A 55,749-nucleotide genomic window follows, 5' to 3' on the forward strand; every position below is an offset into this window, starting at 1 on the left:
GGAGAGCCTGAAGCGCTGGCTCGAATATTCCGATGCGATGGCCTCGTGCCCGGAAACGGAGATCGTGCCCCGAACGGTCGTCGCCAAGGTTGACGTCGTCAAGGCATAAGCCCCATCAAACGACGGTGATGCTGGCCTGCGCCTTGAGCGGGCAGGGCAGGCTGTCGTCAAACGTCAGTTCGATGGCGCTGGCGACGAACATGCCGCCGATATGCTGGGCGGCGATTTCGGGCGGGGTGCCGGGCTTGGTCAGGTTGACGTCCTGGGCAAACACGAACACCCTCCAGGCGCCATGGACCTGCTGGCCGTATTTCAGCAGCAAGCGATAGGCTTCCTTGAGGTTCAGGCTGGCGGCATAGACGCCATCGTTCGCGCCCGGGTCGAAGCCCAGGCCATCGTCGACCAGCGGCTGGACAAAGTACAGCCCCTGCGGCGCCTGGAACAGGGCAAACGCATACAGCTCGTTGCCTCGGAACAGTTCGTTGTGTTCGCGCCGGAAGCTGGCGCGCAGCCATAGCGGCTCGAACGCCGGCACCACGGCCGGCGTGTCGGTTTCCACCGGGCCTGCCACATGGAGATTGACCTGGGTTTCGCTGACCGCATGCTGGTAGTTGCCGCCGCTGGTAAAACGTTCGTATTGCCATTTGACGTCGGCCGTGTAGGGCCGGCCCGCATTCGGCGCTTCGGGCAACACCCATTGCGCCACCACCCGTTCGCCCAAAGTCAGCTCGCCGGCCGCAGGCGGCGTGGCTGCCTGGCCACGCCAGAACGGATCGGCCGCGTCCGAACAGGCCACGGCAATCGCGCCCGAGGCAATCGCCGAGGCCACGCCGGCCACCGTGTATTCGGGCGCGCCGGACGCGGCTCCTTCTGGCGAGCAGCAATTGACGCTGGGGTCGGTCTCCTCGACTTCGCCGCCCACGCTGAAGCTGGCCTGGCCCGCGCCCTGGGCCGCCGCGATAATGGCCACCAGCGCGGCGATGATGGCGACGATAATGGCCAGCACCTTCCACCACGGATCGGAAAACGGCAGTTCGCCATGCGTGCCCGCATAGGCGGGATTGGGCGCCCAGGCCAGCGTAAAGCCGGTCGGCACCACCGGCCCCAGCCAGGGCGGACAGCGGCATTGCTTGCCGTCGGAGGTGCCCCAGCCCTTGCCGGGCAAATGGCCCTGCGGCTTCGACAGGGTCAACGTGCCTTCCTCGATGGCGCAGGTATAGGTATTGCTGGTGCTGTCGAAACGCGTTTGCGAGACAAACATCTGCTGGATCGAGCGGCGCGGCGTGTGGCCGTCGGCCCTGGCGACAAAGCTGACCAGGCGCTTGCCCGGCGCCGCATGCTCGAAGTTGGCGTCCCACATCACCAGCATGGCGGCGCCGGCCGGGATGCTGGCAAAGAAAAACGTGCGCGCCACCGGCACGATGCCGGGGTCGCCCACGCTTTCGAGGTAGACCGTGACGTTGGTCAGCGCCGCGCCCGACATATTGCTAATGTGGGCGGCGATGCGCAGATGATAGAGGGCATTGTCGAAGATGCCGTCGGGCATCATGATATTGGTGACGGGTTCGATCGCGAAGGGCCGCGTCAGCACTTGCATGGGGGTGTCGCTCATGATGGAGTCTCCTGTTTGCCGTCTTCGACGGCGTCGACCAGCACATAGCTGACGCCGCCGATGACCTTGCCATCGATGGTTTCCAGCACCCGCAGCAGCGCGTATTCACCGTTCGCCAGTTCGCTGGCGCGCAGGTTCAGGTAGACGGGCACGGCGCGTCCGCGCGGCACCGCGACGTCCAGTTTCTGCTCGCCCTGTTGATCGTCGCAATACGGCGTGCGTGACAGGCCCGCCTCGATCTTTGCGGCCCTGGCGGGGCGCCACTTTTCCAGGCCCAGGGTGGCCAGCACGGGTTCGGGCAGTTCGCCGCCCTGTTCCAGTTGCAGCACCACCCGCTTGTCCTGGCGCGGCAGCGCCGCCACGCTGATGGCCAGCAGCTGTGCGCGCCGCGCCGCCTGCACCACGGTGACGTTGCGCTGGGCGATCTGTGCGTGGTGTTGCGGCTGGAAGGCAAAGCCGGTGGGCAGCGGGTCGGGCAGGGCGTTGACGTCGCCCGGCCCGTGCGCGACGGCCAGCAGGCATTCATGGCCGCCGTTGACGATGACGGGAAACCAGGGCACCAGGCACAGCACGTCCTGGCTGGCGCCGGGCGCCAGGTCGGCAAATGCCGAGCCTATCCTGGTGGCGACGCCGACGGCGATCTGGCCGGAAGGGTCGGCCCAGTAAAAATCCACGCGCACGCCGTTGGAGCTGCTGTTGCCGGTATTGTGCACACGCGCCCACAGGTAGTTGTTGCTGCCGGCCACCGGTGCGCCCGGCGCGCCATTCGGGTCATTGCCAGGCACAACCCAGATAGCGGCGCTGTCCCACCACCAGGGCTGGCCGTCTTCGATGATCAGGTGGGCTGGCATTTCATTCTCCCGTGGTTGGCGTGCTACCAGCTTAGGCCGCCGCGCCCAGTGGCGATTGATCGGTGTCAAAGCGCTGGCGTCACGCGCCGCCAGGGTCCCGTAGGGTAATATTGCAGCAGAACGCAGCCGGGATCTGGCGACAGCATTGGCCGCGGCGTTCACCATGATGGATGCTTGAAAAAAGTAAAAAAGGTAGAACGTGCTTGAACCCGTAAACAATCGTTGCATCAACGCCGCCTGTGGCAAGCCGTTGCTGCTGCGCGTGGCGTATTGCCCGTTTTGCGGCACGGCCCAGGCGGCGGCGCCCGCAGCGGTGGCGCCGCCGCCCGTCGCGCCGGCCGTGATGCCGCCGCCGATACCGCCGCAATGGCGGCCGATGCCGCCGGCGTCCGTCCTTGCGCCACCTGTCGCGCCGCAAAGCGATCCCGCGCCTGCGCCACCGCCGATCAGGGACGCGCCCCAAAAACCTGCCGTATTTCGCTCCGTGCCGCCACCGCGCGCGCCGGTGCGACTGCGTACCTGGCTGCTGGCGGCCGCCGCCCTGGTCGGTATCTGGTTCGTCAACAAGCCCGTCGACAAGCCGGCCAGCGTGGCCGAGCAGGTGCAGGCGGCCACGGCGCTGGCGCAGCAGTGCGACCTCGACGGTGCGCGCAGCGCGCTGGCCGTGCTGAAGAGCGCCAAGGCGCCAGCGGCGCAGATCAAGCGCCTGCAGGCCAGCATCACCGGTGCGGCCGCCAGCTGCGACAAGCGGCAAAAGCGCGCCCAGGCCTGGGAGCAGGTGGTGCTGGCCAGCGCCCAGGCGTTTGACGCCGGCAAGCCCGAGCTGGCGGCCACGCGGCTGGCGGCCTATGTCAAACGCTGGGGCGAGGATGCCGACACCATCGAACTGGACGCGCGCATCAAGGTGGCGCTGGCCAGCCGCGAGCTCGACAAGGCGGACGCTTGCCTGGCCGGGGCCGACCATCGCTGCATGGAAAAAAGCCTGCTGGCGGCCGAGCGCTACAAGCGTCCCGAACTGGCGGCCCGCACCAAAGCCTTGCGCGCCGCGCTGTCGCAGCTGCTCGAACGCGCGCTGCTGGACGGCGCAGCGCCGCCCTGAGCCTTGCAGGGGCGCTGAAACCATTGCTTACAAACTGGTGACCAAAAGCCCATGCTTATGTGCGGTGGCGTACGCTGAAAAAAAATCCCGCAGTGTATATTGCAGCCTGATCTGTTGGTTTTAATAACAATGAAAGGGAATATCATGAAAGCAACTAAACACCTGATGACGATGTGCGCCGCCGGCATGATGGTCGTGGCGCTGGCCGCATGCCAGAAGAAGGATGACATGTCGACCAAGGGCCCGGCCGAGACGGCTGGCGCGCAAATCGACGCCACCGCCGCCAAGGCCGAAGCCGATGTGAAGGCGGCCGCCGCCAACGCCGACGCCAAGATGAGCGCAGCCGCAGCGGAAACCAGCGCCAAGATGGACCAGGTTGGCGCCGACGCCAGCGCCAAAATGAATGAGGCGGCAGACGCGGTCGGCAAGAAAGTCGAACGCGCAGGCGAAAAGATGCAAGAGTCCGCAAAGAACTAAGTTCAGCGCTGTCCGCGATGGCCGGCCCGCCCGGCCATCGCAGCGTTGTTCAAGCCGCCGCGCGCGGCAAGCCGTTTTGTGGTCCCGGCACCACATTCAAGTCGACCACCCCGTTGCGCCACGCGCGTTCCAGGTCCTGCTCCACCACTTCCAGGGTCATGCCTTCCATTTGCTGAACTCCCCGCACGCCATAGGCGCGGTTGCGTCCGTGTGCCTTGGCCAGGTACAGCGCCATGTCGACCAGGTTGACGCTGCGTTCCCATGACAGCGGTTGTCCCAGCGGCGTCAATGGATAGGGCGCGAAGCCGATCGACACGTGCACCTGGATGGCCTGGCCCTGGTAGACGACGCGCTGTGCGCCGATGCCGTCGAGCACCCTTGCGGCGATATGGTCGAGGCTGCCGCGCGTGACGGACGGCAAAAAGGCGAGGAACTCTTCGCCGCCCCAGCGCACGATCATGTCCGTTTCGCGCAGCACCTCATGCAAGGTGGCGGCGATGGTGGTGAGCACCAGGTCGCCCGCCGCATGGCCGTACCGGTCATTGATCTGCTTGAAATGGTCGACATCGAGCAGGAACATGGCCGCCACCAGGTCGCTGTCCTTGTACGCGCCGGGCGCCGGCACGGTCACGGCATGGTGGCGCATGAACTCTTGGAAGTGGCGGCGGTTGTACAGCGCCGTGAGCGGATCGCGCGAACTCTGGTGCGCCAGTTCCTGGTTCTTTTCCTGCAATTGCACATTGGCGTGGCGTACCTTGCGGTACAGCAAGCCGACGATGACGGCCGCCAGCGCCATCACCAGCGCCAGCAACCACCACACGCGCTGCTGCAGGCGGCGGTTGTCCAGTTCGGCGCTCTTGACCTGGTTTTCCCGGCTCAGCAACTCGATCTGGCGCTGCTTCTTTTCCGTCTCGTATTTTTCCTGCAATTCATACACGGCTTTTTGCCGCTGCTGCTCGAACAGCTGATTGGACAGCTTGCGCTCGCGGTGATAGGCCGTCACGGCGCCCTTCATGTCGCCGGCTTTTTCCAGCGCCATGCCATATTCAAGCAGCACCGCCTGCATGTCGGGCTTGTTGTCCATCAGGTTGTAGTAAGCCAGGCCGCTCTCGACGATCTGCTTGCCTTCTTCGTGGCGCCCCATGGCAATCAGGGCCTGGCCGATATTGAGGCGCGCCGTCGCCTGCACGTCGTCATTGCGCACCAGGCGCGCGGCCGCCAGGGCCTCGTTGCCGTAGCCCAGCGCGCGCTGGAAATCGCCCTGTTTCAGGTAGCTGTCCGACAGGTTGACCAGGGTGGTCGCCACCATGGTCCTGGCGCCCAGCCGGCGTTCCAGGGCCAGTGCCTCGAGCAGCGCGCGCTGGCCGCGCTGCGGCTGGTTGGCGTCGAGCGCCAGGCCGTATTCGGTATTTTTTGCCTGCGCCAGGCGGCCAGGCGAATCGAGCTTGCCGGCCACGGCCAGTAATTCGTCGAGCACCCTGAAGCCCTTGCCGTACTCGCGCATCTGCGTGTACAGCAAGGTCAATGCATTCAGGGCCGCCGCCAGGGTGGCGGGCGAGTCGCTCTGGCGCGCCAGGTCCACCGCCGTCTGCAGCTTGGCCAGGGCGGCCGGAAAATTGCCTTCCTCGGCCCAGGACTGGCCGGCGCTGATGGTGGCCTGCACGCGCAGCTGCAAGTCGCCGGTGCGGTTGGCGATGGTTTCGGCCTCGAAGGCGAACAAGTGCGAGGCGCGGCGCTCGCTCAGGGCAAAGCTGATATAGGCCTTGCTGAGCAGCGCCTTGGCCAGCGCCACGTCATTGTGGCGCCGGGTGGCGTCCAGGATCAGGTCTTCGACCAGTTGCAGGGCGATATCGTTCTGCCCCAGCCGCATATGGGCATTGCTCAGCTGGGTAATATATTCGGCGCGCAAGGTCAGCGGCGCACTGAAAGCCTCGATTTCGATGTCTTTCAGGCGCTGCAGCGCGCGCTCGGGCACGAAGCGGCCGTCCTCGCGCAAGGCGTCCAGGCGCTGCTGCAACTGCGGGCTGGCGCCGGCCAGCGCGGGCAGCAGGCAACACAGCGCCAGCAGCCATGCTGCGCGCCGCCTGCCTTGCCGTGCTGTCCTGTTCAATGCCATGCCTGCCAATGCGCCACTCCCGACTTCCTATTTCTTTGCAAGTAATTATATTATGTTGCAACAAAGAAATTTCGAGCGCGCGTTATATTTTCAGCAAAGTGCACACTTTACTGTGCCAGTTGTTGCAACAAATAAAGTCGTTGATATAAACCGTTTTCGACCTGCATCAGCTCTTCGTGCGGCCCCGCTTCCGTGATGCGGCCATGGTTCAGCACGATGATGGTGTCGGCGTCGCGGATGGTCGAGAGCCGGTGCGCAATCGCGATAATGGTCACCTTGCCGCGCAATTCGTTCAGCGCCAGCTGCACGATCTGCTCGGTCTGGCTGTCGATGCGCGAAGTCGCTTCGTCGAGCAGCAGGATGCGCGGCTGGCCGGCCAGCGCGCGGGCGATCGCGATCAGCTGCTTCTGGCCCGACGACAGGCGCGAGCCGCCTTCGCCCAGCGGCGTGTCGTAGCCATCTTCGAGCGCCGCGATAAAGTCGTGCGCATGCGCCGCGCGCGCGGCCTGCTCGATCTGCGCCTGGCTGTAGCCGCGGCCCATGTCGATGTTGTCGCGCGCCGATGCCGCCAGCAGGAAGGGGTCTTGCGGCACCAGCCCCACGTCGGCGCGGAAGCGCTCGTTGTCTATGCTGTCAAGCAGCATGCCGTTGATGGCGATGCGGCCCTGCGTGACCGGATAAAAGCGCAGCAGCAGCGACAGCAGGGTGGACTTGCCACTGCCCGTATGGCCGACGATGCCGAAGAACGCACCTTGGGGAATGGTCAGTGACAGGTCGTGCAGCACCGGCTGGTTTTCCACGTAGGCGAACGTCAGGTGCGCGATATCGACCGCCGGCGTGCCGGCGGCGACGGGGCTTTCCGGTGCGCCGGCGGCCTTGCCTGGCGCGTGTTCCAGCGCCTGGTGTTCGTCAAGCAGGGCCGAGACGCGGGCGGTGGCCACCACCGACTGCTGCAGCTGGCTGAACTGCATGGTGATCTGGATCAGCGGTTCGATCACGCGCGCGATATAGCTGATGAACGCATACAGCACGCCCACTTCGACGGCGCCCATCTCGCGCTGGCCGAAGCTGAAGATGACCACCGCCAGCAGCACGATATTGAGCATGTCGAGCGCGGGGCGCAGCAGCCAGGCGTTGGCGCGCAGTTCGTGCATGCGCGCCGCGTAATGATCCTGGTTGATGCCGGTGAAGCGCTGGCCGAAGCGGCGTTCGGCATTGTTCGCCTGCAGCACGCTCATGCCGCCGATCGATTCGGCGATCTGGCCGTTGATCTCGCTGCGCAGGGCGCGCGCGCGCGTCACGGCCGGCGCGCTCCAGCGCTGGTACAAAAAGACGATCACCAGCACCGCCGGCAGCAGCGCCAGCACGATCAGCATCAGCCGCCAGTCCAGGAACGCCATGGCGGCCATGGTGCCGATCAGCACGATGGAGCTGTCGAGGATCACGAACAGCACCTGCACGTACAGCGATTTCACCGCTTCGGTGTCGTTGGTGACGCGGCTGACCAATTGGCCCGTGATGGCGCGGTCGAAGAACGCCATCGGCAGGCGCAGCACGTGCTGGTAGACGGTTTCGCGCAGGCGCTGCACCGAGCGCATCGCCAGGCCCGACAGGCGCACCAGCTGCAGGTAGCGCAGGCCCGAAGCGATCCAGCCGGTCAGCAGACAGCCGCCGAGCAGCAGCGACATGCGGGTCCAGTCCAGGTTGCGCGGCAGCAGGTGCTGGTCGATCAGCGCCTTGCCGAGGATGGGGCCGGTTACTTCCAGCGCGGCGGCGATGATCAGCCACAGCGTGGCCCAGTACAGGTGGCGCAGGTCGGGCGCGGCGGCGCGGCGCAGCAGGCCGATGGCCTGCATCGCCTGGCGGCGGACCTGGTCTTGCGTGTCCGTTGCCGGCACGGTGTCAGTTGGCATCAAGGCTGGCCTCCAGTTGTTGATAGCGCCACTGGCTGGCATACCAGCCATCGTGCTGCAGCAGTTGTTCGTGGCTGCCCGTTTCGGTGATGCGGCCATTGCGCAGCACCAGGATCAGGTCGGCGTTGACGACGGCGCTCAGGCGGTGGCTGGCGATCATGGCGCTGCGCTCGGGACGCGCGCGGCGCAGTTGTTCCAGGTGCTGCAGGATGCGCGTCTCGGTGCCGGTGTCGACCGCCGACAGGGCGTCGTCGAGCAGCAGCAAATCGTTGTCGGCCAGCAGCGCGCGGGCGATTGCCACGCGCTGGCGCTGGCCGCCGGACAGGGTAATGCCTTTTTCGCCGACCTGGGTTTCATAGCCGTCCGGGAACTGCAGGATATCGTCGTGGATGTCGGCCAGTTCAGCCGCGTGCTCCACTTCCTGGCGCGTGGCGCCGGGGCGGGCCAGGGCGATATTGTCGGCAATCGTGGCGGAGAATAAAAACGACTCCTGCGGCACCCAGCTGATCGCCGCGCGCAGCGCATGCAGGGTGTAGGCGGCCAGCGGCTGGCCGCTCCAGGTGGCCTGGCCCGCTTGCGGCGTGACCTGGCGCAGCAGCACGCGCAGCAGGGTCGACTTGCCGCTGCCGGTCGGGCCCACCAGGCCCAGGGTCTGGCCCGGCTCCAGGCGCAGCGCGATGTCCGCCAGCGCCGGCGCGGTCTGGCCCGCATAAGCGAAGCCGATGTGTTCCAGCTGCAAAGGGCCGGGCGGCAGCGTGGCGATGGTGCCGTGGTCGTCGATGGCCAGCGGCGCGTCCAGCATCGGTTGCAGCCGCTGCCAGGCGGCGCGGCCCCGTTCGATCAGCGACAGTACCCAGCCGGCGGCAAACATCGGCCAGATCAGCTGGCCCAGGTACATCGAAAAGCTGGTCAGCGCGCCGATGGTCAATTGATCGTGCCAGACCAGGTAGCCGCCCAGGCCCAGCGTCAATGCGGTGGCGGCGGTCAGGGTCAGGCCGACGGCCGGCTCGTACGCCGCTTCCCAGCGCTGCGCCGTCAGGCTGGCGTTGGCCGCATGGCCGGCCAGGGTGGAAAACTGCGCGCTGCTGCGCTGTTCCAGGCCCAGTGCGCGCAAGGTGCGCACGCCCGACACGGATTCCTGCACATGGTCGTTCAGCGCCGAAAAGCGTTGCAGTGAGTCGGTCGACGCGGTGTGGATATGGCTGGAAATGCGCCAGAAGGCCAGTCCCATCAGCGGGAAGGGCAACAGGGCGATGCAGGCCAGGCGCCAGTCCACGCCCAGCAGCATGATGCCCAGCACCATCAGCAAGGTCAATGTGCCGTCGAAGCCGGCCAGCATCGCTTCGCCGGCCGCCATTTCGATGGCGTCGATATCGTTGGTGGCCAGCGCCATCAGGTCGCCGGTGCGCTGGCCCTGGTAGAACGCCGCGCCCTGCTGCGACATGCGGGTATAGAAACGCGTGCGCAGCATCACGCCGAGCTGGTAGGCGGCCTTGAACAGGGTGATGCGCCAGCCGACGCGCAGGAAATAAATGACCACGCCGACCGCCAGCAGGGTCAGCAATTCCAGCCACAGCTGGGACGTGCTCATGGTGTGGGCGGCCAGCGCGTCGATGATGGCGCCGATGCGGCGCGGTATCCACACGGTCAATGTGGCCACGCCGGTCAGCATGACGGCGGCGGCGGCGTAGGCCGGCCAATGCTGGCGCACGAAGCCGGCGATGAGCCTCGATAAACTCATGGTTACCTTTGTCTTGTATTGATTTGTTAGCGGGGTGTCGCGGGGCGGACGGAAGAGGCGCGCGGACGGAAAGTTCGCACAGGATACAACAAGGCGCGAAAACGCGCTGCGCGTGACGGTGCAAACCGCGCAGGAAAAACAGGCAAAAAACGGGCCGTAGCCCGTTGTGGTGGTGCGCCGGAGTTGCCCGGCGATTACTTGCGCTTGCCCTTGGCCGCAGGCTGTATCGCTGCCTTGCTGGGGCCGCCTTGCTTGTTGGCCGGCTTGCTGGCCACCGGTGCCGCCTTGGCCGTGGCCTTGACGGCGGCCGGCACTTTGGCCGGTGGCGCGGCGATGGCGGCCGGCGCCGAGGCGGCGATCGGCAGGGTGGCGGCCAGCGGCAGCGGCGCAGGCGCGGCCGGTGACGGTTCGGCCACCGGGGCCAGCACGGCGGCCGGCGCTGGCGCAGATTCAGGCTCGGATGCCGGCTCGGATGCCGGCGCAGGCTCGGCTTCCGGCGCAGACACCGCTGCCGGCACCTCGATGACGGCTTCCACCTCGACCTGCGCGGTGGTGTTTGCCGGCGCAGCGGCTGTATCTGCGGCCGGGCTGGCGTGATCGAGCCTGGCCTTGGCCGCTTCCAGCAATTGGGCCTGGGTACGCGATGCGATGCCGAACAGTTCACGGCTATAGGCCAGCACGCTTTCGATGCCCGGCTGGGCCTGGCTGGTGCTGTAGCTGAGGAACTCGCGCGCATCGTTTACGGCCAGCAGGTGCTGCGCGGTGCCGGTGCTCCTGGCAATGGCGGCCTTGCTGGCGCCGAGGTGGAGGGCGATGATTTTTTCGGCACCGTCAAACACGGTATGGCCGAAGGTGCTGAACAGCTGCAACTGCGTTTCCCATTGCGATTTTGCCGCGCTGGATAATTGTTGTGGAAGCGGAAACATATTTACTCCTTGTCCGGATTAAAATGCTGGCAAAACGCTGCTCACATGCAGTCCGCGTTTTGTAGAGTTTGATGATGCTTAAGCGTGTATACGCGTTGTCGATATCTTTTTTGATGCAACGCAATATGAATATTCTAGCGGTGATTCGTGTTGGTTGAAAGCTATTTCGAACGGTGCGGTGGCCGCGCCACAGGCCAATTGATTGGCTTTTCCGTTTTTCATGGCGATTTGCGGCGACGCAAGATGCTTGTTTTATGGTTATGCTTGTAAAGCGTTTTTACTTTATATTCGTGCAGTGCAACATTTTGCCACTCTCTTGCCAGGAATCCCATGGACCTCCTTATCCGCAACGCCAGCCTGCCCGATGGACGCACCGCCATCGATATCGCCATCGACCAGGGCCGCATTGCCGCCGTCGGCCCGGCCCTGCCCGTCACGGGCGCGCGCGAAATCGACGCCGAGGGCGACCTGGTCACGCCGCCGTTTGTCGACGCCCACTTCCATATGGACGCCACGCTCAGCTACGGCTTGCCGCGCGTCAATGCTTCCGGCACCTTGCTGGAGGGCATCGCACTGTGGGGCGAACTGAAACCGGCACTGACGCAGCAGGCGCTGGTCGAGCGCGCGCTGCAGTATTGCGACTGGGCCGTGGCGCGCGGCCTGCTGGCGATCCGCTCCCACGTCGATATCTGCGATCCGCGCCTGCTGGCGGTCGAAGCGCTGCTCGACGTCAAGCGGCAAGTGGCGCCGTATCTGGACTTGCAGCTGGTGGCGTTTCCGCAGGACGGCATCCTGCGCAGCGCGGGCGCTTTCGACAACCTCAAGCGCGCCATTGCCATGGGCGTCGACGTGGTCGGCGGCATTCCGCATTTCGAGCGCACCATGGCCGACGGCGCCGAATCGGTGCGCCTGCTGTGCGAATACGCCTGCGAACAGGGACTGATGGTCGACATGCATTGCGACGAATCGGACGATCCGCTGTCGCGCCATATCGAAACCCTGGCTTTCCACGCGCAGCGCCTGGGGATGCAGGGCAGGGTGACCGGCTCGCACCTGACCTCCATGCATTCGATGGACAATTATTATGTGAGCAAACTGCTGCCGCTGATCCGCGAAGCGGGCGTGGCGGCCATCGCCAATCCGCTGATCAATATCACCCTGCAGGGCCGCCACGATAGCTATCCGAAGCGGCGCGGCATGACGCGCGTGCCCGAGATGCTGGCCGCCGGCATCCCGGTCGCCTTCGGCCACGACTGCGTGATGGACCCGTGGTACAGCCTCGGTTCGGGCGACATGCTGGAAGTGGCGCACATGGGCCTGCACGTGGCGCAGATGACGGGCCAGCAGGCCATGCACGACTGCTTCCTGGCGGTGACCGAAACGCCGGCCGCCATCCTCGGCCTGGACGGCTATGGCATCGCGCCCGGCTGCCATGCGGACCTGGTGATGCTCGACTGCGGCTCGACCGTCGAAGCGCTGCGCCTGCGCGCGGCGCGCCGCCTGGTGCTGCGCCGTGGGCAGGTGATCAGCGAGTCGCCGCGCGCCAGCGCCCGCCTGCAACTGCCGGGCCGGCCCGAAACGGTCAACTTCCGCCAGGGGCGCTGATACAATCGGCCATGACTTGCTATCGGGAGCAGCACCTTGAAAGAAATCGAGATCCGTCCGGCCGTCGAAGCCGACTTCGACGCCATGTGGGCCATCTTCCGCACCCTGGTCGCTGCGGGCGACACCTACACGTTTGATGCCGCCACCACGCGCGAGGCCTGCCATGCTTACTGGTTCGGCCCCGGCGTACAAAGCTTCGTGGCCATGATGGGCAGCGAGCGCCTGCTGGGCATGTACAAGCTGGTGGCCAACCAGGCCGGCCACGGCAACCATGTGGCCAGCGCCTCCTTCATGGTCGACCCGGCCGCGCAGGGCGTCGGCGTGGGCCGCATGCTGGGCGTGCACTGCATCGCGGAAGCGCAGCGCGCCGGCTTCCTGGCGATGCAGTTCAACTTTGTCGTCAGCACCAACCTGGCCGCCGTCACCTTGTGGAAAAAACTGGGCTTTACGGTCGTCGGCACCTTGCCGATGGCCTACCGCCACGCCCAGCTGGGCTATGTGGACGCCTATGTGATGTACCGGCTGCTCAGCGATCCGATGCAGTGGCCGGCATGACCGTGATTGAAACACCGCGTTTGCGCCTGCGCACCGCCAGCGGCGGCGACGCGGCATTTTTCCTCGGGCTGGTCAACGAGCCGACCTGGCTGGCTACCATTGGCGACCGCCAGATCCATACGGTGGACGCCGCCCGCGCGGCGCTGGAAACGGGCCCGATCGCGCAGCAGCGCGAACTCGGCTACTCGTTTTATATCGTCGAACACCGCGCCGACCACGTGGCGATCGGCATGTGCGGCCTGATCAAGCGCGCCACCATGCCTGGCCCCGACATCGGCTACGCGCTGCTGCCCGCGTATTGCGGCCAGGGCCTGGCCTGGGAAGCGTCCGGCGGCGTGCTGCGCCACGCACGCGACGTGCTGCGCCTGCCCACGGTGTACGGCCTGGTGTCGCCGCAGAACCAGACTTCCATCAAGCTGATCAACAAGCTCGGTTTGCGCTTCGAGCGTTTTTCGCGCCAGCCGATTGCTGGCAAGGACATCAATATCTATCGCAAGGATTTCCCTGGTCCCGGCATGTGGTGAGGGAAACACCAAAATCGGCAGTGCCGAGCCGCGAATACCTCGTCCGCCAGTGATTATTGAACGGCATCGCCCATTTGAGGGACGAGATTCCAAAAATTTGTCATTAAAGTAGCTTATCGACATTTTTTTGGACTGGAACAAGACCATGCGCTCATACTCTGCACTTGCCTTCCTGCTCGTCCTCGGACCGGGATTGAACCTGACCGCATGTGGCGGCGGAGCCGGTACCGGTGGCACGTCATCGCCAACGGTGACCGCGCCGGCCACGCCGGCAGCCGGGCGCATCGCGCAGATCGACTATATCGCCGAAGCCATGGACCGGTCGGATCTGTTCGCGACATCGAGCGGCTTATATCTACGCAAGTATTCCGAGAATGGGACCGATACAATCGAAAAATATGAAGTCAGTTCCGGCTCGGCCGGTTGGCTGAGCAGAGCACTCTCAGTCAACGGGGCGACCTTCGCGCCGCCTCTCAATGGGTCCACCGCTGGCCCGGCCGTCTATTGGGCGGGTTTTGACCGTTCCACGGTCAAGAATATGTTTGGATTCGCCAATGCCAAAGGCATTGACGACATCGGTATCGAAACCATTGTTCCCGCCGGCGCGCGCAGCACCAGTACGCTAAACTGGGCCATTACCACAGACGGCGAGGTCTGGCTCAAATCGACCAGCAGCAGCGCCAGCAATGCAAAAGCCAATTACCGGCTGGTCGCGCAAACAAAGATGGCCTATCTGGGTCAAACCGCCGCCGCGTCGATGGACGATGATGTCGTGCTGTTCGCCAGCAGCGGCAGCGATCTGGTGCGCGTGACGCCGCAGGGCCAGGTCTCCACCTGGACGCTCCCCGGCCGCATTACCGTCATCAAGGCAGGATTGGGCGCGATGTGGGTAGGCACTGGCGACACCATTTACAGGCTCGACAACGATTCCCTGTCGACCTATGCCCAGGTAAGCGGGGGAGTCTCTGCTATTCTGGGCCCGTTGTTCTGCCTCAGCAATAACGACATCTTCACCTCAAAGGGGCTGGCGTATATGGACGTCGGTAGCGGACCCGCGCCGACTCCGCGCTCTTACCTTAGCACCTCGGAAGTGGGCCTGTCCGCGGCCGATATGGGTAAACTGCAATCTATGAAAGGCGGGATGGGGGGCTCCGGCGTTTTTTGTGGCAACACCCTGGACCAGGAAGTGTATACCTACTCTCTCGATCTGCAGACATCGAAGCAAATGATAACGAAGGTCATCCCAATCTGAAACTCAGGCAAGCCGGGCTGCTCCAGGTCAAGAGCATCTGGGGAACAAGGCGTCAGCGCCCTTACTTGAGAAACAGATCGCGGTCCGGCGCGAAATGCGCGTACAGCGGCAGGAAGGCGCCGCCGATGGCGCGCGCGTCGGAGCCGACGGTGCCGCCGAGTACCTGCGGCCGGGCGACGCCCTCCCAGCTGTAGCATTCCAGCGCGCGCTCGACCTCGTCCAGCAAGCGATCGAGCAGGCCGCGGTCGAACGAGCCGTCGATAATCACCCCCTCCAGGTCGAGCAGGCAGGTGGCGCTGTTGATGCTGAGCGCAATGGCCCGCGCCGCGTCGTCGAGCCAGGCTGTGGTGTGCGTGGCGAAGGGTTCCTGCAGCGCGCGCCCGTCGTGGGCGGCGGTCGGGTCCAGCCCGGCCAGGATGAACAGCTGCTCGAGGTTGAACAGGGAGGCGTCGCCCAGCAACTGGCCCGGCGGGTTCCTGGCGCCGGCCGTGGCCATGCCGAGCGGCAGGGAGCCGACCGCGCCGGCATTGCCGTGCAGGCCGCCGTGCAAATGGCTGTTGATGACCAGGCCGCCGCCGATAAAGATGTCGACGAAGACGTACAGGAAGCTCTTGATGCTGCGCCCGCGCCCGAGCACCAGCTCGGCGACGCAGGCGGCGGCGGTGTCCTTGGCGAACTCGACCGGCAAGGCCGTCATCGCCTGCACGCGCTGGCCGATATCGATGCTGTCCCACGCGTTGGCCTGCTCCGGCGCCATCTCGAGCAGATTCTGCCAGCCGCCCAGGCCCAGCGGCGCGGCGATGCCGACGCCGCACAGGCGCGGCAGCAACTTCGGTCCCAGCAGCACGGCCATGCTGTTCAGCGCCGAGGCGATCTGGGCGAACACGGTGTCGGGCACGGGAAAGGGATAGGACAAGGACAGGCGCTCGCGCGTATTGCCGACGAAATCGACCAGCAACACGTCGAGGCTGCGCCGGCCGATCTTGATGCCGATCGAGAAGGCGCCGTCCGGATTGAGCATGATGGGCACCGACGGCTGGCCGACCTTGCCACGCACCGGTGCACGCTTGCTGACCAGGCCTTCTTCCAGCAGGCGGTTGATGATCAGGGAAATCGTTTGCGTGCTCAGGTTGGTCAGCCGGGCCAGGTCGGCCTTGGGCATGCTGCCGTGCAAGCGCACGGCCTGCAGCACCACCCGCTCGTTGAACTGACTCATGCCCATCTGGTTCGAGCCGCGCGGCTGCAGCCATCGGACATCGTCGATGGCCGCCTGCGACGCGTGCGCTTCTTCGGTAAAGCTGTCTGACATGGTGGGGCGGGTCCGGTTTCTACAGGCGTAAAGGACGACATTTTATTACATCTGCGCCGCCCCGCCAGTGAAGCTCCGCATGCATGGAGCTCCAGCTGCTGCGCAGCGTCAGCGCTTGGCCCAGATCGACTTCAATGGCCAGATGGTCAGCTCTTTCAGCGTTGCCGCGCCGCCAACGGTGAACAGCGCCACACCGGTGCTGGACGGTTGCGGGAAGATCTGGTCGGTCAACACCACCTCGTTGCCCGCAAACACCATCACCGACGAAGTGTCGACCACGATGCGCAGCTCCACCGTACCGGTGCGCAGCGGCAGCGGGGCGGTATGGCGGGCGGCAAAGCTGGCGTTGAAGCTGGCGTCGCCCGATTTGCTGCGGTCGATATAGACCGCGCCGGCCACCGCGTCATAGCCGATGACGGTTTCTTCGCCATTCGCGCCGGTGCGCACCTTCAGGCCAAAACCGGTGGCGCTGCCGGGTTGGATCTTTGCCACAATGTCCAGCGCCTGGCCCGGGGCGGGGGCGATATCGAGCTTTTGCACGCCGGCGGCCAGCGAGCGGTCCTGGACGCTGTAGAGCGCCTTGTCGCGCAGGGTGCTGAAGTTGTCCACCGGCTGCTGCACCAGCCGCACCTGGCCGCCGATCGTGCGCAGCGTGAATTCGCGGGCGAAAGTCTGGGCGCTGCGCCATGGGGTGGTGGGCGTGTTGCCGGCGTAGTCCCAGTTGCTCATCCAGCCCAGGCCGATGCGCTTGCCATCGGGGATGCCGTTCCAGGTCACGGCGGCATAAAAGTCGGCGCCGTAGTCGAGCCAGTTGGCTTCTTCCTTGGCAGTGTCCGAAAAAACGATATGGTCGACCAAGATATGGCCCCAGCCGCCCGTGTTTTTGTCCACCACCTGGATCTGCGCGCTCTTGCCGCGGTAGGCGTCGACGTTCCAGTTGCGCCAGTTCAGGGCTTCGGCATTGGCGCCGGTCTCGCTCTTGACCACCTGGCCGTTGACCAGCAGGTTGACCGTGGTTTCATGGCTGACGGGCTTGGCCGGCTGGTCCGACGCCTCGAACACGTCGGCAACGATGTGTCCCCAGGCGCCGTCGTTGTCGTCGATGATGACAATCTGGGCCTGCTGTCCGGCGAACTCGCGCACGTCCCAGTTTGTCCAGTTCAGTTCGGAGTCCGCGCCGTTGGCGCTGCGCACGACCTTGCCATTGACCTTGAGCACCACCGCCGTGGGATTGGGGCTGCTGTAGGGATGGTTGCCGCCGCCGATGAGGAAGTTGATATAGGCCCTGGAGATGGTAAAGGTGGGCGACGTCAGGCTGCCCTTGGCCACGTCACCGGCCCCGATGAGGGAATTGAACACACCCGCGCCCAGCTTGCCGGCTGCCGCTTGCCGGTCGGCGTCGCTGCCGGCGGCAACCTTTTGCCCCACCACGTCGCCGGTGGGCGTCCAGCCCAGGTCGGCGTAGGTCGCATTGGCCGGGCCTTCAAAACCGGCGCCCGGAAACAGCAAGGTTCCCGCAGGGACCGTGCCGTCGCCCGCCTCGGGCACGCGTGGATGGCGTCCGCCGCCGACCATCAGATTGATGTACTTGCTGGTGACGGTGAAGGCGGGCGAGGTGAGCGTGCCGGTGGCCGCGTCGTCCTTGCCCAGCCGGTAGGTGTCGAGCAGCTCGCTGCCCTGGTTGTCGGCCACGCCATGCGCGGGGGCCACCGGCGTCTTGCCGGCAAAGTCGCCCGTCGAGGCCCAGCCGGTGGCGTCGAAGCTGGCCGCTTCGAAGTCCTGGTAGACGGTGCCTGCCGGCGGCTTCTTGTCGATCACGCTGTTGGCGTCGGCCACGAATTGCTTGCCGTCGAATTTCCCGACAAAATAATGTGCTCCGGAACCACCGGCCACCGAGCCGGGGTTGATGTTGATGTTCATCACCCATTTGCGTTTGCTGGCGTCGCCATCGACGGGCAGCTCGAACAGGTCGGGACATTCCCAGATGCCACCGACCGCGTTGGCCGGGCCAAAGGCGCTCATGTAGGTCCAGTCGCGCAGGTTTTTGGACGAGAACAGCAGCGCCTGGTGCCGCTCCGAGGCCACGGCGACCATCACCCATTTTTGCTCCGGTGCATACCAGAAGACTTTTGGATCACGGAAATTTTGCCCCTCGCTTTCAAACGGCGCCGGTGGCACGGGAATCACCGGGTTGGCCGCATACTGCTTCCAGGTACGGCCCCGGTCCAGGCTGTAGGCGATGGACTGGGCCTGGGCATTGGGGGCCAGCACCTGTCCGTTGGCCAGCGCTTTTCCTTGCGGGTACACGCTGGTGTAGATGGCTACCATGGCGGGATTGCCGGCGCTGCCCAAGCCGCTGGTATTGTTGGTGTCCACCACCACGCTGCCGGAGAAGAACATTTGCGTGAGCTTGCCGCCCGCGTCCTTTTCGGCCGTCAGGGCGACGGGCAGCTCGTTCCAGTGCAGCAAGTCGGTGCTGACGGCGTGGCCCCAGGACATGTCGCCCCAGGTATTGCCGTTCGGGTTGTACTGGTAGAACAGGTGGTATTCGCCGTCGTGGTAGACCAGTCCGTTGGGATCGTTCAGCCAGTTTTTGGCGGCGGTGTACGACAGCTGGGGACGATAGGTTTCCAGATAGCCGGACTGCGCGGGTTCGCTGGTGTTGTCATTGCCGCTGCTGCAGCCCACCAGCAGGGTGGCAAGGCAAGAGGCGAGAATAGGGAGGTGCTTTGACATGGTGTCTCCTTTATCTTTATATTTTGTTCAGGCGTGCGCAGGCCGGCTGCGTGCAACCTCCGCGCCGATACCGCCAGGCGCGTCCGAATCGGGGAGTTGTTTCTTGCAGGTTGCTCAGGCTGCCAGCGGATCGCTGATCACACCCTTTTTGAACAGGAAATTGGCGTAAGGTTGCATTTCGCCGGTCTGCACGATGGCGTAGGCGTTCTTGACGCGTTCGTAGAAGGCGAAGCGCTCGACCGCCTCGCATTGCGCCGGCGTGGCGGCGCCGCTGGCGGCGATCTGATCAAGCATGGTGCGCTGCACCGCCGACAGATAGCCATCGGCGGTGTTACATACCTTCATGAAGGCGACCGGCTGGTCCACCATGGCGTCGAGCGGAAACACCGACAGCAGCGCCGCGCTGGCGCGCTGCAGGCTGATGCCGGGCAGGCGCACCAGCGGCTTGCCCTGGCCCAGGGTCTGGCTGGTGAAGTTGGCGTCGACCAGCACGACTTCCTCGCCATGGCCCATTTCGCACAGGAGCTTCAGCAATTCCGGGCTGAGCAGCGGATCGATTCCTTTAAGCATGAGCTTCCTCCGGAAATTCTTCGGCGCTCTTCGCGCCTGTCATCACCGCCACGGTGTCGGACATGCTGATGTGCTTGGGGTTGAGCACGGCGACGCGCTTGCCCAGGCGCTGCACGTGGATGCGGTCGGCGATCTCGAACACGTGCGGCATGTTGTGGCTGATCAAAATCACCGGCAGGCCGCGGTCGCGCACATTGCGTATCAGTTCCAGTACCATATTGCCCTCCTTTACGCCGAGTGCGGCGGTTGGTTCATCGAGAATCACGACATGCCTGGCAAACGCCGTGCTGCGCGCCACGGCCACGCCCTGGCGCTGGCCGCCAGACAGGGTGCCGACGGCTTGCTTCATCGAACGGATGCCGATTTTCAGATCGCGCATATGGGCTTCCGCCTCGGCCAGCATCTGCTTCTTGTCGATGCAGCGCAGGAAGCGCGACAACATGCCCTTGCGCAGCAGTTCACGGCCGAGGAACAGGTTCTCGGCGATCGTCATGGCTGGCGCCACTGCCAGGTCCTGGTACACCGTCTCGATGCCGTAGCGGCGGGCGTCGATCGGCGACTTGAGGTGGATCGGCTTGCCATCGAGCAGCATCTCGCCTTCGTCCGGGACGACGGCGCCCGATAGCGCCTTGATCAGCGAGGATTTGCCGGCGCCGTTGTCGCCGATCACGGCGAGTATTTCGCCCGGCAGCAAGTCAAAATCGGTGCCGTCGAGCGCGGTCACGCTGCCGTAGCGCTTGACCAGGCCACGGGCCTGGAATACCGGTTGCACATGCGTCGTCATGTTCATCAACCTTTCTTGTGTGTCAGTTGATCGGTGGCTACCGCCAGGATGACCAGGATGCCCGTCACCAGGATCTGGTACACCGAGGACACGCCCATCAGGGTCAGGCCGTTGCGGAACACGCCGACGATCAGCACGCCGACCAGGGTGCCCATGATCGAGCCGCGTCCGCCGAACAGGCTGGTGCCGCCGAGCACGACCGCGGTGATGCTGTCGAGGTTGTCGGTCTGGCCGCCCTGCGGGTCGCCCACGCCCATGCGCGCCACCGACATCAGTGCGGCGATGCCGTAGCACATCCCGGCGATCATATACACGCCCAGCAGCACTTTATTGGTGGCGATGCCGGTCAGGCGGGCCGCCTCCGGATTGTTGCCGACGGCGTAGAGGTGGCGGCCGGGCGCGGTCTCGCGCAGGTACAGCCAGGTCAGCACGTACATGCCCAGCATCAGCACGGTGCCGTAGGTAAAGGTGGCCTGGCCGAGCTGGAAGGTGTTGCCGAAAAAGCCCATCGTTTCCGGCAGGCCGGTGACGGTCTGGGCCTGCGAGTACAGCTGCGTGACGGCGAAGGCAATGTTCATCGTGCCCAGCGTGACGATAAACGCCGGCAGCTTGATCGAGGTGACCAGTGCGCCGTTGATGAAGCCGATCAGCACCGTGACGGCGATGCCGCAGCCGATCGCAAGATAGGGATTCATGCCGAGGTCGACGGCGAATTTGGTCATGATGACCGAGCCCAGCGCCATGGCCATGCCGCAGGACAGGTCGATGCCGGCGGTCAGGATGATCAGGGTCTGGCCGATGGCGATAATGCCGACGACCATGACTTGCTGCAAGATCAGGGAAAAATTCTGGCTGCTGAGGAAGCGGTCGCTCTGCGACGCGAAGAAGGCGCAGGCGGCGAGCAGGGCAATGAGTGGCCCCAGTGTCGAGAGCGGCGGTAGAAATGTCGGGACGGTGGAACGCATCTGTTATCCATATTCAAGAGGGGAGAAGGCGGCGCGCAGGCGGCCGCGCGCCGGCAGGGCACGCAGCCTTGCCGAACGCGACCGCCTGCGTGGAGTTATTTGCCCCAGCAGGCGTTCAGGCCGAACGCCGTGTCGCGGCTCTCGACGCCTGGCTGCTGCTTGTCGCTGATCAGGGTGACGCCGGTGTCGACGTAGCCGCTGGCCTTCTTACCGTTCTTGGCGTACTCGACGCCGGCTTCGACGCCCAGGCCTGCCATGTTCAGCGGATACTGCTGCGAGGTGGCGGCGATGACGCCGGCCTTGACGTCGCGCACGCCGGCGCAGCCGCCGTCGACCGAGACGATCATCACGTTCTTTTCCTTGCCCAGGGCCTTGAGCGCCTTGTACGCGCCGGCGGCGGCCGGTTCGTTGATGGTGTACACGAGATTGATGTCGGGATTTTTCTGCAGGCAGTTTTCCATCGCCGTCTGGCCCTTGCCCTGGTCGCCGAAACTGTCGGCCATGCACACCACGTCGGCGGTTTTCGCCGGTCCGACCGTCTTGGCGCTGATACCCGGCGCGCCGAAGCCGGCCAGGAAACCGTTATGGCGGGCAATTCCCACCGGATGGCCCGGGAACAAGTCCAGCATGGCGATCTTGGCAGGCTTGCCGGCGAAGGCGGCCTTGGCGTATTGTCCGATCAGCGTGCCGGCCTTGTAGTTGTCGGTGGCGAACAGCGCGTCGGTCGCGTCCTGCGGCTCGGTCGGGCTGTCGAGGGCGATCACCAGCACGCCGGCGGCGCGCGCCTTCTTGATGGCCGGCACGATGGCTTTCGAATCGTTCGGCGTGATCATGATCGCCTTGGCGCCGGCGGCCACCATGTTTTCAATCGCCGTGACCTGGCCGGCGTTGTCGCCGTCGGCGCGCCCGGCCGCCGTCAACAGCTTGGCGCCCTTCAGTTTTGCGCGTTGCTGCGCACCTTCTTTCATCTTCACGAAGAAGGGGTTGGTATCGGTCTTGGTAATCAGGCCGACGATCGGTTCATCGGCCATGGCGACGCTGCTGGTTGCCGCAAGGATAGCCAGTGCGAGGCATTGTTTGACGTTCATTGTGTTATCTCCAGATCTATTTATTTTTTACCGGCAGGGCGTATGCCTCGGCCTCGGGGCCGCCGCGAATCGCGGTACCCGAGCCGAATATACTCCCGGAAAATTAATAAATCAAGCGGCTTTATATATTATTGTGGCCGAAAAATATCAGCACGACACCGCCTCCATGGCTGTCGTTTTGCTGAAAAATAGTATTTGAAAACTGGCCGCTTTTGCAGTGGTGGCGGGCCGGCTTTGTTTTTATAGTGAGCTTACCGGTGGAACACCGCCGGACTATAAAAATGGAGACGTGTTATGAAAATCATGACTGCTATCGCATGCGGCGCCCTCATGTCCGCTGCTGTTGCCGACGCCTCGGCGCAAAGCTGCAAGGTGCCGGTGCTGAAGGTGCTGGCGCAAAAAAGCCTGGGGCTGACGGTGATGGAAAAGACCCTGGCCGACTATGAAAAAGCCAGCGGCACCAAGGTGCAAATCAGCTATTTCGGCGAGAACGACCGCCGCTCCAAGGCCAGGCTCGACGCTTCCACCAAGGCCGGCTCCTACCAGGTCTATTACATCGACGAAGCCAACGTGGCCGAATTTGCCACCGCCGGCTGGGTGGTGCCACTGCTTAAATATTTGCCGAAAGAAGCCGATTACGACGACTTCCTGCCGGGCCGGCGCGCCGTCGCCTCGTACAACGGCGTGGCCTATTTCGCGCCGCTGATCGGTGGCAGCGACTTCCTGTTCTACCGCCGCGACTTGCTCGAAAAGGCCGGCATTGCGGTGCCCAGGACGCTCGACGAGCTGGTGGCGGCGGTGAAAAAAATGCACAGTCCTCCCAGCGTTTATGGCTGGGCGGCGCGGGGCCAGCGCGGCTCGGGCATGAATGTGTGGCGCTGGGCGCCGTTCATGCTGGCCGCTGGCGGCAAGTGGGAAAACAACGGCGTGCCAAGTTTCAATTCGGCGCAGGCCGTGAAGGCCACCACCTTGTACCGCGACCTGTTCAAGTACGCGCCCCCGGGCGGCGCCACCTATGACTGGAGCAATGCGCTCGAAGCGTTCAGGTCGGGCAAGGTGGCCTTCATGATCGAGTCGACGCCGTTTGCCGACTGGATGGAGGACCCGAAAAAATCGTCGGTGGTCGACAAGGTCGGCTATGTGCGCCCGCCGGCGCCGCTGGCCTCGGCCGCCTATGGTCACGGCCTGGCCATTTCCACCTCGGGCGCGAAAGACGAATGCACGCGCCAGGCGGCCGGCAAGTTCATCGCCTTTGCCACCGGCAAGGAGCAGGAGCAGGCGCGCCTGAAGGACAACGTCTTTAGCGACTACAACCGCAGCAGCACCATCAACAGCGACTACTTCCGCAAGCACGTCAAGCCGCAGATCCAGGCCGGCCTGACCGACACCACGCCGGTGTCGCGCCTGACCATCTGGCCCAGCCCCGAGTGGCCGGACATTGGCGACAACCTGGGCGTGGTGCTGGAAGAAGTATTCACGGGCACGCGCGGCGACGTGCAAAGCGCGCTCGATGAGGCCAATGAGTACGCGACCGATGTGATGGCGCGGGCGAAGAAGCGTAAATAAGCCGGTAGCGCTGGCGATCCCCAGCTCTTGCTTTTGGGGTAAAGCCAGCGCTTGCATCTTCACGTCTGAAAGCCCTCCTTATGCCGCATTCCATCCGAAAAAAACGCCATACCTGGCTGCCAGCGGTATTTCTCACGCTGCCGCTGCTGGTGTTGCTGATCCTGGGCCTGGTGCCCACGATTGCCGCCATCAACCTGGCCCTGCAAAACCGCGTGCTGCGCTACAGCGACAGCGAGTATGTGGGGCTGGCCAACTTCATGCGCCTGTTTGGCGACCGCCGCTTCATGAACGCCGTGCAGGTCTCGGCCGTGTGGGAAGTGGTGACCGTGGCCGGTTCGCTGGTCGCCGGCGTGCTGCTGGCCGTGTTCCTGTTCGAGAAAGTGAAGGGCCGCACGCGTGACGTGATCGCGCTGCTCCTGATCGTGCCGGTGCTGCTGCCGCGCGTGTCGGCGGCGTTTATCTGGAAGTTCATGTACTCGCCGCTGATGGGCATCCTCAACTGGATGCTCGAATGCGTGGGCCTGGGCGGCACGGCGCTGCTGTCCGATCCGGCCACGGCGCTGTATGCGGTGGCGCTGGTCGACATCTGGCAGTGGGGCCTGTTCTTCGGCGCGGTGATCTTGAAACTGCTGGAAACCCTGCCGCCCGAACCGCTGGAAGCGGCGCGCCTCGATTACGCGTCTACCTTGCAGGTGTATGCGTATATCGCGCTGCCCATGCTCAAGGTGCCGATCATGAGCCTGGTGTTCATCAAGATGGTCGAGTCGCTGCGCTCGTTCGACCTGATCTATGTGATGACCAAGGGCGGCCCCGGCATCGCCACCGAAACGCTGGACATGTATGCGTATGCGCAGGGCATCGGCCTGATGGGCAAGATCTCGTATGCGTCCAGCATGGCCGTGCTGATGATGATCGCCACCACCATCATCTTTACCTTGCTCTGGAAACGGGTCGCCAAATGGGAAAACTGACGATTACACGTGGCATGGACGCCGTCGCCACTACCGCGATTACCACCGCCATCGTGCTGCTGGCGCTGTTTCCGATCCTGTGGGCCGTGCTCAATTCCTTCAAGGAGCTGATGGACATCGTCACGCCGGTGCCGCGCTTTGTCTTCAGCCCCACGCTGGCCAATTACCGGCAGGTGCTGGCCAGCCCCGAAGTATTGACGGGCCTGGGCAACAGCGTGGCCATCGTCGGCATCGCCGTGCTGCTCGGCGCCGTGCTGGGCGTGCCGGCCGCGTATGCGATCGCCCGCTATCCGGTGCCGGCCAAGAAGGACATCCAGTTCTTCCTGCTGTCCTTGCGCTTTCTGCCGCCGGTAGCCGTGGCGATACCCCTGATCTCGATCTGGATCGACCTGGGCCTGTACGACTCGCGCCTGTCGATGGTGGTGACGTATCTGCTGGTGACCCTGTCGACGATTATCTGGCTGTCGATTCCGGCTTTTGCGCGCATCCCGAAAGAGATCGAGGAAGCGGCCGCGCTCGACGGCTACGGTCCCTACCAGGTGTTCTGGAAAGTGGCCCTGCCGGTGGCGTCGAAAACCCTGATGGGCGGCATCGTCTTCAGCTTCGTGCTGGTCTGGAATGAACTGATGATCGCGCTGGCGCTGACGTCGTCGAAAAGCGTCACCTTGCCGGTGATCGCCTCGGCATTTACCTCGATGGGCCAGGAAGTGCCGTGGGGCGTGGTCAACGCCTCCACCGTGCTGCTGGCGCTGCCGCCACTGCTGTTCGTCGGCATCCTGGGCCGGCTGCTCAACTCCATGCTCAAACATAAATAAGGATTTATCATGCAAGCTCTCGTACTGGAACAAGCGCATTCCATCACCCTGCGCGATATCGACCTCGCCCTCGCGGTCGGCCCGCGCGACGTGAAGATCAAGGTCCACACGGTGGGCATCTGCGGCAGCGATGTGCACTACTTCAAGCACGGAAAAATTGGCCCGTTCGCGGTCGAAGCGCCGATGGTGCTGGGCCATGAAGCGTCGGGCGTGGTGGCCGAAGTGGGGGCGGAGGTGACGCACCTGAAGGTGGGCGACCGCGTCTGCATGGAGCCTGGCGTGCCGCAGTTCGATTCGCCGGCCACCATGCGCGGCCTGTACAACCTCGACCCTGCCGTGCGCTTCTGGGCCACGCCGCCCATCCACGGCTGCCTGACCCCCTACGTGGTGCATCCGGCCGCCTTTACCTTCAAGCTGCCCGACAACGTCAGCTTCGGCGAAGGCGCGATCGTCGAACCGCTGGCGATCGGACTGCAGGCGGCAAAAAAAGCCGCGATCAAGCCGGGCGACGTGGCGGTGGTGATCGGCGCCGGCACCATCGGCGCGATGACTGCGTTAGCCGCCCTGGCGGGCGGCTGCTCGCGCGTGATCCTGGCCGACCTGGTGGCCGAAAAACTGGCGCTGTTTGCCGGCAACCCGGCCGTCACCACGGTCGACGTGCGCCAGGCGAGCCTGTTCGATACGGTGCGCGAGCAGACCGAAGGCTGGGGCGCCGATATCGTCTTCGAAGCCAGCGGCAGCATGCGCGCCTACGACAATATCACCGACCTGCTGTGCCCCAACGGCTGCCTGGTGCTGGTCGGCATGCCGCCCGATAAAGTGCCGTTCGATATCGTCGCCATCCAGGCCAGGGAGGTGCGCATCGAGTCGGTGTTCCGCTACGCCAATATCTTCCCGCGCGCGATCGCCTTGCTCGGTTCGGGCAAGATCGACGTCAAGCCCTTCATTTCGCGCACCTTCGGTTTTGCCGATGGCGTGCAGGCGTTTGACGAGGCGGCCAAGGCCTTGCCCGGCGACGTCAAGATACAGATAGAACTGGCCTGAGCCGGTCATCAAGGAGACAAGAACATGGCCCATATCGCCTGCAGGCAGCTGTACAAGACCTATGACCACAAGACGGCCGTGCTGCAGCCGTTCGACCTGGACATCGCCGACGGTGAATTCATCGTCCTGCTGGGGCCTTCGGGCTGCGGCAAATCGACCCTGCTGCGCATGATCGCGGGCCTGGAAGACATCAGCGGCGGCGAGCTGCATATCGGCGGCGCCGTTGTCAACGACTTGCCGGCGCGTGCGCGCAATGTGGCGATGGTGTTCCAGAACTACGCGCTGTATCCGCACATGACGGTGTACGACAATATCGCCTTCGGCCTGCGCCGCCTGAAGGTGCCGAACGGCGAGATCGATCGCCGCGTGCGCGAAGTCGCCGCCATCCTCAGCCTCGATGCGCTGCTCGAGCGCAAGCCGCGCGCCATGTCGGGCGGCCAGCAGCAGCGCACGGCGATCGCGCGCGCGATGATCAAGACGCCGCAGGTGTTTTTGTTCGACGAGCCGCTGTCGAACCTCGACGCCAAGCTGCGCGCGCAGCTGCGCGCCGACATCAAGCGTTTGCACCGCCGCCTGCGCACCACCACCCTGTACGTCACGCACGACCAGCTCGAAGCGATGACCCTGGCCGACCGGGTGGTGCTGATGAAGGGCGGCCATATCGAGCAGATCGGCACACCGGCCGAACTGTACAACCATCCGCGCACCCTGTTTGCGGCCGGCTTTATCGGTACGCCGGCCATGAATGTCATCGATGGCGTGATCGAACAGGAGGGGGATCAAGCTGTGCTGGCGTGCGCCGGCCGGCGCTGGAACTTGAGCTCCGCCCGTTTTGCTGCTCTGGCGGCCGGCACCAAAGTGGTGTTCGGCCTGCGCCCGAACCACTTGCGCGCCGCCACCGCAGAGGACCGGCAGCAGGGCAGCACCAGCCACGGCCTGGACTGCAGCATCGACCTGGTGGAGTTGCTGGGGGCCGAAGCGCTGATCAGTTTCCAGTGCGGCGACTTGAGCCTGTCGGCGCTGCTGCCGGCGAACGCCGCCAACAGCGTGGCGCAAATCGGACAGTCGCTGGCGCTGGCCTTTGATGAAGAACATATCCACCTGTTCGACGCCGAAAGCGGGCTGGCGCTGGCGGCAAACCGTTAGAATACCGCCATCGAGACCGTGCAGGGGAGACGCCGTGACACCAGACCTGGAAGTGATCTACAAACCATTACACGAATCGTTTCGTGCGTGGGCCCACGGCTTTCCGCACACGGTGGCCAAATGGCATTTTCACCCCGAGTACGAGCTGCACTTCATTATCACCTCGACCGGCAAGTTCTTTATCGGCGACCATATCGGCAGCTACGGCCCGGGCAATCTGATTTTGACCGGGCCGAACCTGCCGCACAACTGGGTCAGCGAGCTGCCCGAAGGCATGGTGCTGCCCGAGCGCGACCTGGTGCTGCAGTTTTCCAGCGACTTCATCGAACGCTGCACCTTGCTGTTCCCGGAACTGGCGCCTTTGAAGTCGCTGATGGGCGAGGCTTCGCGGGGCCTGCAGTTTCCCGATGCGCTGGGCCTGCGCCTGGTGCCGCTGATGCGCGAGCTGACGACGGCGCAGGGCCTGCGTCGGGTCGAGCTGTTCGCGCGCCTGTTCGGCGCCCTGTGCGAATGCCGCGAACGCCGTGCGCTGGCCAGCGTCACCTATATGGCGCAGGCGGGGCGCTATATGTCGTCCACCATCAACCAGGTGCTGGCGTATATCAAGCAGAACATCACCCTGGACTTTTGCGAACAGGACGTGGCCGATGTGGCCGAGATGAACACGCTCAAGTTCACGCGTTTCTTCCGCAAGCACACGGGCACCTCGTTTATCCAGTACGTCAACCAGGAGCGCATCGCGCTGGCCTGCGAGCTGCTGATGAACACCGACCTGAAGGTGACCGATATCTGCTACCGCACTGGCTTTAACAACCTGTCCAATTTCAACCGCCAGTTTTTGGCGCACAAGCAGATGTCGCCATCGAAGTTTCGCTCCTGCCTGCTGATGAATATGTCCGAACCGTCAGCCTGACGGCCCCTAGATCACTTTTTGGAATCACATGACTTATCTTGGTATCGATATCGGCACTTCCGAAGTCAAGGCCATCCTCACCGATGATGCGCAAACCATCCTCGCCAGCAGCGGCGTGGCGCTGCGCGTGGCCAGCCCGCATCCGGGCTGGTCGGAGCAGAATCCCGAGGACTGGTGGCATGCCACGCTGGATGTGATCGCGGCCATCCGCGCCGCCCAGCCGGTGGCGTTTTCCGGCCTGCGCGGCATTGCGCTGTCGGGCCAGATGCATGGCGCGACCCTGCTCGACAAGCAGCAGCACGTGCTGCGCGCGGCGATTTTGTGGAACGACACGCGCTCGTTTGCCGAATGCGTGGAACTCGAAGCGCTGGTGCCCGAGTCGCGCGCCATCACCGGCAACCAGGCCATGCCGGGCTTTACGGCGCCGAAACTGCTGTGGCTGCAAAAATACGAGCCGGCGCTGTTCCGCGCCACCGCCACCGTGCTGCTGCCCAAGGATTACGTGGCGCTGCGCCTTACCGGCGAATGCGTGTCCGACATGTCCGACGCTTCCGGCACCCTGTGGCTGGACGTGGCCAAACGCGACTGGTCCGACCGCATGCTGGCGGCCACCGGCCTGTCGCGCGAGCATATGCCGCGCCTGGTCGAAGGCAGCGCCGCCGCCGCCCAGGTGCGCAGCTCCTTGTGTCAGGAGTGGGGCATCCATCACCCGGTGATATTGGCCGGCGGCGCCGGCGACAATGCGGCGGCCGCCGTCGGCCTGGGCGTGGTCGAGCCGGGCGCGGGCCTGCTGTCGCTGGGCACCTCGGGCGTGCTGTTTGCCGGCAGCGACGGCTATGCGCCCAATCCGGGCCAGGGCGTGCATGCGTTCTGCCACTGCCTGCCCGAGCGCTGGCACCAGATGAGCGTGATCCTCAGCGCGGCGTCCAGCCTGTCCTGGGTAGCGCAGCTGACGCAATCGAACGATATCGGCGAGCTGGCCGGCCTGGCCGAAAAGGTCGATGCGCGCAAGGCGCCGCTCTTCCTGCCGTATCTGAGCGGCGAGCGCACGCCGCACAACGACGCCACCGCGCGCGGCGTGTTTTTCGGCCTGTCGACGGAACATGGCCGCGCCGACCTGGCCTATGCGGCGATGGAGGGCGTGGCGTTTGCCATGGCCGACGGCAACGAGGCGCTGCGCAGCGCCGGCACCCACCTGACGCAGGCGTCGTTTGTCGGCGGCGGCTCGCGCAGCCGCTTCTGGGCGCAGCTGTGCGCCAGCGCCTCGGGCCTGGACGTGCTGCGCCACGACCATGGCGTGGCCGGCGGCACCATGGGTGCGGCGCGCCTGGCGCAGATGGGCGTCACCGGCCGCGCACCGGCCGAGGTGTGCACCCGCCCCGCAGTACAGGAAACCATCGCGCCGCAGGCGTCGAACGTGCTGGCCGACCGCCTGGGCCGTTACCGCCGCCTGTATCCGCTGCTGCGCGAGGAGTTTGCGGGAGCGACCGCGGCGGCGCGCTGAGGGTAGCTCAATTTTGCATTGACATACGAAGCGTATGTCAATAACATGCTTTCACATACGTTTCGTATGCGAAAGGAATGCCCGTGTCTGTTTCAACCGCCACTACCGTGCGCCGCAGCCGCAGCGCCATGCTGGAGGACACCCGCACCAGGCTGCTGGCGGCGGCGCGCCAGGCGTTTGCCGAACACGGTTACGCGCATACCTCGATGGACGATTTCACGGCCGCCGTTGGTTTGACGCGCGGCGCGCTGTACCACCATTTCGGCAGCAAGGAAAAGCTGCTGCTGGCCGTCATCGACCAGCTCGAAGGCGAGGTCGGCCTGCACCTGCAGACCGTGGCGGACGCCGCGCCCGATGGCTGGCAAGCCTTGCGCCGCCGCTGCCAGGCTTACCTGGAGCTGGCGCTCGAACCCGAGCTGCGCCGCATCATCCTGCAGGACGCGCGCGCCATGTTCGGCGACGTGCCGCAGGCGCACCAGCGCATCGGCATCGCCGCACTCGAATCGGCCCTGCAGACGCTGATCGATGACGGCGTGGCGCGCCCCACCCATGCGGGCGTGACGGCGCGCATGCTGTACGGCGCCGTCACCGAAGCGGCGTTCTGGATCGCCGAAGCCGACGGCGATCCGCCGGCGCGTCTGGCCGTATCCACGGCCGCGCTCGACATGCTCCTCAATGGCCTGCTGGCTGGCCCACCCTCTCATCTTTAATACCAGGAAAACACCATGCAATGGAAAAATAGCCGTGAGCGCTTTGGCGCGCTGGCCAAGTTGTTTCACTGGACCAGCGCCGCCGCCTTTATCGGCGCCTATATCGTTGTCTACTATGTGATCTGGTTCCTGGACGAGGAGGCGCCCGGCACCCTGGCGGTGCTGAACGTGCACTGGATGCTGGGCCTGCTGGTGGGCGCGCTGGTGCTGCCGCGCCTGGCCTGGCGGCTGTGCGACGTGCAGCCGCACGATCCGCCCGGCTCCGCGCTGGAGCACCGGCTGGCGCATGCGGCGCACTGGGGCCTGTACGGCCTGCTGATCGTGCTGCCCCTGACCGGCTATGCGGGCACCAGCCTGCACACGGACTTTGGCCTGTTTGCCGTGCCCTCGTTTCGCGATACCGCGCTGTTCGACGCGATGGCGTCCCTCTTCGGCTTTGACTGGGAAAGCTTCGAGCCGCCGGTCGACGCCGTGCACCACTTCCTGGGCAAATGGGTGGCCTGGGGCGTGGTGGGCCTGCATGTGCTGGCGGCGCTGTACCATCACCGGGTGCGCAAGGACGATGTACTGACGCGCATGCTGCCCCACGGCCGTCGTCGGGACAATTGACCCAGTCCAGCGCGGCCCGAACGGGCAAAAAAGCCTTGCCGATTTTTATATTACTGCTCTGGCCTGGCGGCGTATCACGACAGTGCCGGCCAGCTTGTCGTGCCAGCCCTGCTTGCGCGCGTCGATGCCGATCCAGATAAAACCAAGGAACAGGGGCAGGGCTGACAGATAATAGGCCAGGCCACGGACGACGAACTGCCAGGCGGCCGGCTTGCCGCCCGTGCGCGCATCGGCAATGACCGCCTTGACGGCCATCTTGCCGGGCGTGCTGGCAAGCCAGAGCCACAGCGCCAGTTGCACCAAAAAAGGCAGCACGCAGGAAATCAGCACGTGCGCAGGCCCATGGATCCAGACCTCCTCGGCCCAGTAATGGCGGCCATACACGGCCAGCATCAGCGGCTCCGTGATCAGCAACAGCAACAGGGTATCGATCAGGGTCGCGCCCATGCGCGGCCAGAAGCCCACATAGTCCATTTCACTTGCAGCGTATTGCATGCTTGCTCCCGCTTGAAAAAATCATGGGCTGAGCGCCTTCAGCTTGGCCAGGAAGCGCCGCAGATGCGGCTCGCTGCGCCCGAACGGCACGTCGTCAAAGGCAAACCAGCGTATGCCCGAAAATTCGTTCTCGTCCCAGGTGATGGCTTGCCGGCGGTCGGCATGGATCACATACCACAGCGACACATCGGTGTGGCCGGCGCTCAGGCCGACGGTGGTGGTGACCGTCAGCATCAGCGGCGCGGCGACGGCATGCGTGGGCGCCAGGCCCAGTTCCTCGGCCAGTTCGCGCAGCACCGTGGTGCGCGGATGCTCGCCGGGATCGACATGGCCGCCGGGCGGCAGCCACAATTGGGCATTGCGATGGTCGACCAGCAGCACGTGACCGTCATCGACGACGACAAAGTAGGCCACCAGGTGTTTCGGCGGCGTGGCCGGCTTGGCCAGGCGGAACAGCTCGTCGCCGCCGGCGATCCAGGCCAGCGTGTCGGCAAGCTGTGAGCGTTCGAGTTGGTCCAGGGGGACGATGGCGGCGACTTCCTGCCGGATTTGCTGGCGCATCTGCTGGAACCTTGGCGAATGACAAGCCGTGAGAGTAGCAGATGTGCCGGCAAAAAGGTGGTCAGAACCTGTAGCGCAGCGACAGCATGGCGTTGCGCGGGTCGCCGTAGTAGCCGCCCATGCCGGTCGAATGGTAGCGCTTGTCGAACACGTTGTTGATGTTCATGGTCGCCACCAGGCGCGCATCGAACTGGTATTGCGCCATCAGGCCCGCCACCGCGTAGCCGTCTTGCGCAAAGCGTTCGCCGTTCGGCCCGCGGTCGTCTTGGTAGATGCCACTTTGCCAGTTGACGCCGGCGCCCAGCGTCAAGCCTGGCACGCCTTGCGACAGTCGGTAGGTGCTCCACAGCTTGGCCATCGCTTGCGGCTGGCTGGTCTGGATGCGCTCACCGGCGGCGTTGCGGATGCGGCTGTAGGCATAGCTGGCTGTCAGCTGCCAGTCAGGCTGCAGCTGGCCCGACACCTCCGCCTCGAAGCCGCGCGTGGTGGCGCCCTTGACCGTGTGATAGGCGTACGAGCCGCCGCCGGTGCCGATGATCCAGATATTGCCCGGATCGGCTACGGCCAGGTTTTCCTGGCGCAGCTGGAACACGGACGCGCTGGTGTTCAAGGCGCCGTTGAAAAATTCGCCCTTCACGCCGGCCTCGTAGTTCTTGCCTTCCAGCGGCGGCAGGAAGCGGCTGTTGACGTCGCGCTGGCTTTGCGGCGTGAAGATGCTGGTGTAGCTGGCGTAGGCCGACCAGTGCGGCCCCAGGTCGTAGACCAGGCCCGCATACGGCGTGATCTTGCCGCTTTCACGCATGCTGTCGTACAGGTCGGTGTCGGCGTCGTAATCGCTGCGGATGTCGCGCTTCCAGTACGACAGGCGCGCGCCGAGGATCACCGACAGCGCGTTCGTCGGGCGCAGGCGCAAGGTGGAATACAGGCCGCTTTCGCGCTCCTTGTCGTACGACGTACCCATGCGCGTGCCGCGATAGTCGGGCACCGGCATGGCGCCATTCCAGGCATTGATGTCGGGGATGCTGTAGTCGTAGCCTGCCAGGCGCCAGCCTGGATAGATCGGGCTGTTGGTTTCGAGTTCGGAGGCGCTCACGCCGAACACCAGTTCATGCTGGCGGCCGAAGGCCCGGAACGGCCCGCTGACGTAGGCGTCGAGCGCGGTTTGCTGCGGCTTGCTGTGCCAGTTGGCCAGCCACAGTTTCAGGTTGGCGCCGCTGACCCGGTCCGCATAGCCGTTGCCGGCAAAACCCTGCAGCGCGTCGTACTGGTTGCTGCTGCGGCTGACGGCCAGCCTGGCGATCCAGTCGTTGTCGAAATAATGGTCGAGCGTGGCGAACAGCATGGTCTGTTCACGGTCATACGTGCTCCACGCCGCCGTGCCGTTCATCGAGCGCTTGAAGCTGGTGCGCGAGCCGTCGCTGTAAAAGACGGGAAATTCGCGGCCCGCGCCGTTGAGTTTTTCCTTCTGGTAGTTCACGCCCGCACTCAATACCGTCGACGGCGACAGGTCGGCTTCAACGATGGCGTACAGCACGTCCTTTTTCTGGCGGTAGCGCTCGATGAAGGAATGCTGGTCTTCATGCGCCGCCACCACGCGCGCGCGCACGCTGCCGCCCTGGTTCAGCGGCGTCGACAGGTCGCCATCGATGCGGTAGCGGTCCCACGAGCCAGCCTGCACGCCGGCCGATGCGGCAAACGTGCGGCCAGGGCGCTTGCGCACCAGGTTGACCGCGGCCGACGGGCTGCCGATGCCGCTGATCAGGCCAGTGGCGCCGCGGATGATCTCGACCCTGTCATAGATGGCGGCGTCATAGGTGCGCGCTTCGAGATTCTTGCTGGTCGGTATGCCGTCGACCATATACGACGTCACTTCGAAGCCGCGCGAGAATACCTGGTCGTATTCGCGCGTGCTCGACGAGCGGTCGACCGTGATGCCGGGCGACTGCACCAGCACGTCCTGCAAGGTGCGCAGGCCCTGGTCTTCGATCTGCTGGCGCGTGATGACGCTGACCGCTTGCGGCGTTTCGCGCAGCGACAGGTTCAGGCGCGTGGCGCTGGTCAGGCCCGCGTAGCCGCGCTTGCCTTCGGTGGTGCCGTCGCGCAGGGCGCTGGCGCTGACCGCCACTTCGCCGAGGGTGGCGGCAATCGGCGCAGCGGGCGCAACGGCACCGCTCTTGCGCAGCACATAGCTGCGATCCCCGCCGGGCACCGCCTCCAGCCCGGTGCCGGCCAGCAGCTGCGCCAGCGCCTGCGGCACCGTGTAGCTGCCCTGCAGGCCGGGCGAGCGCACGCCTTGCAGCAGGTCGGCCGCGCCGCCCACGTTGACCCTGGCCTGGACGCCAAAGGCGGCGATGGCGGCGGACAGCTCGCCGGCCGGCACGCTGTAGCGGGTTTGCACGGCGCTGGCGCCGCCTGGCGCATCGGCGGCGCTGGCCGGCGCATGCGCCAGCGACAGCAGCAACAGGGCGCCGCCCACGGCGCGGGCGAGGGGAGTGGGGTGCAGGTGATGCAGATGCATGGTGGTGCCTTTCCGGTGACGTTAAGTGACAGACATCCACAGGACAGGCAAGTCATGAAAAAAGGGCCAAAGAACGGTAATGCCGTTCAGTTAAGCTGTCCGACGCATGTCTATGCGTAAGGATTACAAACGGATTTATTTTGCGTGGGGCGCGATGGTGACCCAGTAGCGGCTGCGGTACAGCACGTCGACCGGCAGCATCTGCGTCAGGTTGTCCAGCACGATGTCGGTGTCGTCGAGGCGGAAGGCGCCGCTCAGGCGCAGGCTGGCCACCGCGGGTTCGACGCGCAGCAGGCCGGGGCGGTAGCGCGCCAGTTCGGCGGCAAATGCGTCCAGGCGCATGTCCTGCGCCATCAGCATGCCTTGCGTCCAGGCGTGCGCCTGCGGTGGCGCCGCCACGGGCAGGTTGGCGTGGTCGGCGTCGAAGCGGCTTTGCTGGCCGGCTTCGAGCCGGCGCACGGTGGCCGAGCTTGCACGCGGCGCGATCTGCACCGCGTGTTCCAGCACGGTCACGCAACTGCCCGCATCGTCCAGGCGCACGATAAAGCGCGTGCCGAGCGCGCGGATGCGGCCATGCGGCGTAGCGACGATCAAGGGGCGCTTCCCCGCATGGTCAGGCCGGGTTTCTACCAGCAGCTCGCCGCGCCGCAGTATCAGCAGGCGCTCGTGCCCCGTGTAGTCCACATCGGCGGCGCTGTCGGTGTTGAGCAGCAGCCGGCCGCCATCGGGCAGGGACAGCTCGCGGCGCTGGCCGACGGCGCTGCGGTAGTCAGCCAGCACTTCTTGCCGGTACAGCATCCAGGCCCCTGGCAAGGCCATCAGCGCCAGCAGCGCCTGCATCGCGGCGCGGCGCTGCGGCCGGCGCAGCACGGGCGCCGCCACGCCTGGCGGCAGCAGTGCCGAGGCATGCTCCAGCTGGCCGCTGACCTGCCGCACCTTGTGCCAGGCGCGCAAGTGTTCGGCGTCGCGCGCGCGCCAGCGTGCGCTGGCCGCCAGCTCGGCGGGTGTGGCCTGGCCCGACTGCTCGATCAAAAACCATTCGACGGCCTGGCGCGCCACCTTGCGCGACAGCGGCGGCACGCTGGGCACTGGCAGCTCGCTGGCGCTCATGCCAGCAGCACGCATTCGGTCAGCGCCTCGGCCATGTAGCGCTTGACGGAGCGCTCGCCGATGCAGAGCCGCGCGGCGATGTTCGCATAGGTGTGGCCCTCGATCTGCGCCATGATGAAGACGGCGCGCACCTTGGGTTTCAGGCCGTCGAGCATGGCGTCGACCGCTTGCAGGGCCTGCAGCATCTCGGCCTGCTGCTGCGCCGACGGCACATGCTGTTCCGGCAGCGCTTCCAGCGCGGCCAGCCAGGCGCGCTCCAGCGACTGGCGCCGCAGATGATTGATCAGCAGGTGTTTGGCGATGGTCGCCAGGTAGGCCCTGGGCGCGCGCAGGGCCGGGGTTTGCGGCTGGGCCGGTGCGCCGGCCAGCAGGCGCGCAAAAGTGTCCTGCATCAGGTCGGCCGCGTCAAAGGCATTGCCCAGGCGGCGTTGCAGCCAGTGCGCCAGCCAGCCGTGGTAGGCGCTGTAGCAGCTCTCCAGCTGCATTACAGCACCGCCAGCATCACCGCCGCCAGCAGCGCCGCCACGCCGCTCGCGCGCGCCAGGCGCCTCGCCTGGTGCGGCGCGTAGGGCAGCAGCCAGATCAGCAGCAAACCGCAGCCGGTCAGGCTGCCGATCCAGAACACGGCGCCGTAGCCGGCGCCGGCGATATGCATGGCCCAGGCCAGGGCGAAGGCCAGCGCCAGAGCGCCGCCCCATTGCAGGCGGCGCCGCAATTGCGGCGGCGGCTCCATGCCGCGGCCGTGCAGGTCGGCATGGTGGCGGTCCATCGCCAGGCACAGGCACGACAGGCCCGCATAGCACAGGGCGAAGACAAGGAAGTTCGACAGCAGGTCCATCATGCCGCTCCCGCCACGTGGGCGCTGGTGCTGGCTGGCGCGGCTTTTCTTGCCTTTGCCGCCAACGGTTTCAGTTTCCAGGCGGCGTAGGCCAGCAAGAGGCCCAGCGACAGCAGCACCAGGTCGAACGCTGCCACCGGCACGGGACCACGGCCGAGGAACAGGGTCACGCCCAGGTGCGACCCGGTGGTGAAGATATTGAGCACCGGCAGGCCGGCCAGCAGGATGGCGCCGGCCGTCAGCTGCAGGCGCCACATGGCGCGCGTCGGGCGCAGCTGGGCGACGATGGCGGCCAGCGCCCAGGCGCCGAAGAAGCAGGCGATTTCTTCTTTCGGCCGCTCTTCCATCACCACCGGCAGCAGGCGGTTGGCCCAGAAATAGGCGCCGAAGGCGATCGGGATGCCGGCGATGGCGCCGATATTGAGCGCTTCGACCAGCCGCAAGCCGAAGCTGGCGCGCTTGCCGGCGGCCAGCGCCTTGGCCTGCTTCTGGCGCGTCTTGACGGCCCACAGCAGGGCGCCGGTGGCGACCATGGCGCAGCCGGCCAGGCCCGACAGGAAGAACAGGGCGCGCAGCAGCGGCGCGCCGAAATGGGCCACATGCAGGCCGACCATCACGCCTTGCGTGGCGGCCGCACCGGGTATGGCCTCACCGTTCGACGACAGCAGCTTGCCGGTGACGCCATCGAAATCCATCGACGGCTGGCGGCTCGACATGTCGCGCCCCGCCGCGCGGTTCAGGGTGATGACGGCGTTGGCGTCACCGGGCGCGTTGACGGCGATGCGGCCGACCTTGCCGCCCCATTGCCGTTCGGCCTGGCGCACCAGCGGCGCGAAGGGCGTCAGGGGCGCTGCCACGCCGGCCGCCTTGCGCTCTTCGGCGCGCGGAAACGCTTCGGCAAAGAAGGCTTCCTGGTCGCCCTTGTAGGCGGCGGTGGCGCCGGACGGCATGTACAGGAACATCAACGTCACCAGGCCGGTGTAGGTGATCATCAGGTGGAAGGGCAGGGCCAGCACGGCCGTCACATTGTGCGCGTCCAGCCACGAGCGCTGGCCTTTTTTCGGCCGGAAGGTAAACAGGTCCTTGAAGATGCGCTTGTGGGTAATGACGCCGCTGATGATGGACACCAGCATGAACATGGCGCAAAAGCCGACGATCCAGCGCGCCCAGATGGCCGGCATATAGTGCAGGTCGAAATGCAGGCGGTACAAAAATTCGCCGCCGCGGGTGTCGCGCGGCCTGGACAGCACCTCGCCGGTGGCCGGGTCGGCCTTTTCGCTATGGAAGTTGCCGCGCCGTCCTTTCTTTTTCTCGCCCGGTTTCGGCGGCTTGCTCCAGCCCAGCTGGGTGGCCGGATTGCGTTCGTCGGGCAGGCCGATGAACCAGCGCGTGGCGCCGGCCGCGCGCTCGGTCATCGCGGCCTGGGCGGCGGTGGCGGCCACTTCGCCGCTGACCGGATTGGCCGCGGCCGCGTGCAATTCCGGCTGCATCCACAAGGTGATTTCGCTGCGGTAGTAGCTGGCCGTGCCGCCGCAAAATACCAGCAGCAGCAGCCAGCAGACCAGCAGGCCCGACCAGGTGTGCAGCCATGCCATCGACTGGCGGAAACCTTCTTTCATGCGAGACTCCAGGATAGTACGTCCATCGATTGCAGGATGGCGGCGATGACGGCGCTCGGGATCAACAGGCCCAGCCAGGCGCGCAGGGCGCTGCTGGTGGCGAAGACCCACAGTACGGCGCAGGTGTAGATGGTGAACGACAGCAGGGTCGCCGTCATGACGGCTTCCGAGCGCGGCATCGGCAAGCTCACCGACAGCAGCATGGTGACCAGCGCCGCCAGCACATAGCCGCCGACGATGGCGGCCACGCCGCGCGAGGCCACGCCGAGGCGGTAGATGGCGCCGGCGGACAGCCGCAGGCGCGGCAGTTTTGATGTGGTGGCGGGCGCTGGCATGATCAGCCGTGGTCCTTGCTTGGCGCCACCGGGGCCGGCGCCGGCAACGGCGCCACGCCTTGCGGCTGCACCAGGCTCAGGGTCGTGACGTAGCTGGCGTGGTCGTATTTCTTGCCATCGCGTTCACCGCCGGTCTTGTCTTCATGGTGCACTTCCAGCACATAGCCGCCCTGCCAGGGCAGCGGGAAGCTGACCAGGCCCTGCTCGTCGCTGTAGGCCTCGCGCATCCAGCCCGACTGCACCACGGCGCCGACCTTGGCCTTGGCCAGCGGCTTGCCCTGGTAGGTCACCTTGAACTGGCCCGGCGTGCCGGTCGGCAGCAGGTCCAGCGTCAGCGCTGGCGCTTGCGCGCTATGGTCGGCGACGATGCGCGCGGCCGGGGTCCAGATCGAGAACAGCACCTTGCCATCCTTCTTGCTTTCCCAGCCCGGATAGCTGTTTTCTTCGGCGATGATGGTTTCGCCCGGCGCCACCTTGCCGTTCAGCACGAAGGCGCCGGCCGTCTTGCTGGCCTGCAGCGGCTTTTTGGCGCCGGCCGCAATCCAGCTGACGTTTTTCAAGGTAAATTTGTCGAGCAGGCCGGGCGAGGCTTCGCGCAGGTTGTCGCCAAACTCGCCGAAGTAGATGCTGGCGGCCTGGCCGTTCTGTTCCAGCCAGATCTGGTGGGCGCCGGCCGTACCGGACAGCAGGGAGCCGCTGATCAGGGCAGTGGCGAGGGCGGACAGGCGCGCGATGGAGGTGATGGTCATGTGGTGGTTCCCGGGTGTAGTGTGGTGAATCGGAAGAGGCCGCATCAGTGCTGGTAGCGCAGGTTCAGCGCCACGCTGCGCGGTTCGCCGTAATAGCCGCCGCTATAGAAACCGACGCGGCGGAAATAGCTCTTGTCGAGCGCATTGTTGACGTTCATGGTGGCCGACAGTTGCGGGCTGATCTGGTAGCGCGCCATCAGGTTGAGCAGGGTGTAGCCGCCCTGGCTGACGCTGCCGCGCTTGCCGTCGGGCAGGGCGACGTTGGTGGCCCAGATCTTGTTCTGCACGCCGAGGCCGCCGCCGACGGTCAGGTCCTGCCAGTCGCCGGGCAGGCGCCAGGTCGTCGTCAGGCGCAGCATATTGGTCGGCTGGATGGTATTGGTGAGCACGCCCTTGGCGGTGCGCGTCTTGCCGTGCGTGTAGCCGGCGAACAATTGCATGCCGCGCAAGGGGCTGCCCGATACTTCCACTTCATAGCCCTTGCTGGTATTGCCCTTGCCGGTCGTTACGTACGGACGGCTGCCGTCCGGCAGGACAAAAGTGGGCGCGACCGACATGTCTTCCTCGCCCAGGTTGTCCTGTTTGGCCTGGTAGACGGCAAACGAGGCGTTCAGCGCGCCGTCGAACAGTTCGCTCTTGACGCCGCCTTCGACATTGCTGCCCGTAATCGGGTCGAGGAAGGCGTCGCTCTTGTCCTTCAGGTTTTGCGGCTTGAACAGGTCGGTGTAGCTGGCGTACAGCGAGGTGGTCTTGCTGACATCCCACACCAGGCCCGCATACGGCGTGACCACATCATCGGTTTGATAGGCCGCGCTGCGTTTGACGAACACCTTGCTGGTGTTGTAGCGGTCGCTGTACGTCTTCCAGCTGGAAACACGCGCGCCGGCCAGCACCTTGACGTTGTCGGCCAGGTTGATGCGGGTGGCGACAAAGGCGCCCGACTGCTTGGTGGTGGCGACGTCGCGCGCGCCGGTGCGCAGCATGGACGGTTCGGGCACGTCGCCATTCCAGTGGCGGAAATCAGGAATGATGCTGGAGAACGGCAGCGGGTCTTGCAGCTGAACCTCGTTGGTGGTGCCGGTGCGCTTCCAGCCGTTGACGCCCATCACCAGATCGTGCTGGCGGCCGAACAGCGCAAAGGTGCCGTTGGCGGACAGATCGAGATTGTCCTGTTTTTCATCGTAGGGAAAGCCGCCGCTCCACACGGCCAGGCCGGAACCGTCGTGGTTCGGGAAACCGTTGCCGCCGTAGAACAGCTTGCCGTTCGAGGAGCTGTCGAGGCGGCCATACGCGGCCTTGATCTTCCAGTCGTTGGCAAAGCGGTGGTCGAGGTAGACATAGCTGTTCTGGAACTCGCGCTCCCAGCTGCTCCATTTGGCCGCCATATTGAACGAGCGCGGCATGTTGGCCGGCGTGCCGTCGGCAAAAAACAGCGGTGTGGTGCCCCAGCTCGTGCCTTTCGGCGTGTTCTTCTGGTAGTCGATGCCGGCCGTCAGCATGGTGTCGGGCGTCAGATCCGCTTCGACCACCACCGCGCCGACCAGTTTGCGTTCCTTGTAGAAATCCATATACGAGTGGCGGTTCTGGCCGGCCACCACCAGGCGGCCGCGGATGCTGCCGTCGGCGTTCAGGGGGGTGCTGAGATCGCCTTCGAGGCGCACCTTGCTCCACGAGCCGACCGTCATGCCGGCCGAGGCGGCAAATTCCTTGCCGGGGCGCTTGTGCATCATGTTGATGGTGGCCGACGGATCGCCGTTGCCGCTGACCAGGCCCGTGGCGCCGCGCACGATTTCGATGCGGTCATAAATGGCCGTGTCGAACAATGCGTTGGCGCCCGAATTGACGGCCACGCCGTCGATCTGGTAATTGCCGATCGAAAAGCCGCGCGCGGCAAAGGTAGTGCGCTCGCTGTCGTTTTCCTGCACCGTCACGCCGGTCGACTGCACCAGCACGTCGGCCAGGCTGGTCAGGCCCATGTCGTCCATGCGCTGGCGCGTGACCACCGAAATCGACTGCGGCGTCTCGCGGATCGACAGGCCCATGCGCGTGGCGGTGGCCATTTCCCTGGTGGTGTAGGAGCCGGTGTGCTCGGTCGACGCCTTGTCCTGCTGGCCCAGCACCTTGATCTCGGCCATGGTAGTGTCCGCGGCGGGAGCTTCTTCAGCCAGCGCCATGCCGCTGGCGCCCAGGGCCATCAGGAGCAGGGCCGAGCGCACGGCGGCCGCCAGCGGGCGGGTGGCAAAAGGAGTGGTACCGGCACATCTGCCGTCCAGCGAGGGTGGTCGCGCCATGAAAAATCTTTCTTCTCGTCTGCCTGCCGTCAGGCGGCGGGCTGTTATCGGTATGGAAGGCTTGCTGGGCGTGGAGGCGCTGGCTGGCGTGGAATGATTAAATCTTAATGAGAACGATTCTTATTATATTTTAATGATGCGAAAGCTGCAAGGTTGCGATGCTGTTGGTGGCTTGCCGCACCGTGGCAAGCGTGCAACGCTTTGCCATCCTTGCCGCATGCGCTAGCATGGCGGCTTGATAAGGAGGCAAGATGGCAATTCAAGTGATCAATACGGCGCCGATCGCCGGCCAGCAGCCGGGTACCTCGGGCTTGCGCAAGAAGGTGGGCGTGTTCAGCGAACCGCAATACCTGGAAAATTTCGTGCAGAGCGTGTTCGACACCGTGGGCGACTGCCACGGGCAGACCCTGGTGCTCGGTGGCGATGGCCGCTATTACAACCGCACCGCGATCCAGACCGTGCTGCGCATGGCGGCCGCGCACGGCTACGCGCGCGTGCTGCTGGGCCGGGGCGGCATCCTGTCGACGCCGGCCGTCAGCTGCGTGATCCGCAAGCACGGCGCCAGCGGTGGCTTGATTTTGTCGGCCAGCCATAATCCGGGCGGCCCGGACGGCGACTTCGGCATCAAGTACAACATCGCCAACGGCGGCCCGGCGCCGGAAAAAATCACCGACGCCATCTTTGCCCGCACCAAAGAACTGAAGCAATACCGCATCAGCGACGCGCCCGATATCGACCTCGACACCCTTGGCGAAGTGCGCATCGAGCAGATGGTGGTCGAAGTGATCGACCCGGTCGCGCACTACGCCGAACTGATGCAGCAGCTGTTCGATTTCGACGCCATCGGCGCCCTGTTCGCGGGCGGCCTGCGCATCTGCTTTGACGGCATGCACGCCGTCTCCGGCCCGTATGCGACAGCCATCCTGGAAGACATGCTGGGCGCGCCGAAGGGCAGCGTCATCAACGGCCTGCCTTTGGCAGACTTCGGCGGCGGCCACCCGGACCCGAATCCGGTCAACGCACACGAACTGATCGCACGCATGTCGCAGGACGACGCGCCCGACTTTGGCGCCGCCTCCGACGGCGACGGCGACCGCAACATGATCGTCGGCCGGCGCTTCGACGTCACGCCTTCGGACAGCCTGGCCATCCTGGCCGCCAACGCCACCGTGGCGCCCGGCTACCGGGAAGGCTTGACAGGCATCGCCCGCTCCATGCCGACCTCGGGCGCGGCCGACCGCGTCGCCGCCGCGCTGGGCATTCCCTGCTTTGAAACGCCGACCGGCTGGAAATTCTTCGGCAACCTGCTCGACGCCGACATGGCAACGTTATGCGGCGAAGAAAGCTACGGCACCGGCTCGAACCATGTACGCGAAAAAGACGGCTTGTGGGCCGTGCTGTTCTGGCTCAACCTGCTGGCCGCCAAGCAGCAGTCGGTGGAAGAAATCGTGCGCGCGCACTGGGCCACGTATGGCCGCAATTACTATTCGCGCCACGACTACGAGGGCATCGACAGCGCCGCCGCCGCGCAACTGATGGACGCCGTGCGCGGCCAGCTGGCCGGCTTGCCGGGCCGGCAGCTGGGGCAGTACACGGTAGCGCTGGCCGACGACTTCAGCTATACCGATCCGGTCGACGGCTCGGTGTCGTACAAGCAGGGCATCCGCATCATCATGACGGACGGCTCGCGCATCGTGCTGCGCCTGTCGGGCACCGGCACCGAGGGCGCCACGCTGCGCCTGTACCTGGAGCGCTATGAGGCCGACCCGGCCCAGCACGGCATTCCGACCCAGCAGGCGCTGGGAGGATTGATCGCGATCGCCGGGCAGCTGGCGCAGATCAGCGAGCGCACCGGGCGCGACGCGCCGACGGTGACGACGTAAAAAAAGGCGCACCATGTGCGCCCTTTCTTGTTGCCGCCGCGTAGGTCGGATTAGCGTGGCGCCGCCACGCGTCATCCGACGGCCTTGTCAGGCCTTGCGGTAGTTGTCGACCATCTTGTAGTTCTTCGCATACAGGCCGAAGGCCAGCATGGCCACGGCGGCAAAGGCGGCGAAGAAGAACATCTGGAAGGCCGTCACGCTGATGCCGCTTTCGGAAATCTTGCTGATCACGCCCGGGTTCATGACGCTCTTGTTGACGATCAGCACCCACAGATTGCCGACCGTGGTCGACAGGTTCCAGAAGCTCATGATGGCGCCTTTCATCGACGCCGGCGCCTGGCTGTAGGCAAACTCCAGGCCGGTGGCCGACACCAGCACTTCACCGAGGGTCAGCAGCGCGTACGGCAGGATCTGCCAGAAGATCGATACCGAATTGCCGCTGTCGAGCGACAGTTGGAGCATGCCGATCACCACCCACGACAGCGAGGAAAAGCCGATGCCGGCCGTCATGCGGCGCAGCGCCGTCGGCTGCCAGCCGAAGCGCTGCAGCGAAGGGTAGAGCACCAGATTGTTGAACGGGATCAAGAGCATCACCAGCAGCGGATTCAAGGCCTGCATCTGCGATGGCAGGAAGTTTTCCGGGCGTGTCATCGATTCGGCCTGCACGATCCAGGTCGAGGCTTTCTGGTCGAACAGCGAGAAGAACGGCGTGACCAGGGCAAAGATGACGAGGATGCGCAGTACGGCACGCACGCCTTCGACGGCTTCGTCGGGATGCGCGCCGCGTGCGCGTTCGAGTTGCATGGCCGTGCCGATGCTGCCGAACGCGAGCAGCAGCACCAGCGCCAGGCAGGCCGAAATGACGAAACCGAGGTCGGGCATGCGGTAGAACGCGTAAATTGCGCCGAGCACGCCGAAGCAGGCCACATACAGGCCTGGCCGCGAACCGCCGTCGACCTGCGCCAGCAGCGCGGTACGCGCCACGCGCGTGAACGAATGCGGATTCGGCGGCGCCGGCGGCACATGCACATATTTCTTGCTGCCCATCCAGAAGACGATGGTGGCGGCCAGCATCATGATGCCGGGAATGCCGAAGGCGACGGCCGGGCCGTAGTCACGCAGGAACATCGGCATCAGCCAGGAAGCAAAGAACGAGCCGAAGTTGATGATCCAGTAAAACAGTTCGAAGACCACCTTGGCCTTGTGCTTGTTGGTCTGATCGAACTGGTCGCCCACAAAAGAAGCCACCAAGGGCTTGATGCCGCCCGAGCCGAAGGCGATCAGGAACAGGCCGAAGTAGAAGCCCTTGACGTTGTTTTCAAAAATCGCCAGCGAAGCGTGGCCGGCGCAGTAGACCAGGCTGAGCCACAAGATGGTGTTGTATTTGCCAAAAAAACGGTCGGCCAGCCAGCCGCCCAGCAGCGGGAAGAAATACACGCCGATGACGAACGTATGGAACACATGCTTGGCTTCGCCCGTGCGCTGCTCGGCCGGAAGTTGCAGCAGCAAGGTACTGATCAGGAATACGGTCAGAATGTTGCGCATGCCATAAAAGCTGAAGCGCTCGCAGCCTTCGTTGGCGATGATGTAAGGAATCTGCCGCGGCATCTTGCCGGTGGCGGTTTGTGTCTCGGCCGTTGACATTGGCTCTCCCAAGTAGTTTTTTTGTAAGCCGCGATGCTAAAGCCTGCCGCGTTTGCTGGCAACAGAAAAAACGGCTCCTGCGCTATTTCGCAGGGATTTGTTAAGTTTTGATTTTCAGAAAGACACTGTTTTGTGGCGCCGTCGCGGCGGACACGGCAGGGCGCGGCAGGGCCAATTGCATCTGCAGCATCGCGGCTTGCGGCGCGGCACCGTCGAGCACGAAACCGCAGGACAGATAGAGCGTCAGGGCCGCAGCGTTGTCGTGCGCCACGGCCAGCCGCACGGTGGCCAGCTCGGCGATGGTGCCAGCGTGTTCGACCGCCGCCTGCACCAGCTGCCGGCCCAGGCCGTGGCCGCGCGCCTGCGGCGCCACATACACGCCCCACAGGCTGGCTTTGTCATGCACCACGGCAATTGTCTCGCGGCGCAGGCCGGCCATGGCGATCAACTGTGTATCATCAAAAATGCCAAATATTATTTGGAATCGGGTGGGCTGCAGGCGCTGGCGCATCTGCGCCATCGACACGCTGCTTTCCAGCGCATGCGTGGTGCAGAAGGCGGCCGGCAGTTCGGCGATGGCGGCCAGGCGCAGCGCGCGATAGGCGGGCGCGTCGTCGGGGTTGAGTGGGCGGACAGAAAGCTCAGGCATGGCGATCAGTATCGGGGCTTGTGACGTGAAAGTAAACCTTGCGCTGTGGCCGGTGTTTGCATAAGATATATCTTATTGCGATATATCTTAAGGATAGCCATGTCTCCCCTGATGCGCCATGCCCCTGCCCAGCCGCCGGCCGCCGGCCGCGGCCCGAAAATGTTTGACGCCGGCACCTTGCGCTACCTGGTGCTGCAGCTGATCGCCGACCAGCCGCGCCACGGCTACGACATCATCAAGGCGATTGCCCGGCGCGCCGGCGGCGGCTACGCGCCGAGTCCGGGCGCCATCTACCCGCTGATGCATGGCCTGGTCGGGCAGGGCCATGTGGCCGTCAGCCTGGATGGCAACAAGAAGCTGCACAGCATCACGCCCGCAGGGCTGGCTTTTCTCGACGCCAACCGCGCCTATGTCGACGCCATTGCCGCCCGCGTCGGCGATGGCGTCGACAGGGATGACGATTTGCGTAAGCTGATGCATGAACTCAAGGCCGTGGTGATCGCGCAATCGCGCGACGAGCCGGGCCAGGCCCGGCTGGAATCGATCCGCGCCATCCTGCGCCAGGCGCGCCACGCTGTCGAGGCGCTGGCGTGAAGGCCGCCGTCCATCCGGTGGCTGTGCTCGATCCCGCGCGCGAACGCTGGATGCTGTGGCTGCTGGCGTTGACGCAATTTACCGTCATCATGGATTTCATGGTAATGATGCCGCTGGCGCCGCAGCTGATGCAGGCCTTTCATATCGGCCCGGCCGCCGTGTCGGGCGCGGTCTCGGCCTATGCCTGGTGCGCCGGGCTGTCGGGCTTGCTGGCGGCCACCTATATCGACCGTTACGACCGCAAGCGCCTGCTGCTGACCATGTTCTGCCTGTTTACGGTGTCGAACCTGGCCTGCGCGCTGGCGCCGAATTTCCATGTGCTGCTGTGGTCGCGCGCGTTTGCCGGCCTGACCGGCGGCGTGCTGGGCGCCATCGTGATGGCCATTATCGGCGACGTGATTCCGGCCGGGCGGCGTGGCGCGGCGACCGGCATCGTCATGACCTCGTTTGCCATGGCGGCCGTGGGCGGCGTGCCGATCGGCGTGGTGCTGGCCGCGCATTTCGGCTGGGCCTCGCCATTCTTCCTGCTGGTCGTCTTGTCGCTGCTGGTCTGGCTGGGCGCTGCGCGCGTGCTGCCGTCGCTTACCGCCCACCTGGCCGCCACGCCCGTGCCGCTGCGCGAGGTGTTGCCGAATCTGCTGGCGCTGTTGCGCGAACCGCGCCATGTGCAGGCGTTTGCCTTGTCAGTGGTCAATATGACGGCAGGCATGCTGCTGATCCCGTTTGTGTCGCCCATGCTGGTGGGCAACCAGGGCCTGGCGCCGCTGGACGTGACCTGGGTCTATCTGGCGGGCGGCTGCGCCACCCTGGTGACGGCGCGCATGGTGGGGCGCTGGGCCGACCGCGCCGGCAAGCAGACGGTGTATCGCTGGATGGCGCTGTTTTCCATCGTGCCGATGCTGCTGATCACGCATTTGCCGCAGCTGCCCTTGCTGGCGCTGATGCTGGTGTTTCCGCTGTTTATGGTCTTCGTTTCCGGCCGCACCATACCGCTGCAGGCGCTGCTGACGACCATCCCCGCGCCACACAAGCGCGGCGCTTTCCTGAGCGCCAATTCGGCGCTGCAAAGCGTGGGCAATGGCCTTGGGGCCTGGCTTGGCGGCCTGACCCTGCAGACGGACGCGGCCGGCCATATCAGCGGCTACGGCATCAATGGCTGGCTGGCGGCGGGTTTGTCGCTGCTGACGGTGTGGTGGGCGGCGCGCGTCAGTGGTGCGGCGCCAGCATTGCCCCTGAAAGCCTAGTTCGGCACGCGTTTCATGGGCGCGCTTTCCTTGCGCCAGCGCTCCAGGCTCAGCAAATCGCCTTCGACCATGTCTTCGACCAGGATGCGCTTGCCGTCCGGCGTGACGAGAAAGCTTTCCCAGCGATGCGCCGCATCGGGGCCGTTCTCGAAAAAACTCAGTTGAAAATACGCCTGGCCGTCGACCAGGCGCTGCTCCGGCGTTGTTTCCATCACGGCGCCGTGCGACTTTCCGCCCGAGGCTTTTTCGATATGCGCCGACCAGGCGCGGATTTCCGGCAGCGCCAGCAGCGCGTTGACGGCCTTGTCCTCCGGCTGAGCGCCGGCGGTGTCCTGCGTGGCGTGGCCTGCCGAAGGCGGCTGGTACACATAATAAGCGCCCAGTGCGGCGGCCAGCAGGCCTGCCAGGATGCCGGCGGTAATGGCGGTTTTGGAAGACGAGGCGCGTGGCGGCATGGTGGCGTGCGGAAGGTGGATGATGGCGGCCATGCTAAAGCAAAATGCGGGCGCGGGCAATCGCCCGTTGACGGCAGAAAATGGGCGAAAAAAAGCCACCTTCCTTGGAAGATGGCTCTAGGGTTGCCGCGGATAAAAGAGCAGCTTTTGGCCTGCCCGCTATCGTGCGGCGATGCGGCCCGGCGACGCCGTCGCCTGCGCGCCGGGCCGCAGGGCTTACATCATGCCGTCCATGCCACCCATGCCGCCCATGCCACCCATGCCGCCGCCCATGCCGCCGCCTGCTTTGTCGTCAGCGATTTCGCAGACCATGCAGTCGGTTGTCAGCATCAGGGAAGCGATCGAAGCGGCGTTTTGCAGCGCCGAGCGGGTCACTTTGGCTGGATCCAGCACACCCATTTCGACCATGTCGCCATAGGTGCCGTTGGCAGCGTTGTAGCCGTAGTTGCCCGAGCCAGCCAGTACGGCTGCCACGACGACCGACGCTTCTTCGCCGGCGTTTTGCACGATCATGCGCAGTGGCTCTTCCATGGCGCGCAGGACGATCTTGATGCCTGCGTCCTGGTCCGGGTTGTCGCCCTTGACCGTGATGTTGGCGCGTGCGCGCAGCAGGGCTACGCCGCCGCCTGGCACGATGCCTTCTTCGACGGCAGCGCGGGTCGCGTGCAGTGCATCTTCAACGCGGGCTTTTTTCTCTTTCATTTCGACTTCGGTGGCTGCGCCAACCTTGATCACGGCAACACCGCCGGCCAGTTTGGCCACGCGCTCTTGCAGTTTTTCACGGTCGTAGTCCGAGGTCGCTTCTTCGATCTGTACACGCACTTGTTTTACGCGTGCTTCGATCGATGCAGCTTCGCCGGCGCCATCGATGACGATGGTGTTTTCCTTGCCCACTTCGATGCGCTTGGCCTGGCCCAGCTCTTCGAGCGTGACTTTTTCCAGCGTCAGGCCGACTTCTTCGGCGATTACCTGGCCGCCGGTCAGGACAGCGATGTCTTCCAGCATGGCTTTGCGGCGGTCGCCGAAGCCAGGTGCTTTCACTGCGCAGGTTTTCAGGATGCCGCGGATGTTGTTGACCACCAGGGTGGCCAGCGCTTCGCCTTCGATGTCTTCGGCGATGATCAGCAGTGGGCGGCCAGCTTTGGCCACTTGTTCCAGTACCGGCAGCAGGTCACGGATGTTCGAGATTTTCTTGTCGCACAGCAGGACGAATGGATTGTCCAGGATGGCAACTTGTTTCTCTTGATTGTTGACGAAGTACGGCGACAGGTAGCCGCGGTCGAACTGCATGCCTTCCACGATGTCGAGCTCGTCGTTCAGCGACTTGCCGTCTTCCACGGTGATGACGCCTTCCTTGCCGACTTTTTCCATCGCTTCAGCGATGCGCTCGCCGATCGAGTAGTCCGAGTTGGCCGAGATCGCGCCAACCTGGGCGATTTCCTTGGTGGTGGTGCAAGGACGGGCGATTTTCGCCAGTTCTTCCACGGTCGCGGCGACAGCCTTGTCGATGCCGCGCTTCAGGTCCATCGGGTTCATGCCGGCGGCAACGAACTTCATGCCTTCGCGCACGATGGCTTGTGCCAGCACGGTGGCGGTGGTGGTGCCGTCACCGGCGTTGTCGCTGGTGCGGGAAGCAACTTCCTTGACCATTTGCGCGCCCATGTTCATGAGCTTGTCTTTGAGTTCGACTTCTTTCGCTACCGAAACACCATCCTTGGTGACGGTAGGGGCGCCGAACGAGCGCTCCAGGACCACGTTGCGGCCTTTCGGGCCCAGGGTCACTTTGACTGCGTTGGCGAGAATGTTTACGCCTTCGACCATCTTGGCGCGCGCTGCGTCGCCGAATACTACTTCTTTAGCTGCCATGTTCAATTCTCCAGAAATTTCGGAATAGATCTATTTAAAACGTGGAAACGAATTACTGAACGACGATCGCCATGATGTCTTCTTCGCGCATGACCATCAGTTCCTGGCCATCGACCTTGACGGTCTGGCCGGCGTATTTGCCGAACAGCACGCGGTCGCCCACTTTGACATCCAGAGGACGGACTTTGCCGTCGTCGAGAATCTTGCCATTGCCTACGGCAAGGACTTCGCCTTGATCCGGTTTTTCAGCAGCTGCATCAGGAATGATGAGGCCGGACGCAGTCTTGGTTTCCTGGTCGAGGCGTTTGACGATGACGCGATCGTTCAATGGGCGCAGATTCATACAAAACTCCTTAAAGTTCAATGGATAAGTGTTGCTCGATCCTCGCCAGCCCGGCATGCGCCAGGCCCGCTGTCGACCGACCGCCGTATCACGACGGCATGCAACGAATCAAGCAAACCCCGTTCGTCCCGTGCCTGCCCGCGTCTGGCGGAAGTGCGCCGCGGTGTCGCCCACCGCGCGTACTTCTTGCCGGACAGCAGGCAAGCATCGGTCTGTCATGAGGATTGCTACGAAAGAGTTTGTTAGCACTCTCTACTAACGAGTGCTAATTATAGGGACGGCAAGTGGCTTATTCAAGGGGAACATATAGATACACGATCCGCGCAGGCGGCATAGTGACAGGGTTTTGCGCTGGCGCAAGCCGCTTGCCCGGGCGTCAGCGGCGGAGGCGACTCTAGCACGGTTGAGCTGGCACCGTGGTTTCTGTACACACAGGAAACATTGCATTGCGATCAAATTTGCTAAGATGATCGGTATCGCTTATCAAACACTTCACTATTATGCCTAGCCTGTTTTCCCGTCATGCCATTTGCCTGTCCTTCGCCGCCTTCGGTTTGGCCTTTTCCGCCAGTGCCGCTGCGCAAACCTTTCTCGACGAACTGACGGTGGTGAACCTGTCGCCGCGGGACAAGGAGGCGCTGATGTGGGAACTGTTCAACGATTTGAACAAGGATGACGACGACCAGGAAGCGCATGTGTGGGAAAGCGACGACGAGGCAGCGACCATGCAGGCCGTCTACAGCTTCAGCAATTCTGGCATGACCGAGCAGAGCCTGAAGGCGCATGTGTGCCGCGACCTGAAATTCGTCGTCACGGCCGGCGGCAAGACGCAGGACCTGAGCCGTCGCACCTGCTCGCAAAACAGCGGGCGCTGGGATATCCAGGGCAAGGATGCGCCGCCCGTCACCTATCCGCCGTTCCTGTCCGACGTGACGGTGGCCAAGTTGAACGCGAAAGAAAAAAAGGATTTGCTCAACGCGGCCGTGCGCACCCTGAAAGACGAGGAAGATGGCAAGACCAGGCAGTGGCGCAACCAGGGCATGGGCAACACCGTGCCCTTGCGCGTGAGCCTGACGCCGTCCGACACCGGAACCAGGCCCGGCAGTTTTACCACGTGCCGCGACCTGACGATGGTATTCGATGGCAGGAACGGCAAGCAGGAACTGCGCCGCCGTTCCTGCGAAAACCGCTATGGCGCGCTGGACATCGAACCGGACTACAAGGAAGACCGTTAGGTCACCGATGATGATAAAAAGCTCCTATTTCCGGTTAACTACACGGCATTGATGTAATTATGTGTGACAGCAACGCGATTCGATTGACGCCTGAGTGACGTCCGCCCTATAGTGGCGGCATGATTTCCGAATTCAACGAATTATCCGACAAAATCGGCCTGCTGGCCGAAATGACCCATGCGCTGCGTCGTGAAAACGCGCAACTGCGCAAGGACAATGCCGCCCTTGCCGCCGAGAATGCGCAGTATGTGCAGCGCATGCGCGAGGCGCAGGAGCGGGTCGAGGCGCTGCTGGAAAAAATTCCGGAGCTGGTGCAGGCCGGCCTGGAGCAGGCGGCCTCCGAAGCCATGGCCCATGCGGCCGAGAACGGGAAGGAAGCGTAATGGCGCGTGTCGATGTCAATATCATGGGCCAGTCCTACAGCATGGTCTGCCGCGAAGGCGAGGAACGTGCGCTGCGCGAAGCGGCCATCTATCTGGACAGCAAGATGAAGGCCATCCGCGATGCGGGCAAGGTCAAGGGCAATGACCGCATCGCCGTGCTGGCGGCGCTGGGCGTGGCGGCGGAGTTCCTGTCCGTCAAGTCACCGCAAGGACCGTTGTCGGAGCTGACCATCATGGAAGTGAAGCAAAAAATCTCGGCCATGCATATGGTCCTCGACAGCGCGCTGACGCCCCAGGAAAACCTTTTTTAAGCAGCTTTTAAGTGCCGGGGCCGCATGTTCTGTACGAATTTGCTTTGCGATGTGCGGACTAAGGAGTAAACTTCTGGCTACCCTGCGGTGTTCGCGATTGCCATATATTCCTTGAACCATTTATGCGCATCGGTTGCGAATTTTGTTTGATGGGAGTGAGCGTCGCTCGTTCGACGAACCCGAAATTGAACTAACGTGACCACCTTGAACCGTTTGGTTCGGGATGCCGGCATAGCGGCACAGGCGGGGCCTCATGCAGAAAAAACGGTTGCAGCACTTGTGCGCAACCGTTTTTTTACGTCCGCACTTGACTCAGGGTTGCTTATGAAACAGTACTGGTTGATGAAATCCGAGCCCACCGAAGTGAGCATCGATGATCTGATGGCCGCGCCCGGGCAGACCATGCCCTGGTTTGGCGTGCGCAACTACCAGGCGCGCAATTTCATGCGCGACGGCATGCGCGAAGGCGACGGCGTGCTGTTTTATCACTCCAGCTGCGCGCAACCGGGCGTGGTGGGCGTGGCCGAGGTGGCCAGCACGGCCTATCCGGACCACAGCCAGTTCGACAAGAACAGCCATTATTTCGACCCCAAGGCCACTCAGGAACAGCCGCGCTGGGTCAGCGTCGACGTGCGCGGCCTGAAAAGGACGGCGCTGCTGCCGCTGTCGGAATTACGCCAGATGCCGGCGCTGGAAGACATGCTGCTGCTGAAAAAGGGCAGCCGCCTGTCGATCGCGCCGGTCACGCCGGCGCAGTGGAAAGCCATCCAGGCGCGGCTGGCGGATTAGTCCGGCGCTTGCGTGCCGATTTCCTCGATATCGATCTCCAGGCGGTAGGCCAGCGCGATGAACAAGGCCTGGCACAGGCAGATGGTGCCGGTCAGCGAACGGAAGGCAAAGGCGCTGCCTTCGGTCACCGTCAGCAGGGCGTCGGCGCTGCGCGCCAGGGGCGCGAGCTTGCTGTCGGTAATGACCAGCGTTTTTGCGCCATTGTCGTGCGCCATGCGCGCGCACTCCAGGGTTTCCTTGCCATACGGCGCGAAGCTGATGGCAATGGCCACGTCGCCTTCGCGCACGCTGCGCATCTGGTCGCGGTGGCCGCCACCCAGGCCCGTCACCAGGTGCACACGCTTGCTGGTGTGCTGCAGCGCGTAGGCGATATACGAGGCCACCGGAAACGCGCGCCGCACCCCCACCACATAGATATTGTCGGCCTGCTGCAGCAAGGTGACGGCCGCTTCGAGCTGTTCGTCGTCCAGGCCGGCCGCCAGTTCGTCGAGGCCGCTGCGGCTCGCGCCGATGAATTCGCGCGTCAGGTCGCCCGTGCGCACCTTGCTGTCGCGCGAGGAAATGAGTTTGCGGATGCGCTGGCGGTAATTGGGCGCGGCGCGCGCCTGCTCGGTATAGGCCTGGCGAAACACATCCTGCATTTCGCTGAAGCCGGAAAAACCGAAGCGCTGGGCGAAACGCACGATGGCCGACGGCTGCACGTCGCAGGCGGCGGCGATGTCGCTGATGCGCTCGAGCATCAGGCTGGCGCGGTGTTGTTCGACATGCTTGGCGATCAGTTTCAACTGGCGCGACAGGCTGTCGTATTCATCGACGATTTGCTGCATTAGCTGGTCGATCGCGGCGGGTTGTGCCATCTCTTGTACTCTCTTGTATTGGCTGTGGGCAAGGCATGGCGGGCGCCCACTTGCTGCATAAATTATAGAATTGAATGCCGCAAATAGAAAGAAATTTCGATTTTTTTCTATTGGGAAAAAATAATTTCAGTATTGGTGGCCGCATCCGCGCTTGTCGCCGGACGCGACCACGCCGGCGCGCCGCGCCGGGTGGGGCAGAGATGTGAAGCAGGAAAAGGACGGCGGCTCAGGCGCCGGCGGCGCGCGCCTTGCTTGGCGGCGTGGCCATGATGCGGCTTTTATAGGACCATACCAGCAGGGCGATGGCGCCGACGATCATCGGCAGCGACAGCATCTGGCCCGAGGTGATCGGCACGCCGAACCACACGACTTCCCAGTCCGGCGTGCGAAAGTATTCGGTAAAGAAGCGCGCGCAGCCATACAGCAGGGTGAACATGGCGCCGACCGCCACCCGTGGATGCGGCTTGCGCGCAAACAGCCACAGAATAATGAACACCAGGATGCCATCGACCAGCATCTGGTAGAGCGGCGACGGGTGCACGGGGTAGGGAATGCCCGGCCACTGCATGGCCCACGGCAGGGTCTCGGGCGCGATGCGGCCCGGCAGTTCGGCATTGATGAAGTTGCCCAGGCGGCCGGCGGCATAGCCCAGCGGCACCAGCGGCGCGATAAAGTCCAGCACGTCGAACAGGTTGCGGCCGGCCTTGCGGCCCCACAGGTACATCGCCAGTATCACGCCCAAAAATCCCCCGTGGAAGGACATGCCGCCATGCCAGACCATGAAGATCTCGAGCGGATTGTGGAAGAAGTATTCGGGGCGGTAGAACAGCACTTCGCCCAGGCGCCCGCCGATCACCACCCCCAGCATGCCATAGAACAGCATGTCGTCGAGGTCCTCCTTTTTCCAGCCCAATGCAAAGATATGGGGCTGCCTGATGCGCACGCGGCCCAGCGCAATGAAGAGGGCAAAGGCCAGCACATACATCAGGCCATACCAGTGCACGGCCAGCGGGCCGATCTGAACGGCTATCGGGTTGGGCATCGGGTGTATCAGCATCGGTGTACTTTCTAAAGATTGGGCAGGGTGCCGCGCAGCAGGGCCAGGAAACCCTGCAGCACGGGCGAGGTATTGTCGCGGCGCCAGGCAAGCCCCGTCTCGACCAGCGGCGTTGGGTCTTGCAGCGGCCTGTATTCTACGCCGGGGCGCATCAGATTCGATACCGATTGTGGCACAAGCGCGATGCCCATGCCAGCCGAGACCAGGCTGACGATGGTTTGCATCTGGATCGCCTGCTGGCCGATCGCGGGCGTGATGCCGGCCGCGCCGAACACGCCGAGGATGGCGTCATGCAGGGCCGGCGAGATCGCGCGCGGGAAAATGATCAACGGCAGGGCCGGCAGGTCGCGCAGCCGTACCGGCCCCGGCGTGTTCAGGACCTCCAGGCCGGCCGGCGCGGCCAGCACCAGGGGTTCGGCCAGCACCGGCAGGTAGTCGAGCGCCAGTCTGGCCTTGTCGGGCAGCGGCGGAATCAGCAGGCCGGCGTCGACCCGGCCCGCCAGCAGTTCCTCGAGCTGCAAA

Annotated in this window: 53 protein-coding genes, 1 other RNA gene and 1 pseudogene (2 of these 55 only partly in view); 25 read left to right on the forward strand and 30 right to left on the reverse strand. The window is 64.5% G+C overall.

Annotated features, from left to right (window positions below; genetic code table 11):
• Positions 1-109, forward strand: partial view of a hypothetical protein gene (locus ASR47_RS09230; RefSeq protein ID WP_082988831.1) — the final stretch only. 311 nt of this gene lie to the left of the window's left edge; 109 of the gene's 420 nt are visible here — the last part of the coding sequence; the start codon falls outside the window, past its left edge; the stop codon is at positions 107-109.
• A gap of 6 nt (positions 110-115) precedes the next feature.
• Here the strand turns inward: ASR47_RS09230 and ASR47_RS09235 are convergent, their stop codons facing one another.
• Positions 116-1,612 carry a choice-of-anchor X domain-containing protein gene (locus ASR47_RS09235; protein ID WP_065307480.1) on the reverse strand — a complete coding sequence of 499 codons (1,497 nt, stop codon included), beginning with the start codon at positions 1,610-1,612 and terminating at the stop codon, positions 116-118.
• A complete protein-coding gene (locus tag ASR47_RS09240) occupies positions 1,609-2,463 on the reverse strand; it encodes a hypothetical protein (protein ID WP_065307481.1) in 855 nt (284 codons plus the stop codon). Before ASR47_RS09240 ends, ASR47_RS09235 begins: the two co-directional genes overlap by 4 nt.
• Before the next feature lie 199 nt (positions 2,464-2,662).
• On the opposite strand from ASR47_RS09240, the gene ASR47_RS09245 reads away from it, so the two are divergent.
• Positions 2,663-3,562 (forward strand): hypothetical protein, encoded by a 900-nt coding sequence (locus tag ASR47_RS09245; protein WP_150127736.1) that lies wholly within the window; start codon positions 2,663-2,665, stop codon positions 3,560-3,562.
• A gap of 144 nt (positions 3,563-3,706) precedes the next feature.
• Positions 3,707-4,039 carry a hypothetical protein gene (locus ASR47_RS09250; protein ID WP_065307483.1) on the forward strand — a complete coding sequence of 111 codons (333 nt, stop codon included), beginning with the start codon at positions 3,707-3,709 and terminating at the stop codon, positions 4,037-4,039.
• Between the two features lie 49 nt (positions 4,040-4,088).
• Here the strand turns inward: ASR47_RS09250 and ASR47_RS09255 are convergent, their stop codons facing one another.
• The 4 genes from ASR47_RS09255 to ASR47_RS09270 all read right to left on the reverse strand — a co-directional run bounded on the left by ASR47_RS09255 (position 4,089) and on the right by ASR47_RS09270 (position 10,735).
• Positions 4,089-6,149, reverse strand: a complete 2,061-nt coding sequence (locus ASR47_RS09255; RefSeq protein WP_245714306.1) for a tetratricopeptide repeat-containing diguanylate cyclase — start codon at positions 6,147-6,149, stop codon at positions 4,089-4,091.
• Between the two features lie 113 nt (positions 6,150-6,262).
• Positions 6,263-8,068, reverse strand: a complete 1,806-nt coding sequence (locus ASR47_RS09260) for an ABC transporter ATP-binding protein (RefSeq protein WP_065307485.1) — start codon at positions 8,066-8,068, stop codon at positions 6,263-6,265.
• Complete coding sequence (locus ASR47_RS09265; RefSeq protein WP_065307486.1) at positions 8,058-9,809, reverse strand: ATP-binding cassette domain-containing protein; 1,752 nt, start codon at positions 9,807-9,809, stop codon at positions 8,058-8,060. The genes ASR47_RS09260 and ASR47_RS09265 overlap by 11 nt, the downstream gene beginning before the upstream one ends.
• A 194-nt stretch (positions 9,810-10,003) precedes the next feature.
• Entirely contained in the window at positions 10,004-10,735 is a 732-nt protein-coding gene (locus ASR47_RS09270) for a phasin family protein (RefSeq protein WP_065307487.1), read from the reverse strand.
• A gap of 330 nt (positions 10,736-11,065) precedes the next feature.
• Between ASR47_RS09270 and ASR47_RS09275 the strand changes: the two genes are divergently transcribed.
• From ASR47_RS09275 to ASR47_RS09290, 4 genes are all read left to right on the forward strand, one after another.
• A complete protein-coding gene (locus ASR47_RS09275; RefSeq protein WP_065307488.1) occupies positions 11,066-12,340 on the forward strand; it encodes an amidohydrolase family protein in 1,275 nt (424 codons plus the stop codon).
• 36 nt (positions 12,341-12,376) lie between these two features.
• The gene (locus tag ASR47_RS09280) at positions 12,377-12,895 is read left to right on the forward strand and encodes a GNAT family N-acetyltransferase (RefSeq protein WP_065307489.1); all 519 of its coding nucleotides are present in this window, start codon (positions 12,377-12,379) and stop codon (positions 12,893-12,895) included.
• On the forward strand, positions 12,892-13,419 hold the full coding sequence (locus ASR47_RS09285) for a GNAT family N-acetyltransferase (RefSeq protein WP_065307490.1): 528 nt from the start codon (positions 12,892-12,894) through the stop codon (positions 13,417-13,419). Before ASR47_RS09280 ends, ASR47_RS09285 begins: the two co-directional genes overlap by 4 nt.
• 145 nt (positions 13,420-13,564) lie before the next feature.
• Positions 13,565-14,671 carry a hypothetical protein gene (locus tag ASR47_RS09290; RefSeq protein ID WP_065307491.1) on the forward strand — a complete coding sequence of 369 codons (1,107 nt, stop codon included), beginning with the start codon at positions 13,565-13,567 and terminating at the stop codon, positions 14,669-14,671.
• Positions 14,672-14,732: 61 nt separating this feature from the next.
• On the opposite strand, the gene ASR47_RS09295 is transcribed toward ASR47_RS09290, so the two are convergent.
• From ASR47_RS09295 to ASR47_RS09320, 6 genes are all read right to left on the reverse strand, one after another.
• On the reverse strand, positions 14,733-15,980 hold the full coding sequence (locus ASR47_RS09295) for an ROK family transcriptional regulator (RefSeq protein ID WP_065307492.1): 1,248 nt from the start codon (positions 15,978-15,980) through the stop codon (positions 14,733-14,735).
• 108 nt (positions 15,981-16,088) lie between these two features.
• The gene (locus tag ASR47_RS09300) at positions 16,089-18,716 is read right to left on the reverse strand and encodes a glycoside hydrolase family 32 protein (RefSeq protein WP_065307493.1); all 2,628 of its coding nucleotides are present in this window, start codon (positions 18,714-18,716) and stop codon (positions 16,089-16,091) included.
• Between the two features lie 114 nt (positions 18,717-18,830).
• Complete coding sequence (locus ASR47_RS09305) at positions 18,831-19,286, reverse strand: RbsD/FucU family protein (RefSeq protein ID WP_065307494.1); 456 nt, start codon at positions 19,284-19,286, stop codon at positions 18,831-18,833.
• Positions 19,279-20,076: an ATP-binding cassette domain-containing protein gene (locus ASR47_RS09310; RefSeq protein ID WP_065307495.1), complete on the reverse strand. Its 798-nt coding sequence runs from the start codon at positions 20,074-20,076 to the stop codon at positions 19,279-19,281. The genes ASR47_RS09305 and ASR47_RS09310 overlap by 8 nt, the downstream gene beginning before the upstream one ends.
• Positions 20,076-21,035, reverse strand: a complete 960-nt coding sequence (locus ASR47_RS09315) for an ABC transporter permease (protein WP_065307496.1) — start codon at positions 21,033-21,035, stop codon at positions 20,076-20,078. Before ASR47_RS09315 ends, ASR47_RS09310 begins: the two co-directional genes overlap by 1 nt.
• A gap of 95 nt (positions 21,036-21,130) precedes the next feature.
• On the reverse strand, positions 21,131-22,123 hold the full coding sequence (locus tag ASR47_RS09320; protein ID WP_065307497.1) for a sugar ABC transporter substrate-binding protein: 993 nt from the start codon (positions 22,121-22,123) through the stop codon (positions 21,131-21,133).
• Here ASR47_RS09320 and ASR47_RS27400 point away from each other — a divergent pair.
• The 10 genes and pseudogenes from ASR47_RS27400 (at position 22,065) to ASR47_RS09365 (ending at position 31,401) form a co-directional block, all read left to right on the forward strand.
• A complete protein-coding gene (locus tag ASR47_RS27400) occupies positions 22,065-22,322 on the forward strand; it encodes a hypothetical protein (RefSeq protein ID WP_171898917.1) in 258 nt (85 codons plus the stop codon). The genes ASR47_RS09320 and ASR47_RS27400 overlap by 59 nt on opposite strands.
• Before the next feature lie 95 nt (positions 22,323-22,417).
• Positions 22,418-23,689 carry an ABC transporter substrate-binding protein gene (locus tag ASR47_RS09325; RefSeq protein ID WP_065307498.1) on the forward strand — a complete coding sequence of 424 codons (1,272 nt, stop codon included), beginning with the start codon at positions 22,418-22,420 and terminating at the stop codon, positions 23,687-23,689.
• A gap of 80 nt (positions 23,690-23,769) precedes the next feature.
• On the forward strand, positions 23,770-24,660 hold the full coding sequence (locus tag ASR47_RS09330) for a carbohydrate ABC transporter permease (RefSeq protein ID WP_065307499.1): 891 nt from the start codon (positions 23,770-23,772) through the stop codon (positions 24,658-24,660).
• Entirely contained in the window at positions 24,648-25,475 is an 828-nt protein-coding gene (locus ASR47_RS09335; RefSeq protein WP_065307500.1) for a carbohydrate ABC transporter permease, read from the forward strand. The genes ASR47_RS09330 and ASR47_RS09335 overlap by 13 nt, the downstream gene beginning before the upstream one ends.
• Before the next feature lie 9 nt (positions 25,476-25,484).
• On the forward strand, positions 25,485-26,519 hold the full coding sequence (locus tag ASR47_RS09340) for an NAD(P)-dependent alcohol dehydrogenase (protein WP_065307501.1): 1,035 nt from the start codon (positions 25,485-25,487) through the stop codon (positions 26,517-26,519).
• Between the two features lie 24 nt (positions 26,520-26,543).
• Positions 26,544-27,641, forward strand: a pseudogene (locus ASR47_RS09345) (ABC transporter ATP-binding protein); the annotation flags it as partial.
• A gap of 58 nt (positions 27,642-27,699) precedes the next feature.
• Positions 27,700-28,578: an AraC family transcriptional regulator gene (locus tag ASR47_RS09350; RefSeq protein ID WP_065307502.1), complete on the forward strand. Its 879-nt coding sequence runs from the start codon at positions 27,700-27,702 to the stop codon at positions 28,576-28,578.
• 28 nt (positions 28,579-28,606) lie between these two features.
• Complete coding sequence (gene xylB, locus ASR47_RS09355; RefSeq protein WP_065307503.1) at positions 28,607-30,082, forward strand: xylulokinase; 1,476 nt, start codon at positions 28,607-28,609, stop codon at positions 30,080-30,082.
• 83 nt (positions 30,083-30,165) lie between these two features.
• Entirely contained in the window at positions 30,166-30,792 is a 627-nt protein-coding gene (locus ASR47_RS09360; protein ID WP_483790121.1) for a TetR/AcrR family transcriptional regulator, read from the forward strand.
• Positions 30,793-30,807: 15 nt separating this feature from the next.
• Entirely contained in the window at positions 30,808-31,401 is a 594-nt protein-coding gene (locus ASR47_RS09365) for a cytochrome b (RefSeq protein ID WP_065307505.1), read from the forward strand.
• 45 nt (positions 31,402-31,446) lie between these two features.
• Here the strand turns inward: ASR47_RS09365 and ASR47_RS09370 are convergent, their stop codons facing one another.
• The 10 genes from ASR47_RS09370 to ASR47_RS09415 form a co-directional block, all read right to left on the reverse strand.
• On the reverse strand, positions 31,447-31,896 hold the full coding sequence (locus ASR47_RS09370; RefSeq protein WP_065307506.1) for an RDD family protein: 450 nt from the start codon (positions 31,894-31,896) through the stop codon (positions 31,447-31,449).
• 21 nt (positions 31,897-31,917) lie between these two features.
• Positions 31,918-32,457 (reverse strand): NUDIX hydrolase, encoded by a 540-nt coding sequence (locus tag ASR47_RS09375; RefSeq protein WP_065307507.1) that lies wholly within the window; start codon positions 32,455-32,457, stop codon positions 31,918-31,920.
• A 61-nt stretch (positions 32,458-32,518) separates the two neighbouring features.
• Positions 32,519-34,975: a TonB-dependent siderophore receptor gene (locus ASR47_RS09380; protein WP_065307508.1), complete on the reverse strand. Its 2,457-nt coding sequence runs from the start codon at positions 34,973-34,975 to the stop codon at positions 32,519-32,521.
• Positions 34,976-35,110: 135 nt separating this feature from the next.
• Positions 35,111-36,085 (reverse strand): FecR domain-containing protein, encoded by a 975-nt coding sequence (locus ASR47_RS09385; protein WP_171898918.1) that lies wholly within the window; start codon positions 36,083-36,085, stop codon positions 35,111-35,113.
• Positions 36,082-36,570 (reverse strand): sigma-70 family RNA polymerase sigma factor, encoded by a 489-nt coding sequence (locus ASR47_RS09390; protein WP_065307510.1) that lies wholly within the window; start codon positions 36,568-36,570, stop codon positions 36,082-36,084. The genes ASR47_RS09385 and ASR47_RS09390 overlap by 4 nt, the downstream gene beginning before the upstream one ends.
• Positions 36,570-36,926: a DUF3325 domain-containing protein gene (locus ASR47_RS09395; RefSeq protein ID WP_150127737.1), complete on the reverse strand. Its 357-nt coding sequence runs from the start codon at positions 36,924-36,926 to the stop codon at positions 36,570-36,572. Before ASR47_RS09395 ends, ASR47_RS09390 begins: the two co-directional genes overlap by 1 nt.
• Positions 36,923-38,542 (reverse strand): PepSY-associated TM helix domain-containing protein, encoded by a 1,620-nt coding sequence (locus tag ASR47_RS09400; protein ID WP_082988834.1) that lies wholly within the window; start codon positions 38,540-38,542, stop codon positions 36,923-36,925. The genes ASR47_RS09395 and ASR47_RS09400 overlap by 4 nt, the downstream gene beginning before the upstream one ends.
• Positions 38,539-38,877: a DUF3649 domain-containing protein gene (locus tag ASR47_RS09405; RefSeq protein ID WP_065307512.1), complete on the reverse strand. Its 339-nt coding sequence runs from the start codon at positions 38,875-38,877 to the stop codon at positions 38,539-38,541. The genes ASR47_RS09400 and ASR47_RS09405 overlap by 4 nt, the downstream gene beginning before the upstream one ends.
• A gap of 2 nt (positions 38,878-38,879) precedes the next feature.
• Positions 38,880-39,626 (reverse strand): DUF4198 domain-containing protein, encoded by a 747-nt coding sequence (locus ASR47_RS09410; RefSeq protein ID WP_065307513.1) that lies wholly within the window; start codon positions 39,624-39,626, stop codon positions 38,880-38,882.
• Positions 39,627-39,670: 44 nt separating this feature from the next.
• Positions 39,671-41,917, reverse strand: a complete 2,247-nt coding sequence (locus tag ASR47_RS09415) for a TonB-dependent siderophore receptor (RefSeq protein ID WP_082988835.1) — start codon at positions 41,915-41,917, stop codon at positions 39,671-39,673.
• A gap of 251 nt (positions 41,918-42,168) precedes the next feature.
• On the opposite strand from ASR47_RS09415, the gene ASR47_RS09420 reads away from it, so the two are divergent.
• Complete coding sequence (locus ASR47_RS09420; protein ID WP_065307514.1) at positions 42,169-43,800, forward strand: alpha-D-glucose phosphate-specific phosphoglucomutase; 1,632 nt, start codon at positions 42,169-42,171, stop codon at positions 43,798-43,800.
• An 87-nt stretch (positions 43,801-43,887) separates the two neighbouring features.
• On the opposite strand, the gene ASR47_RS09425 is transcribed toward ASR47_RS09420, so the two are convergent.
• Positions 43,888-45,444, reverse strand: a complete 1,557-nt coding sequence (locus ASR47_RS09425; protein WP_065307515.1) for a POT-type proton-dependent oligopeptide transporter — start codon at positions 45,442-45,444, stop codon at positions 43,888-43,890.
• Between the two features lie 100 nt (positions 45,445-45,544).
• Complete coding sequence (locus tag ASR47_RS09430) at positions 45,545-46,093, reverse strand: GNAT family N-acetyltransferase (RefSeq protein ID WP_065307516.1); 549 nt, start codon at positions 46,091-46,093, stop codon at positions 45,545-45,547.
• Positions 46,094-46,192: 99 nt separating this feature from the next.
• Here ASR47_RS09430 and ASR47_RS09435 point away from each other — a divergent pair, with 99 nt between their 5' ends.
• Positions 46,193-46,687, forward strand: coding sequence for a PadR family transcriptional regulator (locus ASR47_RS09435; RefSeq protein ID WP_065307517.1), 495 nt, complete (start codon positions 46,193-46,195; stop codon positions 46,685-46,687).
• Between the two features lie 50 nt (positions 46,688-46,737).
• Positions 46,738-47,931 (forward strand): MFS transporter, encoded by a 1,194-nt coding sequence (locus ASR47_RS09440; protein ID WP_065307596.1) that lies wholly within the window; start codon positions 46,738-46,740, stop codon positions 47,929-47,931.
• Here the strand turns inward: ASR47_RS09440 and ASR47_RS09445 are convergent.
• From ASR47_RS09445 to groES, 3 genes are all read right to left on the reverse strand, one after another.
• Positions 47,928-48,419: a hypothetical protein gene (locus tag ASR47_RS09445; protein ID WP_245714307.1), complete on the reverse strand. Its 492-nt coding sequence runs from the start codon at positions 48,417-48,419 to the stop codon at positions 47,928-47,930. The genes ASR47_RS09440 and ASR47_RS09445 overlap by 4 nt on opposite strands.
• A 183-nt stretch (positions 48,420-48,602) precedes the next feature.
• On the reverse strand, positions 48,603-50,252 hold the full coding sequence (groL, locus tag ASR47_RS09450) for a chaperonin GroEL (RefSeq protein WP_065307518.1): 1,650 nt from the start codon (positions 50,250-50,252) through the stop codon (positions 48,603-48,605).
• Positions 50,253-50,304: 52 nt separating this feature from the next.
• Entirely contained in the window at positions 50,305-50,595 is a 291-nt protein-coding gene (groES, locus tag ASR47_RS09455) for a co-chaperone GroES (RefSeq protein WP_065307519.1), read from the reverse strand.
• Positions 50,596-51,095: 500 nt separating this feature from the next.
• Here groES and ASR47_RS09460 point away from each other — a divergent pair, with 500 nt between their 5' ends.
• The 5 genes from ASR47_RS09460 (at position 51,096) to ASR47_RS09480 (ending at position 53,313) form a co-directional block, all read left to right on the forward strand.
• Complete coding sequence (locus ASR47_RS09460; RefSeq protein WP_065307520.1) at positions 51,096-51,830, forward strand: hypothetical protein; 735 nt, start codon at positions 51,096-51,098, stop codon at positions 51,828-51,830.
• A gap of 119 nt (positions 51,831-51,949) precedes the next feature.
• Positions 51,950-52,213, forward strand: coding sequence for a cell division protein ZapB (locus ASR47_RS09465; protein ID WP_065307521.1), 264 nt, complete (start codon positions 51,950-51,952; stop codon positions 52,211-52,213).
• The gene (locus ASR47_RS09470) at positions 52,213-52,524 is read left to right on the forward strand and encodes a cell division protein ZapA (protein WP_065307522.1); all 312 of its coding nucleotides are present in this window, start codon (positions 52,213-52,215) and stop codon (positions 52,522-52,524) included. The genes ASR47_RS09465 and ASR47_RS09470 overlap by 1 nt, the downstream gene beginning before the upstream one ends.
• A gap of 76 nt (positions 52,525-52,600) precedes the next feature.
• Positions 52,601-52,778, forward strand: a non-coding RNA gene (gene ssrS, locus ASR47_RS09475) — 6S RNA.
• 70 nt (positions 52,779-52,848) lie between these two features.
• On the forward strand, positions 52,849-53,313 hold the full coding sequence (locus ASR47_RS09480; RefSeq protein ID WP_065307523.1) for an EVE domain-containing protein: 465 nt from the start codon (positions 52,849-52,851) through the stop codon (positions 53,311-53,313).
• On the opposite strand, the gene ASR47_RS09485 is transcribed toward ASR47_RS09480, so the two are convergent.
• From ASR47_RS09485 to ASR47_RS09495, 3 genes are all read right to left on the reverse strand, one after another.
• Positions 53,310-54,170: a MurR/RpiR family transcriptional regulator gene (locus tag ASR47_RS09485; protein ID WP_065307524.1), complete on the reverse strand. Its 861-nt coding sequence runs from the start codon at positions 54,168-54,170 to the stop codon at positions 53,310-53,312. The two genes, ASR47_RS09480 and ASR47_RS09485, sit on opposite strands and share 4 nt — an antisense overlap.
• A 226-nt stretch (positions 54,171-54,396) precedes the next feature.
• Positions 54,397-55,227: a prolipoprotein diacylglyceryl transferase gene (gene lgt, locus ASR47_RS09490; RefSeq protein WP_065307525.1), complete on the reverse strand. Its 831-nt coding sequence runs from the start codon at positions 55,225-55,227 to the stop codon at positions 54,397-54,399.
• Positions 55,228-55,238: 11 nt separating this feature from the next.
• Positions 55,239-55,749 carry the 3' portion of a LysR family transcriptional regulator gene (locus ASR47_RS09495; RefSeq protein ID WP_065307598.1) on the reverse strand. 395 nt of this gene lie beyond the right edge of the window, so only the last 511 of its 906 coding nucleotides appear in the window; the start codon falls outside the window, past its right edge; its stop codon occupies positions 55,239-55,241.

This window comes from Janthinobacterium psychrotolerans (assembly GCF_001677885.1).
Lineage (GTDB): Bacteria > Pseudomonadota > Gammaproteobacteria > Burkholderiales > Burkholderiaceae_D > Janthinobacterium > Janthinobacterium psychrotolerans.

Excerpts from the sequence above, each read along its gene's own strand:
- ASR47_RS09235 (WP_065307480.1), bottom strand. The coding sequence starts at position 1,612 with ATGAGCGACACCCCCATGCAAGTGCTGACGCGGCCCTTCGCGATCGAA.
- ASR47_RS09240 (WP_065307481.1), bottom strand. The coding sequence starts at position 2,463 with ATGCCAGCCCACCTGATCATCGAAGACGGCCAGCCCTGGTGGTGGGAC.
- ASR47_RS09250 (WP_065307483.1), top strand. The coding sequence starts at position 3,707 with ATGAAAGCAACTAAACACCTGATGACGATGTGCGCCGCCGGCATGATG.
- ASR47_RS09260 (WP_065307485.1), bottom strand. The coding sequence starts at position 8,068 with ATGCCAACTGACACCGTGCCGGCAACGGACACGCAAGACCAGGTCCGC.
- ASR47_RS09265 (WP_065307486.1), bottom strand. The coding sequence starts at position 9,809 with ATGAGTTTATCGAGGCTCATCGCCGGCTTCGTGCGCCAGCATTGGCCG.
- ASR47_RS09270 (WP_065307487.1), bottom strand. The coding sequence starts at position 10,735 with ATGTTTCCGCTTCCACAACAATTATCCAGCGCGGCAAAATCGCAATGG.
- ASR47_RS09275 (WP_065307488.1), top strand. The coding sequence starts at position 11,066 with ATGGACCTCCTTATCCGCAACGCCAGCCTGCCCGATGGACGCACCGCC.
- ASR47_RS09285 (WP_065307490.1), top strand. The coding sequence starts at position 12,892 with ATGACCGTGATTGAAACACCGCGTTTGCGCCTGCGCACCGCCAGCGGC.
- ASR47_RS09290 (WP_065307491.1), top strand. The coding sequence starts at position 13,565 with ATGCGCTCATACTCTGCACTTGCCTTCCTGCTCGTCCTCGGACCGGGA.
- ASR47_RS09295 (WP_065307492.1), bottom strand. The coding sequence starts at position 15,980 with ATGTCAGACAGCTTTACCGAAGAAGCGCACGCGTCGCAGGCGGCCATC.
- ASR47_RS09300 (WP_065307493.1), bottom strand. The coding sequence starts at position 18,716 with ATGTCAAAGCACCTCCCTATTCTCGCCTCTTGCCTTGCCACCCTGCTG.
- ASR47_RS09305 (WP_065307494.1), bottom strand. The coding sequence starts at position 19,286 with ATGCTTAAAGGAATCGATCCGCTGCTCAGCCCGGAATTGCTGAAGCTC.
- ASR47_RS09310 (WP_065307495.1), bottom strand. The coding sequence starts at position 20,076 with ATGAACATGACGACGCATGTGCAACCGGTATTCCAGGCCCGTGGCCTG.
- ASR47_RS09315 (WP_065307496.1), bottom strand. The coding sequence starts at position 21,035 with ATGCGTTCCACCGTCCCGACATTTCTACCGCCGCTCTCGACACTGGGG.
- ASR47_RS27400 (WP_171898917.1), top strand. The coding sequence starts at position 22,065 with ATGGCGACGCTGCTGGTTGCCGCAAGGATAGCCAGTGCGAGGCATTGT.
- ASR47_RS09320 (WP_065307497.1), bottom strand. The coding sequence starts at position 22,123 with ATGAACGTCAAACAATGCCTCGCACTGGCTATCCTTGCGGCAACCAGC.
- ASR47_RS09325 (WP_065307498.1), top strand. The coding sequence starts at position 22,418 with ATGAAAATCATGACTGCTATCGCATGCGGCGCCCTCATGTCCGCTGCT.
- ASR47_RS09330 (WP_065307499.1), top strand. The coding sequence starts at position 23,770 with ATGCCGCATTCCATCCGAAAAAAACGCCATACCTGGCTGCCAGCGGTA.
- ASR47_RS09335 (WP_065307500.1), top strand. The coding sequence starts at position 24,648 with ATGGGAAAACTGACGATTACACGTGGCATGGACGCCGTCGCCACTACC.
- ASR47_RS09340 (WP_065307501.1), top strand. The coding sequence starts at position 25,485 with ATGCAAGCTCTCGTACTGGAACAAGCGCATTCCATCACCCTGCGCGAT.
- xylB (WP_065307503.1), top strand. The coding sequence starts at position 28,607 with ATGACTTATCTTGGTATCGATATCGGCACTTCCGAAGTCAAGGCCATC.
- ASR47_RS09365 (WP_065307505.1), top strand. The coding sequence starts at position 30,808 with ATGCAATGGAAAAATAGCCGTGAGCGCTTTGGCGCGCTGGCCAAGTTG.
- ASR47_RS09370 (WP_065307506.1), bottom strand. The coding sequence starts at position 31,896 with ATGCAATACGCTGCAAGTGAAATGGACTATGTGGGCTTCTGGCCGCGC.
- ASR47_RS09375 (WP_065307507.1), bottom strand. The coding sequence starts at position 32,457 with ATGCGCCAGCAAATCCGGCAGGAAGTCGCCGCCATCGTCCCCCTGGAC.
- ASR47_RS09380 (WP_065307508.1), bottom strand. The coding sequence starts at position 34,975 with ATGCATCTGCATCACCTGCACCCCACTCCCCTCGCCCGCGCCGTGGGC.
- ASR47_RS09385 (WP_171898918.1), bottom strand. The coding sequence starts at position 36,085 with ATGAGCGCCAGCGAGCTGCCAGTGCCCAGCGTGCCGCCGCTGTCGCGC.
- ASR47_RS09390 (WP_065307510.1), bottom strand. The coding sequence starts at position 36,570 with ATGCAGCTGGAGAGCTGCTACAGCGCCTACCACGGCTGGCTGGCGCAC.
- ASR47_RS09395 (WP_150127737.1), bottom strand. The coding sequence starts at position 36,926 with ATGATGGACCTGCTGTCGAACTTCCTTGTCTTCGCCCTGTGCTATGCG.
- ASR47_RS09400 (WP_082988834.1), bottom strand. The coding sequence starts at position 38,542 with ATGAAAGAAGGTTTCCGCCAGTCGATGGCATGGCTGCACACCTGGTCG.
- ASR47_RS09405 (WP_065307512.1), bottom strand. The coding sequence starts at position 38,877 with ATGCCAGCGCCCGCCACCACATCAAAACTGCCGCGCCTGCGGCTGTCC.
- ASR47_RS09410 (WP_065307513.1), bottom strand. The coding sequence starts at position 39,626 with ATGACCATCACCTCCATCGCGCGCCTGTCCGCCCTCGCCACTGCCCTG.
- ASR47_RS09415 (WP_082988835.1), bottom strand. The coding sequence starts at position 41,917 with ATGGCGCGACCACCCTCGCTGGACGGCAGATGTGCCGGTACCACTCCT.
- ASR47_RS09420 (WP_065307514.1), top strand. The coding sequence starts at position 42,169 with ATGGCAATTCAAGTGATCAATACGGCGCCGATCGCCGGCCAGCAGCCG.
- ASR47_RS09425 (WP_065307515.1), bottom strand. The coding sequence starts at position 45,444 with ATGTCAACGGCCGAGACACAAACCGCCACCGGCAAGATGCCGCGGCAG.
- ASR47_RS09430 (WP_065307516.1), bottom strand. The coding sequence starts at position 46,093 with ATGCCTGAGCTTTCTGTCCGCCCACTCAACCCCGACGACGCGCCCGCC.
- ASR47_RS09435 (WP_065307517.1), top strand. The coding sequence starts at position 46,193 with ATGTCTCCCCTGATGCGCCATGCCCCTGCCCAGCCGCCGGCCGCCGGC.
- ASR47_RS09440 (WP_065307596.1), top strand. The coding sequence starts at position 46,738 with ATGCTGTGGCTGCTGGCGTTGACGCAATTTACCGTCATCATGGATTTC.
- ASR47_RS09445 (WP_245714307.1), bottom strand. The coding sequence starts at position 48,419 with ATGGCCGCCATCATCCACCTTCCGCACGCCACCATGCCGCCACGCGCC.
- groL (WP_065307518.1), bottom strand. The coding sequence starts at position 50,252 with ATGGCAGCTAAAGAAGTAGTATTCGGCGACGCAGCGCGCGCCAAGATG.
- groES (WP_065307519.1), bottom strand. The coding sequence starts at position 50,595 with ATGAATCTGCGCCCATTGAACGATCGCGTCATCGTCAAACGCCTCGAC.
- ASR47_RS09460 (WP_065307520.1), top strand. The coding sequence starts at position 51,096 with ATGCCTAGCCTGTTTTCCCGTCATGCCATTTGCCTGTCCTTCGCCGCC.
- ASR47_RS09465 (WP_065307521.1), top strand. The coding sequence starts at position 51,950 with ATGATTTCCGAATTCAACGAATTATCCGACAAAATCGGCCTGCTGGCC.
- ASR47_RS09470 (WP_065307522.1), top strand. The coding sequence starts at position 52,213 with ATGGCGCGTGTCGATGTCAATATCATGGGCCAGTCCTACAGCATGGTC.
- ASR47_RS09480 (WP_065307523.1), top strand. The coding sequence starts at position 52,849 with ATGAAACAGTACTGGTTGATGAAATCCGAGCCCACCGAAGTGAGCATC.
- ASR47_RS09485 (WP_065307524.1), bottom strand. The coding sequence starts at position 54,170 with ATGGCACAACCCGCCGCGATCGACCAGCTAATGCAGCAAATCGTCGAT.
- lgt (WP_065307525.1), bottom strand. The coding sequence starts at position 55,227 with ATGCTGATACACCCGATGCCCAACCCGATAGCCGTTCAGATCGGCCCG.